Below are 57,671 nucleotides of genomic sequence, written 5' to 3'. Positions count from 1 at the left end.
TGATGTGATGAAAATCTACAATAAATATGCTCCAGTTGTGGAAATAGTAGAAACTTTAAAGAAAATACAAGATGCGGACATTCCTGATACTACTACAATTAAAGATTCAGATTCAGATTTAATTAAATCCCCTTATACTGGATATTATAAAGGTAATAATAAGTATTCTAAGAAAGACGTAGGTTCTGAAATTCTAAATGCTATTCAGCTTTATAACAAGCTTGGTTCAGATCAAAAGGATATTGTACAAAATAAAGTTCAACCTGCTAATCCTGGAGATTCCAATGGTTTAACTGATAAACAAAAAGGCTTATTAAACGAAACTAACAACATCAAAGCTGCACAAGCATTAGATAAAAAAATCGCGGCTATTAAACCAAAATCAACTGGTTATGTTAAAAGTGTTATTGATGCAACCAAAACGTTAAATGTAATGCCGATAGAGCAAAGAATATATCTTCAAAATGTAGATACACTTAAAGGATATTTAGTGGATAGTAAAACTCAAAAATCAACTCAAACTCAAAAAGCTATTGATGACTTAACGAATTTTGAAACTGGTGTTCAACAAGTTGATGATTGGACTTCTGAAATGAAAAATGAAAATGGCAACATTGCTGCTTGTACTGACCATACTGAGCCTTGTAACACTACGATTACTAAAAAAATGGGTGAATTAGTGACTTTATTTAAACAACTAAACACACCAAGACTTGTCGATGGCTCAGAAATCACACTAGCTTCCTTAATCGATAGAACAAAATTAGCTCGCTATCAATATTTCCGTGCAATCTATGATGTCATTGATGGTTTGGAAAAATAAATATTACACGCAAGGAAGCTTTCCTCTCTTATTTATAGAGAGGAAAGCTTTTTTAATATCTTAAGGTTCTCCCATTATATCCGCTGGTATTCAATGGTTATCCGCTCTTTCAACTGATTTATTCGCTAGTTTGAGAGTTTTATTCGCTCTCTCCACAGACTTATTCGCTCCATTTTAAATTGTATTCGCTCTCTCAGTAATTTACGTCATATAAAACACTTCAAAAGGTTAGTTTGCCCTTACGAATGCTTATGCATTTTTAAATTAAATGTGTAAAACTCCCTACTTCGCATATTAAATAAAAAACAAAACATCAGACCAATCAAAATATGCCATCTCTTCATCAAAATTTCTAAATATTTACTTTTAATATTCGATATTAAAAATAGAAGTATTAGACAGGACAGTATGTTCATACATATAAGGTAGGACGGTGGATTGGTTGGAATATCGACGCAAGGAATATTTTCGGCATGTTTTAATTCATGAAGTACCGGTTACTTATAGTTTTAAAAGGGATGGAATGATGATCTTTCGAAAAGGACAGATCATCGATATTAGCCCAAGTGGTTTGAAGATGTTTACAGAAGTTGACTTATCTTCTAATAGTGAAATGTATGATTTAGATTTGTCATTTATATTATTTTCGAAGCCTATCAATGTCAAAGGGAATATTCGCTGGAAAAAGGCATTTGGTGATGGATATTATTATGGCATTGATATGAATAATGTCGAACAACATCAAGAATTGATTATTTCGGAGTTAAAATTGCGACGAAAGAAAGAGGTTTTTGAGGAAAAAAGACAAAATCTATGATATTTCTGTTCAAAAATATGTAAAAAATAAAATGTTTTTTTATGTTTCAAGAAGGGTTTTTTAGGGTAATGTAGAATATGTAAGTATGGTTGAATAAAGGAGGAGTTTACATGCTAACATTTAACATTCGTGGTGAAAACATTGAGGTAACTCCAGCAATTCGAGAGTATGTTGAGTCAAAAATTCAAAAATTAGAACGTTATTTCAATAATGATCTAACAGCTACAGCTAATGTGAATTTGAAAGTCTACAATGACAAAAGTACAAAAGTAGAAGTAACAATTCCGATGAAAAATTTAACTTTACGAGCTGAAGAACGTAATGCTGATATGTATGCAGCCGTTGATTTAATCACTGGTAAACTGGAACGCCAAATTCGTAAACATAAAACAAAAGTAAACCGCAGATTCCGTGATCGTGAAGGTGTGGGCGTATACTTTGCAAATGTTCAAGCTGAAAAGGCACCTACAGCAGTTGCTACGGATACAGAAGAAGATTTCTCAGTAGTTCGTACAAAGCAATTCTCTTTAAAACCAATGGATCAGGAGGAAGCTATTCTTCAAATGAATCTTCTTGGTCATGATTTCTACATTTACACTGATGCCGACTCTGATGCAACCAATATTGTATATAAACGAAAAGACGGAAAATACGGTCTTATCGAAACAAATTAGTTCATGTGTAACCCCTTATCGGTTACTAATATACAACCCAGCTGTTTAAAATAGACAGCTGGGTTTCCTTTTATGATTTGGAATCTATCTGTAAATGTTTTTTTAACGTATTAGAAACTTCTGTTAACTCATTTGAGTCCATCATATAATACCAAACACCATGAATTGTTTTGCCTTTTCCTTTTTCAAAATGAATTTGTTGAATATTGCTTAACGATTCTCTGTAACTTTGCTGCAATTCTTTAATTTGATCAAATGTAAGATTTGTTGAAATGTTATTGCCAAGAATGTCAAATATATTTTGATATTTTAATAATGTTTTCAAAGATGTACCTTCTTCAATAACGGCTTGAATGACTTGTTTCTGCCGATTTTGCCTTCCAAAATCACCTTGAGGATCTTCTTTTCTCATTCGTACATAGGCTAAAGCAGCCTCTCCATCTAAAGTGATGTCACCTTTTTTAAAAGTGTAATTACCTTCTTGAAAAGCGAGTGCATTTTCAATCTGTATGCCACCAACTGTATTAATCACTTGTTCAAAGCCTTCCATATTTACTTTTGCTACGTAGTCAATTGGAATATTTAATAATTTTTCAACAGAGTTCATCGACATCTCGATTCCGCCGAATGCATAGGCATGGTTAATCTTATCTTTTATATTTTTTCCTACTATTTGTGTATACGTGTCACGAGGAATGCTCACCATTAACGTACTATTAGTTTGAGGATTGACAGATAAGACAATCATTGTATCAGAGCGTCCTCTATCTCTTTGTCGCTCGTCTACCCCAAGTAGTAGGATGGAAAACGGTTGTCGTTCTTCTAATTCAACGGGTTCTGTTCTTGATATACTGGAATTTCGTTCGACAGGTGTATGAATTTCATCAAAAGTTGACATAGCCTGATCATAAACGGAATAAGCAATGATGCCAGTTATGATTAGAATAATTATAAAAATACCCAAACACCATCTCAATAATCTTCGCATTGTATCTCTTCCTTTCTTTTTTATTTTCCTATGAAAGTATGTAGAACCTAACCTTCTTCTAGTAATCTCCTTTTTAGTTTATGCGACTAAAATCTTATTTAATCTATTTAACGTTTATTAAAATTTGTGGGGATTATAAAATATAGAATTGCTAGTTTCTACGGGAAAACAGTGAACAATTTACAGAGAAAATAGGCTTTTTTTCTGTGTTTTAAGTGGAAAGTCCTTTCATACAGCAAATAAGAAAGATTAATAGTTATCGTTCGTTTGCACTAAAATATCAAACAGTGTTAAAATAAGGGTTGAGACTATATAGGATGTGAAAATCGATGCCTGGCATATTGAATAAAATTTTTGATCCAAATAAAAAAGAACTTAAACACTTAGAAAAAGTTGCACATGCAGTAGAAGCATTTGCTAAAGATATGGAAAAACTTTCTGATGAACAATTAAAAGCAAAAACAGAAGAATTTTATCAACGTTATTCAAACGGTGAAGATTTAGACAGTATTCGACCAGAAGCTTTTGCCGTTGTTCGTGAAGCCTCAAGACGTGTACTTGGCATGTATCCTTACCCTGTACAAATTATGGGGGGCGCGACTTTACATGAAGGTAACATTGCAGAGATGAAAACTGGTGAAGGTAAAACATTAACATCAACTTTACCTGTATATTTAAATGCACTTACTCATAAAGGTGTACATGTTGTTACTGTCAATGAATACTTAGCTACTCGTGATGCTGAAACAATGCGTCCATTATATGAATTTTTAGGTTTAACAGTTGGTGTTAACTTAAATAACATGTCAAAAGATGAAAAACGTGAAGCTTACGCTTGCGATATTACTTATAGTACAAACAATGAACTTGGTTTTGACTACTTACGTGATAATATGGTTCTTTACAAAGAAGAACGTGTTCAACGTCCTCTTTACTATGCTGTAATCGATGAAGTTGACTCAATTTTAATCGATGAAGCACGTACGCCATTAATCATTTCTGGTCAAGCTAATAAGTCAGCTGCTCTTTATAAACAATCCAATGCTTTTGTCCGTACATTGAAAAAAGATGAAGATTTCAATTATGATGTTGAAACAAAAGGTGTTACATTAACCGAACAAGGTATTGAAAAGGCTGAAAGAGCTTTTAATATTGATAACTTGTTTGATTTGACTCATGTTGGTTTAAACCATGCCATCAACCAATCTTTGAAAGCACACGCAAGTATGCATTTGGATGTCGATTACGTAGTACAAGATGGTGAAATTTTAATCGTCGATTCATTTACTGGACGTATTATGCAAGGTCGTCGTTATTCAGAAGGACTTCACCAAGCGATTGAAGCAAAAGAAGGCGTAGAAATTCAAAACGAATCTATGACAATGGCGACAATCACATTCCAAAACTACTTCCGTATGTATGAAAAATTATCAGGTATGACAGGTACAGCTAAAACGGAAGAAGAAGAATTCCGTAATATTTACAATATGTACGTTGTTGTTATTCCTACGAACAGACCGATTGCTCGTGATGACCGCCCAGATTTAATCTATGCTACAATGCAAGGGAAATTCGAAGCTGTAGCTAATGATATTGCTGAGCGTCATAAAAAAGGTCAACCAGTTCTTGTAGGTACCGTTGCTATTGAAACTTCTGAGTTAATCTCACACTTATTGTCTAAACGTGGTATTCCTCATAACGTTTTGAACGCTAAAAACCATGAACGTGAAGCTGAAATCGTAGCAGAAGCAGGTCAAAAAGGTGCGGTTACTATCGCAACAAACATGGCCGGTCGTGGTACGGATATCAAACTTGGTGAAGGTGTTCTTGAACTTGGCGGCTTAGCTGTCATCGGTACAGAACGTCATGAATCACGTCGTATCGATAACCAATTACGTGGTCGTGCCGGACGTCAAGGGGATCCTGGTGTAACACAATTCTATCTTTCACTTGAAGATGAATTGATGAAACGTTTCGGTTCTGAAAGCATGAAAAATATGATGACAAAATTAGGTATGGATGATTCTCAACCAATCCAATCTAAAATGGTCTCTAGAGCTGTAGAATCTGCACAAAAACGTGTTGAAGGTAATAACTTTGATGCTCGTAAACGTTTATTGCAATACGATGATGTTTTACGTCAACAACGTGAAATCATCTACAAAGAACGTTATGAAGTGCTAGAAACTGAAAATATGCGTGCCTTAGTTGAATCCATGATCGATGAAGTTTTAGTAAATGCTGTTCATTCTTATACTGCAGAAGAAAATGCACATGACTGGAACTTAACTGGCCTAGCAAACTTTGTAGCAGCTAACTTACTTCCTGAAGGTGTCGTAACTGCTGATAGTCTTGCGGGTAAATCTCCAGAAGATATCATCGAATATCTTCGTGCTGAAGTGAAAAAAGAATATGACCGCAAAGAAGAAGAACTTTCTCCAGAACGTATGCGTGAGTTCGAAAAAGTTATCTTACTTCGAGGAATTGACTCTAAATGGATTGACCACATCGATGCTATGGACCAATTGCGTCAAGGTATCCACTTACGTGCGTATGCACAAACAGATCCACTTCGCGAATATCAATCTGAAGGTTTTGCAATGTTCGAAGCAATGGTTGATGCCATCCGTGAAGATGTTGCAAAATATGCGATGAAAGCTGAAATCCGTAGCAACTTAGAACGTGAAGAAGTGGCAAAAGGTGAAGCTGTTAATCCAAAAACTGAAGAAAATGGTCCTGCTAAACGTAAACCAATCCGTAAAAAACAAGAAGTTGGCCGTAATGACCTATGTCCATGTGGTAGCGGTAAAAAATACAAAAACTGTCATGGTGCTATTCAATAGCATCTTAAAAGATTCATATCGCACACTCCCTAAGTTCTCGTAACTTCAGAGTGTCACTTACAAAGGGGCTGTCCGAAAACTCATTTTCGGACAACTCCTTTATGCCTTTCTATAAATGCATAGCTGCTTCATGGAGATGGATGGAATTGAGTTGTGCAAAATGAAGCGTGAGTTGTGCAAAAAGGAGTGAGTTGTGCAAAAGGGAGCCTGAGTTGTGCAAAAAGAAGCGTGAGTTGTGCAAAAGGGAGCCCGAGTTGTGCAAAAGGGAGCCTGAGTTGTGCAAAAAGAAGCGTGAGTTGTGCAAAAGGGAGCCTGAGTTGTGCAAAAAGGAGTGAGTTGTGCAAAAGGGAGCCTGAGTTGTGCAAAAGGGAGCCCGAGTTGTGCAAAAGGGAGCCCGAGTTGTGCAAAAGGGAGCCTGAGTTGTGCAAAATGAAGAGTGAGTTGTGCAAAAGGGAGCCCGAGTTGTGCAAAAGGGAGCCTGAGTTGTGCAAAAGGGAGCCTGAGTTGTGCAAAAAGAAGCATGAGTTGTGCAAAAGGGAGCCTGAGTTGTGCAAAAAGGAGTGAGTTGTGCAAAATGAAGCGTGAGTTGTGCAAAAGGGAGCCTGAGTTGTGCAAAAGGGAGCCCGAGTTGTGCAAAAAGAAGCGTGAGTTGTGCAAAAGGGAGTCCGAGTTGTGCAAAAGGGAGTCCGAGTTGTGCAAAAAGGAGTCCGAATTGTGACAAACAGTCTCCGAGTTGCGCAAAAAACAATTCTCAAGTTATAAAACGCACACTAACTTAATCCAGCTTATCACTACAAAATAAGCTATAAACTTAGATAAATAATTACTAATAATGCTCTTAATCGTCCGCGACAAATAAATGGTTAAACATTTAACCTTTCCCGCGAACATGGAGTATACACATAAATATGAAATAATTTTGGAGGAATAAAAAATGATCGAATTATCAGATGTTCGAAATGAGTTAGATAATACCGCTAAAAAATTAACAGACTTTAGGGGGTCTCTTTGACTTAGAAAACAAAGAGGCTCGTATACAAGAACTTGATGAACTAATGCTTGAACCATCCTTCTGGGATGATCAAAATAATGCTCAAAAAATCATTAACGAATCAAAAGGTTTAAAAGATATCGTCAATGAATTTTACACATTAGTAGAAACACAGGAAAATCTCGAAATGACATTAGAGTTATTGAAAGAAGAACCTGATGAAGAATTGCTACAAGAACTTGGCGATGAAATGAAAGAATTCACTAATCGTACAGCTGAATTCGAATTACAATTACTTTTGAGTGATCCATATGATCAAAACAATGCCATTTTAGAATTACATCCAGGCGCTGGTGGTACAGAATCACAAGACTGGGGTACAATGCTTTTACGTATGTATACACGCTGGGCTGAAAAACATGATTTTAAAGTGGAAACATTGGACTATTTACCAGGTGATGAAGCAGGCCTTAAATCTGTAACGCTTGCAATTAGAGGCCATAATGCGTATGGCTATTTAAAAGCGGAAAAAGGTGTTCACCGGCTAGTTCGTATTTCTCCATTCGATGCAGCTGGTCGTCGTCACACATCCTTCGTTTCTTGTGACGTAATGCCAGAATTTACGGATGAAATTGCTGTTGAAATTCGTCCCGAAGATTTAAAGGTTGATACGTATCGTTCAACTGGTGCAGGCGGTCAACATATCAACAAAACGGAATCTGCTGTCCGTATTCACCATTTACCAACCGGAGTTGTCGTAGCATGCCAAGCGGAACGTTCTCAAATTAAAAACCGTGAAAAAGCAATGAGCATGCTGCAAGCAAAATTGTATCAACTAAAAGTAGAAGAACAACAAGCTCATTTAGATGATATTCGTGGCGAACAAAAAGAGATTGGTTGGAGTAGCCAAATTCGCTCTTACGTATTCCACCCATACTCAATGGTGAAAGATCACCGCACCAATACTGAAACAGGTAACGTCCAAGCCGTTATGGACGGTGACATCGACCAATTTATCAATGCCTACTTACGCTCACAACTATAATTAAAGGAAAAAAGCCAACAATTCGTTGGCTTTTTCATTCTCCACAAAAGAAGCAATCAACAACCTTGAAAAAGAAATAAATCCCATCAAAAAGGAAATAAACCTCAACACCTACAACTTATCTAAAACCAGAACATTCATTCGCTAAATTACTTGCTAAAAATCCACATTGGTTGTAAAATTAAAATAGAACATTTGTTCTTTATTTGGAGGTAGAATGATGTTAAATTTGTCAAAAGAAGCAATCCAAATGCTAGAACAGGTTATTTACTTACCTATGGTTTTACAAATTTTACAAAATGACTGTCGAGCGTTTGAACAAGGAGCATTTAAACTTAAACAACCTTATCTGAAGTTAATCGAGCAGACGATTAAATACGTTCAAAAAGAACTGACAGATGCAAAAAAATATTTACGACAAAATCAATTGCAGGTATTCCGTGGTGAACGGGATGATCTGTTTTCAGAATATATTTTTATACGTAAACGTACCCAAGATTCACGGCGTTATTCTAATATCCGTCTGCGCAATCATGTAGAAGATTTATTGTCTTATTATTTAGCTAAGGCACAAGAAATAAGTCACTGCGAGCATTAAAAAGCATTTGTAATGGGTTTTGATAATTCGTTAACATATCATCCATATGACGAAAATATAAAATAGAGGAATAGTATTGTTGCCTAGAGAGCGTTGTAAAACTAATCTGCTCATCTATAAAGACATCATTTTTAAAATGAAGCCTAATTTCATGCTGACCAATAATGGAATGGCCTCTGAAATTTTGCCAAAGAATCCATGCAGCGTGTTTTTTTCTTGGTGAAGCAGTAGGAAAGAGAATATATGATTGATTAATAACAGATAATACTATTGGTAATTTAATCATAATTTCATCTTTATTCGTTTTAATATGAGCATCTTTGAAAATACTATTCGAGTAATCTAAAGCGGCATCTAATGTTGTCCCTAAAGATGCACAAATACGATTTATTAAACGAGTTACTGTGCAAGGCACTACGTACATTCTTTTTGTTTCAAAAACGAGGGAATAATTACGTCCTTCTAAAACTATTGGTTTAAGCATGCAGATATTAGGATTCAAGCAAAAATCATAAAGTTTAACAATTTTGTAATTCATTATTTTTCCTCCTTTAAGATACGTTGATTTGACTAAGTGATATGTAATAAGGATAAGTTACGCGAGAAATCACCAACCTTTACAAAATGTTAAAGGAAAAAGGTTTGCAAAGTCTTGCTGTTTTCCCTATACTAACATACAGTATTTGGCAAATTGAAATGGTGAAAATGCTCATTTTGTTGGGAGCATGAACCAATTGCTTGGACAGAATGAGTCGTTTGCTTGGGGAAAACGTTCTAAATAAACCTTTTTTTATTTTACTTTTTCGCAAAATTGTTCAACTTAAAAATCTATTATTATGCTCCGCTTAACTTAACAGAGAAGAGATAATGATATAAAACGTACGTTCGCAAATTTATCGAAATTTCTTAACAGCTATGTTAAAATATAGCTACTAGATGGCACGTGTAAGGAGGAAGATAAATGGAGCAAGAATTTGAACTACATTCGAACTATGAACCAAGTGGGGATCAGCCAACAGCGATTAGAGAACTTGTAGAGGGTGTACGACAAGGTATAAAGGAACAAACATTGTTAGGAGCAACAGGAACTGGGAAAACCTTCACAATTTCAAATGTTATTAAAGAAGTAAAAAAGCCAACTCTCATCATTGCGCATAACAAAACACTGGCAGGTCAACTTTACAGCGAATTTAAAGAATTCTTTCCAAATAACGCAGTTGAATATTTTGTAAGTTATTACGACTACTATCAACCAGAGGCGTATGTACCACAAACGGATACATATATAGAAAAGGATGCTAGCATAAATGATGAGATTGATAAGCTTCGACACTCCGCTACATCGTCCTTGTTCGAAAGAGATGATGTCATTATTATTGCATCAGTTTCTTGTATATATGGCTTAGGTAACCCAGAAGAATATCGAGAAATGGTTGTTTCCATTCGAACTGGTATGGAAATTGAACGAAATCAATTATTAAGAAAACTTGTAGATATCCAATATGAACGAAATGATATTAATTTTACACGTGGCAAGTTCAGGGTACGAGGAGATGTCGTTGAAATTTTCCCGGCTTCTAAAGATGAACGCTGTATTCGAATTGAATTCTTTGGAGATGAAGTAGATCGAATTCGAGAAATTGATGCACTCACAGGAGAAGTGCTAGGTGAACGTGAACATATTGCTATCTTTCCGGCTTCCCACTTCGTTACACGTGAAGAAAAATTACTAAAAGCGATTGAAAATATAGAAGAAGAACTAAAAGAAAGATTGGCGAAACTACGTGCAGAAGACAAATTGTTAGAAGCACAGCGATTGGAACAAAGGACTAATTATGATTTAGAAATGATGCGCGAAATGGGCTTTTGTTCAGGAATTGAAAACTATTCACGACATTTAACATTACGTGAAGCAGGGGCTACTCCTTACACATTATTAGACTATTTCCCTGAAGATTTTCTATTAGTTATTGATGAAAGTCACGTCACCTTACCACAAATTCGTGGAATGTATAACGGTGACCAAGCACGAAAAGGTGTTTTAGTAGAACACGGCTTCCGTTTACCATCTGCACTTGATAATAGACCGTTAAAATTTGAGGAATTTGAGAAGCATATTCATAACGCTATTTATGTATCTGCAACACCAGGACCATATGAATTGGAAAATACACCTCAACCAATTGAACAAATTATTCGTCCGACAGGCTTATTAGATCCAGAAATTGAAGTTCGCCCAATTGAAGGACAAATTGATAATTTAATCGATGAAATTCAACAACGAATTGAACGGAACGAACGTGTACTTGTTACGACATTAACGAAAAAAATGTCCGAAGATTTAACAGATTACTTAAAAGAAATGGGAATCAAAGTTCAATATTTACATTCAGAAGTTAAAACTTTAGAACGTATTGAAATTATTCGAGAACTAAGATTAGGAACTTATGATGTTCTAATTGGGATTAACTTGTTACGTGAAGGGTTGGATATTCCAGAGGTTTCTTTAGTAACGATTTTAGATGCGGACAAAGAAGGTTTCTTACGTTCAGAACGATCACTTATTCAAACAATTGGTCGAGCTGCGCGTAATGCAAATGGTCATGTAATTATGTACGCGGATCATATAACAGATTCAATGCAAAAGGCAATTGATGAAACAAATCGTAGACGTACCATTCAAATAGAATATAACAAAAAACATGGCATTACACCGAAAACAATTCAGAAAGAAATTCGTGATGTCATTCGGGCAACACAAGCTGCAGAAGAGCCAGAATCGTACTTAACAAAAGTGACTGATGGTAAGAAGTTGACGAAAGCCGAAAAGACAACATTATTAGAATCACTCGAAACAGAAATGAAAGAGGCAGCAAGAGCGCTTGACTTTGAGCGAGCAGCTGAACTACGAGATACGATTTTAGAATTGAAAGCGGAAGGATGAGGATTTTGAAAAATCAAGAAATCGTTGTACAAGGAGCACGAGCAAATAATTTAAAAAATGTCGATATCACAATTCCGCGGGACCAATTAGTTGTCATAACAGGACTTTCAGGTTCAGGTAAATCATCACTTGCATTTGATACGATATATGCGGAAGGACAAAGACGATATGTTGAATCTCTTTCCGCCTATGCAAGACAATTTTTAGGCCAAATGGATAAACCTGATGTTGATGCAATTGAAGGTTTATCACCAGCGATTTCAATTGATCAAAAGACGACAAGCAAAAACCCACGCTCAACCGTGGGAACTGTAACGGAAATCTATGATTATTTACGTTTGCTCTTTGCACGTGTCGGAAAGCCAATTTGCCCGAATCATGGCATTGAGATAACATCACAAACAGTTGAACAAATGGTTGACCGAATCATGCAATATCCGGAACGTACAAAGCTGCAATTATTAGCACCGATGGTATCAGGTCGAAAAGGAACGCATGTAAAACTACTGGAAGACTTACAAAAGCAAGGCTATGTACGGGCACGCGTTGATGGAGAACTTCGTGATTTAGACGATAATATTGAATTAGAAAAAAATAAAAAACATAATATTGAAGTGGTTATTGACCGTATTGTTTTAAAAGAAGGAGTAGAGTCACGTTTAAGTGATTCGTTAGAAACTGCATTACGCCTAGCAGATGGCCGAGTTATGGTTGATGTAATGGGCATAGAAGAGTTGTTATTTAGTGAACATCACGCATGTCCCATTTGTGGATTCTCAATTGAAGAATTAGAACCTCGTATGTTTTCGTTTAACAGCCCATTCGGTGCATGTCCCAAATGTGATGGACTTGGTACGAAGCTCGAAGTTGATGAATCACTTGTTATTCCAGACTGGGATGTAACCTTAAACGAAGGTGCAATTGTACCATGGATTCCTACTAGTTCACAATACTATCCACAATTATTAAAATGTGTATGCGACCATTATGGAATCGATATGGATACACCTGTGAAAAATATTCCAAAAGATCAAATGGATAAAATTTTAAATGGGTCAGGAAAGGATTATATTCATTTCCATTATGAAAATGAATTTGGTAATATACGCGACCAAGATATTCAATTTGAAGGTGTTTTAAGAAATATAGAACGCCGATTCAAAGAAACATCATCTGATTATATACGTGAACAAATGGAAAAGTATATGGCTAAACAGCCTTGTCCATCTTGTCATGGTCATCGCTTAAAACCAGAGACATTAGCAGTCAAAATAGCAGATAAACATATTGGCGAGGTAACAGAATACTCGATTAAAGAGGCTTATGCCTTTATCCAAGATATAAAGCTATCCGAAAAGGATATGCAAATTGCACGTCTAATTTTAAGAGAAATTCAAGAGAGACTTAGCTTCTTGCTCAATGTTGGATTGGATTATTTAACTTTAAATCGTGAAGCAGGGACTTTATCTGGTGGAGAAGCCCAACGAATTCGTCTAGCAACACAAATCGGCTCTCGTTTAACAGGGGTCCTGTATATTTTAGATGAACCATCAATTGGTTTACATCAAAGAGATAATGATCGATTGATCGCAACATTACAGAGTATGCGTGATTTAGGCAATACTTTAATCGTTGTTGAACATGATGAAGATACAATGCTTGCAGCAGATTATTTAATCGATGTAGGTCCTGGAGCAGGTGCACACGGGGGAGAAATCGTCGCAGCGGGTACACCAGAGCAAGTGATGAAAAGTAAAAAATCCCTTACAGGACAATATTTAAGTGGTAGAAGATATATTCCTATACCATCTGAACGGAGAAAACCAGATGGCCGTTATCTTAAGATTAAAGGGGCAAGAGAAAACAACTTAAAGAATGTGAAAGTTGATATTCCTTTAGGAGTATTTATCGCTGTTACCGGTGTTTCAGGGTCCGGGAAAAGTACATTAGTTAACGAAATATTATATAAAACGTTAGCGCAAAAGCTAAATCGTTCAAAAATAAAGCCTGGTGATGTGAAAGAGATTGAAGGAATCGATCAATTAGAAAAAGTAATCGACATTGATCAGTCGCCAATCGGAAGAACACCGCGTTCTAACCCTGCCACATATACAGGTGTATTCGATGATATTCGAGATGTCTTTGCTGTGACAAATGAAGCGAAAGTACGTGGATATAAAAAGGGTCGTTTTAGTTTTAATGTTAAGGGCGGCCGATGCGAAGCGTGTCGTGGGGACGGCATTATTAAAATTGAAATGCATTTCTTGCCAGATGTTTATGTACCTTGTGAAGTGTGCCATGGAAAACGATATAACCGTGAAACATTAGAAGTAAAGTATAAAGATAAAAGCATTGCAGATGTTTTAGAAATGACCGCTGAAGATGCATTGGAATTCTTCAAAAATATCCCGAAAATAGCTCGTAAATTACAAACGATTGTAGATGTTGGTTTAGGATATATCCATTTAGGACAACCGGCTACTACATTATCGGGTGGGGAAGCACAACGAGTTAAATTAGCATCGGAATTGCATAAACGTTCAAATGGTAAGTCTATTTATATATTAGATGAACCTACAACAGGTCTTCATACAGAAGATATAGCCCGCCTATTAAAAGTTTTACAACGATTAGTTGAAAATGGAGACACTGTATTGGTTATTGAGCATAATTTAGATGTCATTAAAACCGTAGATTATATTATTGATATGGGTCCAGAAGGCGGAGATAAAGGCGGTACTGTCATTGCAAAAGGAACACCAGAACAAGTAGCTGAGACAGAAGGATCCTATACAGGTATCTATTTAAAAAAGATTTTAGAACGCGATCGCAATCGCATGGAAGAAGCCTTGTTGAGTGCTAAAAAGTAGGTAATTCCATGGATAATCTTACAACTAAGAATAATAACCACGTGTAGGTAGTGTAGAAGGAGATAGAAGCTTTATGGCAAGACTAATTATTGTTTCTGGTTACAACAGTGTTGGTAAAACAACAGTTGGTAAAGCTCTAGCAAAAGAATTAGGGGCTGTTTTTATTGATAGTCCTAAAACGACAGATATCCTCATGGAAGAAATCATTAATGCGCATGAAGTTTCAGGGACAGATTTTGCGACAGTTATGAAAGTACGTCAAATGACAGAATTACAAGTTCAAGTATTACGTCGATTGATTCAAGATCAACTTGAACTAGGATTAGATGTTGTTTTAGAAGTATCAACATATTATAGTGATGCCCATTTCGTAGAAAAAGATGACTTAAACGTATCGAGTATTCATCATGTAGAAATCATGATTCCAGAAGTTGAAGAAGAGAAACGAAGATTTCAACTTCATCACCCTGAAGCATTTCGAACATATGAAAAGGAATGGGACCAATATGTAGAGAATCGTCTACCCGTGTATACTGATGCAGATCTGTTTGAACAAAATGTAGTAATTACTTTTGATAACTCAAAACCATTAACGGAAGGCGCTCTAGCAGAGTTAGTAAAACAGGTTTCGCAGGATAATATGAAACTTTTTTCCAAGTGATTCGTAACTATAAGTAATACGAATAAGGAGGCCAGTAAAATGCAAGACGAACGTAAACGCATTTTAAATTTAGTTGAAAAAGGCACCATCACTGCTCAAGAAGCATTAGTATTATTAGAGAAACTGGAACAACCAGCAGCACAATCTGTGAATACTCAAAAGCAAAATACAACAACTGAACAATCTCAATTCGCAAATAGTCAATCTCAATCAGACTCATATACAAACGAAGAAGACTTTACAAAGCAACAAGACGAAAAATTTAAACAAAATCAATCTTCTAGAGTAGATGATACATTCTTTGAAGATTTGAAAAAGGATTTTACGCAATTCAGCACAAAATTTGTTGATCTGATGAATACAACTCTTTCAAAGGTAAAAGAATTTGATTTTGAGAAGACGTTTATGGATCCTACTACATTTGAAAAAGAAGAAATTATTGAAGTTTCGGATTTCAAAAATATTAGTATCGATATTCCAAATGGTAATATAGAGATTAAACCATCATTTGATGGAAAAGCAAAAGCTGTATATCAAGTAAAACCCTCCTTTGTAAAGTTAAATGACAATATTGAAAAAGAATTCGAAGGCCAATTTGTATGTAAAAATGATAATGGAACACTGCGTGTGATAAGTACGACAAAGAAAATTCGCGTTGACGTAACATTATATATTCCAGAAACTAAATATAGCCTGATATCAATTCACCAATTTAATGGTGGCTTTAGTATTCACAACATTAATCTTGATAAACTAAAAGTCAAAACGATGAATGGTGGCATTAGCTGTAAGTCTCTAAACTTTAGAAGACTCGATCTAGAAACTGCTAATGGAGCTATAGAGTTAAGAGAGGTTAAAGGCGACGAAGTAGAGGCAGAAACTGTAAACGGACGAATTTACATTGATGGAGAAATAACTGAAATTGAAGCAAACTCTGTGAATGGACACGTTGTTGTGACAACACGTTCTGACGATGCTAGAAGTATTAAAGCTCAAACTGTTGCAGGTACTGTAGAAATATATATTCCAAGTACAATTTCTTTACATGGTGAAGTTTCATCTAATTTGGGTAAAATGGATGTTCGCTTACCGGATGTTCAACGAATAAATGAACAAAGTCAATTTTTACAAAAAACCGTTCAATTCTCCAAAAATATTGATAGTCAATCATCATTAGCCATTGAAGGAGAAACGAAAACAGGTTCAGTGATTGTTCGATACAATCTATAAATCATAATACGTATAAAAGAGCGACTTAAAAGTGGTTTTTCACTTTTAAATCGCTCTTTTTTGCAGACTTTTTTCGCTCAATTACCGTAATATTATCTAAGTAATGACAAAATAATATATTTAATGATTTGAAATATTACTGTAATGGTAGACAAATTATTCAATGTTATAATAAGCTTACATAGAATTGGTTAAGTTTTACTATAAAATGGGTGGTCAAAAAATGATAGAAATGAAGAATGTCTATAAGAAGTACCCCAATGGCGTAGTTGCGGTCAATGGTATTAATATAAAAATTAAACAAGGTGAGTTTGTCTATATCGTTGGACCTAGTGGCGCAGGTAAATCGACATTTATTAAAATGATGTATCGTGAAGAAAAAGCCACTTCTGGGGAGATTATTGTCAATGGAATGAATCTTTCGAAATTAAAAAACAAAGAAGTCCCTCATTTAAGAAGGCAGATAGGTGTTGTCTTTCAAGATTTTAAACTATTACCGAGATTGAATGTATATGAAAACGTTGCATTTGCGTTAGAAGTAATTGAAGAAGACCCTTCAAAAATTCGTAAACGCGTAATGGATGTACTAGATTTAGTTGGTTTAAAGAAAAAAGTTAGAATGTTCCCTGATGAGTTGTCAGGTGGGGAGCAGCAACGTGTATCTATTGCTCGTTCAATTGTGAATGTACCAAAAGTAGTTATTGCGGATGAACCGACAGGTAACTTAGATCCAGAAACTTCTTGGGATATTATGAACCTGTTTGAAGAAATTAATGCACGCGGAACTACGATTATTATGGCAACGCATAATAGAGAAATTGTTAATAATATGCGTCGTCGAGTAATTGCTATTGAAGGCGGACTCATTGTTCGCGATGAACGTGGAGGTGACTACGGCTATGAAGGCTAGAACTTTAGGTCGTCACTTCAGAGAAAGTATAAAGTCGGTTGGAAGAAACGGATGGATGACGTTTGCTTCAGTAAGTGCAGTAACAGTCACATTATTATTGGTTGGCGTATTTATGGTGATTATGATGAATTTAAATAAGGTAGCCAATGATTTAGAAAATGATGTCGAAATTAAAGTCCTTATCGACCTTAAAGCAGATGAAAAAGCTGAAGCAACTTTACAACAGCAAATAAAAGACATGCCTGGTGTCGAATCGATGAAATATTCATCTAAAGAACATGAATTAAATGGATTGGTCAAAGATTTTGGTGAAGATTTAAGTCTCTTCAAACAAAGTAATCCATTGCGAAATGTACTGTATGTAAAAGCCAAAAATCCTCAACAAACGGCAAAAGTTGCAAAACAAATTGATACATTAGATAACACGTATGAAGTGCTTTATGGGAAAGGCAAAATTGAAAAACTATTTAACTTCTTAAATATTAGTAGAAACGTAGGAATCGTATTAATAATTGCTTTACTTTTAACTGCAATGTTCTTAATCTCTAACACGATTAAGATTACTATTACAGCGAGAAGAAAAGAAATTGAGATTATGAAATTAGTAGGTGCAACAAACTGGTTTGTACGTATTCCATTTATTTTAGAAGGTATGTGGTTAGGTCTATTAGGATCAATTATTCCTATTTTAATTGTATCCATTTTATACACTCAAATTTACAATGCACTTGCACCAAAATTACAAGGTGAAATTTTCCAATTACTTAATTCGAAACCATTCATCTTTGAAGTAGATTTATTGATCTTATTAATGGGCGTTTTGATTGGTATATGGGGTAGTTTCATGTCCGTACGAAAATTCTTAAAAATTTAAAGTGAGATTTACAGAAACAGTTAATGAAAGCTTTTCACATTTAGTAATCAATCGTAGATGTGAGATAAAAATTTGATAGTGATAGGGGGTTCACCAGTTGAACAAAAAGTCGAGAAGTTTAACGAGCGCAATTGCCACAGCATTAGCAATAACATTGATAATTCCATCGGTTACAGCAAATGCAGAATCTATCGAGGATTTAAAAAGCCAACAACAGGAATTAAATAAAAAAGAATCGAAATTACAATCTACTATTCAAGAGAAATCAAAAAAGATTACTAAGAATGAATCAAAAATGGATCATATTATGGAGCAAATCTCAAAACTCGATAAAAAAATCCTCAAAACAGATCATAAGATTAAAAAAGCATTAGAGAAAATTGATAAGACCAATTCTGAGATTGATATTTTAAAAGATTCTATTAATGACTTAGAGCAAAAAATAGAGGAACGTGATCAGCTTCTTCTACAACGTGCAAGGGCAATTCAGGAACATGGTGGGGAAGTAAGTTATCTCGATGTAGTGTTGAAGGCTAAAAGTATTGGCGATTTTATCGATCGTGTATCTGCGGTTAACACTTTGTTAGAAGCAGACCGAATGATTTTACAAGAGCAACATGATGATAAAAACAAACTTGAAGAGCAAAAAGCAACTCTAGAAGAAAAATTACAAAAACAAGAAATGTATCGAGATGAACTGAATTCATTACGTCAAAGTTTAGATGAGAAGAAAAAGGATAAAGACCATCTAATTGATCAACTAGAGGCTGAGCAAGATCATTTAAAATCTGAGAAAAAGTTATTAGAAAAAGAATATTCGGAAGCGCTAAATATAAGTAAAAAAGTTCAAAAAGAGATAGAAAAAGAACAAGCGAGATTAGCAGAAGTTGCTCGTAAACAAGCGGAAGCTGCGAGCAAAAGTTCAAGTACTACAGCTGTTTCGAATTCAGGTGAAACGGGCAATATTCCTGAAGTAGCAAGTGGCACATGGACGAAGCCGACAAATGGTACACTAACATCTGGTTTTGGATGGCGTAATATCGGTGCGGGTCCCGAGTTTCACTATGGCGTGGATTTAGCCAATAAAATAGGAACACCGGTTGTTGCTGCTGCAGATGGTGTCGTCTTTAAAGCTAGTCCTTTGTCTACATATGGAAATGTTATTATGATCACACATTCGATTAACGGTCATACATTTACAACTGTGTATGCACATTTAAGTGGTTACAATTCAACAGTAGGACAATCCGTTAAAAAAGGACAAGTCATCGGCTATATGGGCAATACAGGACGATCATTTGGAAGCCATTTACACTTTGAAATTCACACTACAGCATGGCAAGGGCAAAGTGTTGGTGCTGTAAATCCGTTACGTTATATCTCTTTATAAAACGCTGAGCGATAAAACAAATTAAAAGGGGCTGTTCCATAAGTAGAAAACTTACGGGGCAGCCCTTCTTTCTAGAACAAAAATTAGCTTATATATGAAGTATTGCTACTTAGTTAGTCGAATGACAATAAATCAACATACTACGTGTGTCTCAAATGACTTTATAGACACACACTTTTTACTGGGAGGGATTAAAAGTGGAAATTACCGAGTGGTATACCATCAAAGCACTTTCACTACCATCTTCATGGATTGCATTTTTGAGTAGTATGCTGATTGTAGGGCTTCTATTATGGAAAGTATATAGAAAAGAAGTTGCATCCATTTATGCAGATGCTGTTCTTACGCTAATCCTCGTTTGGAAATTCAGTGTCATTGTCACAGATTTTTCGATAGTTATTAAGCATCCACTCACAATACTTTACTTTAATGGTGGTATGATTGGGTTTGTAATAGGTATGTTGTTTATGTTAGCCACACTTTGGAAAAAATTAAGAAGTAGGGGCATATTGGAGGAAGATTTACAAGCTTTGTTTTTGAGTAGTATACTTTGCCAAAGCTTTTATCAAATAATGATGGCTATTTTAAATGATGCATTTTTGTGGCAGAAAGGGTTAACAATCATTAGCTTTTCATGTTGGATTGTGATAGCATTTTGGAAAAGAAATGAAGGCATTATTTGGCATAGACAATTGCTGATTTTATTCTTCTTTTCACATATGTTGATCGCGTTATTACAGCCATTAGGTATTTGGCAATTATCAGTATTGGTGACATTACTATTCATCATATTTAGGATATTAGTGCAGCCTAGGAGGAACAAAAGTTGAAAAAGAAAATCTTTGCGTTGTTAGTAGTCGTTGTATTAATCGCGATTGCGTTAACGAATTTTATGAAATCTAAAATAGCTGATGATGAAAAAATAGATACTTCATCTACACAAGTTTCATCTACTGTAGAAAATGAAAGTGGGTTAAAAGTTGGTCAAACTGCACCCGACTTTACGCTAAAGACACTTGATGGGAAAGAAGCGAAGCTTTCTGATTATCGGGGGAAAAAAGTGATTTTAAATTTCTGGGCAACTTGGTGTCCACCATGTAAAGCGGAAATACCCCATATGGAAAAGTATTATAAAAAATCAGCAAAAGATGATAATGTAGAAATCCTTGCAGTGAATTTAAAAAAGTCAGATAAAGATGAGCATTATATTAAAGATTTTGTTAAATCATATGATATGACATATCCAGTATTATTGGATACAGATGGTGAACAACAAGAACAGTATCAAATTGTAACAATTCCAACAACTTACTTCATCGATACAAAAGGAAAAATACAAACAACGATTACCGGACCGATGGATCAAAAAAAGATGTCGGACATAATAGCTAACATAAAATAATAAAAAGCAGGCCACCATTTTCAAGTTTTAAATTTTGTCTCCTCCTCATACATTGAATAGATATGGGAGGGACGAGATTAATGAGAAAACGGTGGCTATTTTTATGCATGATTATTTTAGTCGGTATTGGTGTTTTAGGGTATTGGAAGTATCAGAAAACGGACAAGGCTGTACAAGCGGACCAAGATGTTTTTCAATCTGTAGAGGAAGCGTATGATTTAATCCGTAAACAGTCTGTTCATGAAACATCAGAAAAGCAACTGATTGAAGGTGCTATTAATGGAATGGCGGGATCGCTGAAAGATCCGTATAGTACTTACTATACGAAAGAAGAGGCGAAACTACATAGGGAGCAGTTGTCAGATGAACGAGTAGGAATTGGCGCAGAAATTACAGAAAGCCAAGGACGCTTTATCATCATATCTCCTATGAAGGATTCTCCAGCTGAAAAGGCTGGATTAAAATCGTACGATGAAATAGTTCAAGTTGATAAAGAACGTACAGACGGAAAGTCATTAACCGAATTACTAGCACTCATACGAGGTAAAGAAGGTACCGTTGTGAAAATAACGGTATACAGACCATCTGAGGAGCGCCATGTAGAACTAAATATTACAAGGGCAGCAATAACTCAAAAATCTGTTTCAAGTAAAGTCTTAGTTTCTGAAGGTAAGAATATTGGTTATATTTCTATTGCAATGTTTGGAGAAAAAACAGCAGAAGAATGGTATAAGAATACAGATGAACTTGTCAAACAAAATATTACCGCATTAATCATTGACGTTAGAAGTAATCCTGGAGGATATTTGAAGAGTGTAGCACAAATTATTGGTAGTTTAACAAAACCAAAAACGACATTTGCTTATATGGAAGATGCTGTTGGAAATCAGGAACCACTACAATTGGGAAAAAGGGATTTAGCATTTGAGTATGATGAGCAGTTGCAGAAATTACCGACTGTGTTACTTCAGGATGAAGGAAGTGCATCTGCAAGTGAAGTCTTAAGTGGAGCGTTAAAAGAGTTAAGCCGTGCAACGATAATTGGTGATAAAAGCTTTGGTAAAGGTACAGTTCAAGGAACGTGGCCTTTATCAAATGGTGGAGAACTAAAGCTTTCTACACATAAATGGTTAACGCCGAAGCGTGAATGGATTCACGGTAAAGGGATTAAGCCGACAATAGAAGTAGAACAAGATGCCCTATATCATATAAATCTACCACCAATTACAGGTAACTTTAAAGAAGGAGATTTCGCTGAAAGTATCCAATACGTACAACAAGTACTAAAAGCACAAGGATATTCAATCAATAGAGTAGATGGTTATTTTGATAGAACCACTGCTGAGGCAGTTAAAGAATATAGTAAGAAACATAATTTAAATAATAATAAAATAATGGATGAGGAATTCCTATTTGCTTTACGTCAAGAAGTGGTAAAATATAGGGAGAAATTAGAAAATGATTTACAATTACAGATGGCTATTAGCTATTTGAGCCACAAAATTAGTAATTAATGAAACTATTTGAAAGTTAGTTCCGAAAATGTTTCGTTTTCAAACGGTCGTTTGGTACAATGAAAAGACAATCATATGTAGCAAAAGTTAGAAAGGTGATGCAAAGTTATGTTTTTAGATATTGTCATAGAATTAGTAAAAGGCATCGGCCGTTTCTTTTTAAACCCATTATTGTATGTTGCTATTATATTTTCGATATTAATAGGATATCGTCGTGTAAAAGAGGAAAGAAAATCATTTAATATACGGATCTTTTGGGGCTGGTCTGAAACAATTTTAATGTTCAAAGAAGGCTGGCTACTAGGGCTGATTATCTCGGTCATTAGTGTTGCTATTGGATTAGTAGTACCGATTCAATTTATCGTTTTAAGTGCTGCTGTAGGTGTGTTGTGTTTAATTACGTTTTATTACCACTTAGCATCTGCAGCATATCCTTTAGGGATTGCATTTATCATAATGTGGTATACATATATTTCGGATCACTCATGGCATTTTTTCAATTGGGATATTATGAGTACATCAATGCATGTTGGTATGCTAGTGTCGATTCCAAGTATCATTGGTCTTTTACTTATTGCAGAAGGATATTTAATCGCAAAAAATGCGTCCAAAATTGCATCTCCGAAAATATTAAAAACGGAGAGAGGATTACCCTCAGCTATTTATTTGGCTAAGCGTTTATGGATTCTTCCGGTATTTTTTGTGTTACCAGGTGGGACAATTCAAGAATATATTCCATATTGGCCTCAAGTTACATTAGGCAGTGAATCATTTTCATTCATTCTTGTACCATTAGTAGTTGGGTTCCAACAACGTTCTCGTAAATTACTTCCGGTACATTTTTATCCGCAATTAGGAAAAACAGTTCAAATTTTAGGCGTGATTGTTTTAATCGAAGCTATTATTGCTAATTTCTTCCCTATTATGGGGATTGCAGCTGTAAGTGTTGCTGTAGTCGGAAGAGCATTAGTATCTATTATCTATTCACTAAGTGAACGTCATGGTGGTTATGCTGTGATGCCACAAGATTCTGGTGTCATGGTAGCTGGTGTGTTACCGGATTCTCCTGCAGAGGCGATGGGCATTCAAGTCGGTGAATGTATTCGCAAAGTAAATGGTATTCCTGTAAAAACGGAAGAAGAACTTTATGAAGCGTTGCAAGTGAATGCCGCGCATTGTCGATTAGAAGTACTTGATCAAGATGGAGAGGTTCGCTTAAGACAGCACGTCATTTATCGTCATGATCATTTTAGAATTGGCTTGCTCGTTGTACGATAGGGAGTGAAGAAATGTCGGTAACAAAGTTTTTAATGGCATTGATATTACCAGGACTATTAGTTGTATTATTCACGCGAATAACGTTCAAACAATATGTTGGTCTAGCTCTTTCAGTTGCGCTAATTGCCGCTTCAATCTATGCAGGATATACGCATCCACCTGTTTTATATGTAATCGATGCGATTTCTTTAACGATTGGTTTTTGGTATTCAAACAGAATGATGAATCAGCATAAAAACTAAATAAGAAAGAAGGGGTTGTCCCATAAGTAGAAAACTTATGGGGCGACCCTTTCTTTCTTTTTCTCATGTCCAAATTAAAATTAAATCCATGTCGTAATATTACTGTTCAAACACTAATGCTGGTTTCGCTAATTATTTACTCACCAAAGGTTAGAATGAAAAATTGACGGAAATTAAAAGTTTAAAACATCTAGAAATTATGCATCTATTGTATAATGAATTAAAAGAACTATCCTTAATATTTTTCCATGTAAGTTCTTCAAAAAAGGTCTGCTAATCGCAACTTATAAGAGTGCAAAGCGCTCCTAATAGAAGAATAAAATAGGTAGAAAATCTTAAATGTAAGATTTGAAGGAGGCAATGGGAGTGCCAGATTGGTTATCCATTGAAAATTTTCAGGCATTAGCACAACAATATCGCATAATGGGTACTCTATTAGCTATTGCTTTACCCTTTTTAGAAGCGTTTTTACCATTTTTGCCATTGGCAGCCTTTGTAGTTGCAAATGCTAGCGCATATGGCTTGTGGTGGGGTTTCTTGTTTTCGTGGAGTGGTGCAGTTTTAGGTGCATATTGTGTGTTTTTAGTCATCCGTAAATTTGGTAAAATGAAAGCTTTTCGTTTTTTTACAGAAAGACAAGGAGTACAAAAGTTAATACACTGGGTAGAATATCAAGGTTTTACGCCGTTATTTATATTACTTTGTTTTCCGTTTACCCCATCTGCTCTAGTAAATATTGTGGCAGGTTTATCGAATTTAAAGAAGAAGACTTATTTAGTTACGGTTATGCTTGCAAAATTAGTAATGATTTTCATCATTAGCTGGATTGGTTCAGACTTGAGCGCATTAATAACAAATCCAATTCGGACATGCCTAATTGTTGTTATTATCCTCTTATTATGGTGGGGAGGAAAACAGGTAGAAGCAAAGATGAATGAAAAAGTAGAAAAAAATATGCGCGAATATTCGAAAAAACACAACACGAAATAGAACGAATGTTCTTATTTTGTGGTATATTAGAGGTAAGTTAAAGGGGGTTTTTAAATGTCGCTGCGTGTTGTAACAGGGCGTTCAGGCACTGGTAAAACGACATATATTCAACAAGAGATTGTGAATGAGGTGAAAAAAAATCCACTTGGTTCACCAATTTTTTTGATAGTCCCAGACCAAATGTCATTTTCAGCCGAGTATGATATGACACATGATTATGATGTGAAGGGGTTAATAAGAGCACAGGTTACCACTTTTAAACGTTTAGCCTGGCGTGTTTTGCAAGAAACCGGTGGTATAAGCCGAAAAGAAGTCAATGGTTTTGGATACCGAATGCTTATTCGAAAATTATTAGAAAACCATAAAGAAGAATTCGCTTTGTTTCGCAAGGCTGCAGATAAGCGTGGATTTACCGCTGAAATGGAATCCTTATTAAAAGAATTTAGTCGATATAGTTTAGATAGTGCCGCGCTAGATCAATTAGAGAAAAGTTTCGAACAAGTAGATGCACCAAAAACATTAAGAGATAAAATCCATGATTTACATTTACTCGTTCAGGCGATTGAAGATGCTTTAGGGACTACATATATTGATAGTGAAGGGTATTACCCACTTTTAACGTCTCAATTAGTCGATTCAAAAATGATTCGCGAAGCGGATATATATATCGATGGTTTTACAGCTTTTACAACAAGAGAATTTGAATTGGTTCAAGAATTATTGAAAATAGCTCATCGCGTAACAGTCGTTTTACCAATGGAATCAGAAGCTGATGCTGATGACGAACAAGCTTTGTTTTACCAATCGGCTCGTACATGTTCAAGACTAAAAGATTTAGCTTTTGAAAATGGGATAGAAGTTGAACCTATCTACCATTGTAAAGAACAACGAAGATTTCATACAGCTGATTTACGACATATTGAGAGACAATTTGAAGTGTTCCCGCCAGTTTCAAAAGAAAGTGACGGTAGTGTAGAAATCATTGAGGCTGCTAATCGACGAGCAGAGATCCATGCTGTTGCTCGAAAGATTAAAGAACTAACACAAAATGAGCATATGCGGTATCGCGATATTGCAATTATCTATCGTCAAGCTGATGTCTACGATCCTTTAATCGCTACAACTTTCCCACAATACGATATTCCTGTCTTTGTCAGTCAGAAAAAACCGATGCTTCATCATCCACTAATAGAGTTAAGTCGCTCTGCATTAGAAGTAATTCAGTCTGATTGGAAGTATGAACCTATTTTCCGGGCAATTAAAACAGATTTGTTTTTCCCTCGCACATCCGATATTCAAGTGTGGAGAGAAAGAGCAGATATATTGGAAAACTTTGTACTTGCACAAGGAATTTATGGTAATCGTTGGTTTGAAGAGAAACGATGGTTATATAAAAAATACCGCGGTTTAGAATTATTCACGAAAAACCAAACAGATGAAGAACGTGCTTATCAACAAGAAATTGAAGCCGTTCGTGGGAAAATCCGTGAACCTTTAAAAGCTTTTGAAGAACAACTAAAAGAAGCAACAACAGGTCGAGAAATTATTGCAGCTTTATATAACTTTATCGAAGGCCTTGAGGTCTATGATAAGCTACAAGCACTAAAAGACCATGAAATAGAGAAAGGTCTTTTATTAGAAGCGAGTGAACATGAACAAGCTTGGAATCATTGGGTCGAGATTTTAGATCAGTTTGTGATGTTATTCGGAGATCAACCAATGACGCTGGAAGAAGTATATGAAATATTAGATGAAGGATTTGATACGTTAGAGTTTTCTCGTATTCCACCATCTCTAGATCAAGTCACTGTCGCTAATGCGGATATTGCTCGTTTATCAAAGATGAAGGCGGTATTTGTTATAGGCGTCAATGAAGGCGTTTATCCGAAACGAATAGACTACGAAGGTCTGCTAGCAGATAACGAACGTGAATGGTTCTTACAAACGGGTTACGAAATTGCACCGACTTCAAAAGCAAGATTGTTAGAAGAAGAATTTATTGCTTATCATGTTTTTACAATGCAATCAGATCGACTTATTGTCTCCTATGCAATAGCAGATGAGGAAAGTAAAGCACTATTACCGTCTCTTTATATTAATCGTTTAGAAGAACAGTTAGTCGATATTAAGAAGACAATCGCATTAGTCGATCCAAGTGAATCTACAGAAGAGCAAAGTGCACTTACTTATATAATGCATCCAAGTACTTCTTTAGCTTATTTGATGAAGCAACTTCGTTTACATCAAGAAGACGGGGAAATAGCCCCTGAATGGCTTGCGTTGAAACGCTATTATGAAGAAGATCCATATTGGAAGACTGTTTTAGAACGATTAATGCGACCTTTAACAACACCAAATACGGCAGAAAAGTTAACACCAGAAAATACAGAAGCATTGTATGGATCCACACTAAATTCCAGTGTATCACGAATAGAAAAATTCTATCGATGTCCGTTCGCCCATTTTTCTACATATGGTTTACATTTAGAAGAAAGAGCGGTATATCGCTTAGAAACGCCAACGATTGGGGATTTATTTCATGCTGCATTGAAATGGATTGCAGAAGAAACAGATCGTATGAAATTAACATGGGCACAACTATCGACCGAACAATGTGCAATATTGGCTAAAAAAGCAGTTGAGGAAATATCGCCACTGCTTTACCATCAAATTTTACTAAGTACCGCCCGTTATCGTTATATTGCTCGTAAATTAACATTTATTGTACAAAGAACATTACAATCACTTAGCCAACACGCAAGAGTTTCAGGGTTTAAGCCGATTGCACTTGAAGCTGCATTCGGACCAAATGAGCCGCTTCCACCACTTATTATTGAATTGAATAATCATAAGAAAATGCAAATGCGTGGGCGAATAGATAGAGTGGATGCGACAACAGTCAATGGTAAGCCTTATATCCGTGTAGTTGACTATAAATCTTCTCCGCATAAGTTAGATTTAAATGATGTCTATTATGGTTTATCACTACAAATGTTGACGTATTTAGATGTTGCGATTACGAATTCGGACGAATGGCTCCCGATTCATGCAGAAGCTGGAGGGGTTTTGTATATTCATGTTCATAACCCTATGTTAAGCCCAGATATAAGCTTGACAGCAGACGAGGCAGAAAGTGAACGACTAAAAGATTTTAAAATGCGAGGATTATTATTGGATGACTATGATTCTATTATAGCGATGGATGATCAATTAACAACGAAGAGTGGTCATTCTCAAGTAGTGCCTGTTTACATGAAAAAGGATGGTAGCACTTCACCAAGTCAATCATCTATTATTGCTCCCAATGATATGAAAACATTGCAACACTTTGTTCGAAACAAACACCGAAAAGCTGGAGAAGAAATTTTAGAGGGACATACAGATATTAGCCCATTTAGAATGAAACAGCGCACAGCATGTGAGTTTTGTTCATATAAGAGTGTCTGTCAATTTGATACAACGGACCCAGAACAACATTATCGTCAACTTTCCGTAGAGAAACCAGATGAAATTATTCAAAAAATACGTAAGGAAGGTGGACAAGATGAATCAAATTCCTAAGAAACCAGATGATGCAACTTGGACAGATGCCCAATGGAAAGCTATTTGGGCATCTGGACAAGATATACTCGTTTCAGCAGCAGCGGGATCAGGTAAAACAGCTGTTTTGATCAATCGTATGATTGAAAAAGTAATATCAACTACAAATCCAATAGATGTAGACCAATTATTAGTCGTAACATTTACAAATGCATCAGCTGCTGAAATGCGTCATAGAATGGCAAATGCTTTGGAAAAGGAAATAAGTAAAAACCCACAATCCAAGCACTTACGTAGACAATTGAGTCTGATTAATAAAGCACAGATTTCAACCTTGCACTCATTTTGCTTAAATATTGTTCGTCAGTATGCCTATATGTTAGATATTGACCCTGGCTTTAGAATTGCTGATGATACAGAAGCAGCTTTGTTAAGAGATGATACTCTAGCAGAGGTGTTGGAGGCTGCGTATGACGGAGAAAATGCAGAAGCTATTTATCGTCTAGTAGATAGTTTTACATCTGATCGGGATGACCAAGCCATTGAAGTATTGCTTCAAAAGCTTTATGAGATGTCTAGAGTTAATCCAGAACCGATTAAATGGTTGCAATCACTACCTCAAAAATACGCAATTGCTGATGATGCGACGATTGATGATTTAGATATTACACCTCATATAAAAAAAGCAATTCTCCACAATATTGAAGGTGCAATTGGCTTAATAGAAGAAGTCCATCAACTTTCTCTACAACCAGATGGCCCATTTGCTTATGGAGAAACTGCACAAAAGGATTTAATCCTGTTTCAAGAAGCAAGAGGGTTTATAGTAGAGCGTAGTTGGAACGAAGCTTATCAATTTTTCCAATCTGTTAAACTAGATCGTGCAAAAGCTCAAAAAAAGGGAAGTTGCGATGAGGAATTATTAGAACTTGCTAAGTCAAAACGAAAACAAGCTAAAGAAATGTTTGAAGAACCCATCAATACCTTTTTCAAACGTTCACCAGAAAAACTATTAGAAGAAATTCGATTGATGAAACCAATAATCGAAACATTGGTAGAACTTGCGATTCAATTTAGTGAGCAATATGGTAAGGCAAAAAATGAAAAAGGATTAGTTGATTTTTCTGACTTAGAACATTATGCGCTATCAATTTTAGCTGATGAAGTAGATGGAAAACTAGTACCATCCTCCGTAGCGATAGACTATCGTGAGCGTTTTAAAGAAGTTTTAGTTGATGAATATCAAGATACAAACCGTATACAAGAAACCATTTTGCAATTAGTCAAAAGTGGCGATGCATCGAATGGAAATATGTTTATGGTTGGAGATGTAAAGCAATCTATTTATCGTTTCCGTTTAGCTGAACCAACGCTATTTTTGCAAAAATATTTAACTTATAATGAGAATCCTACGAATACAGGATTACGTATTGATCTAAACGCGAACTTCCGCAGTCGACCAGAGGTACTTCATGGAACAAACTATGTATTCTCACAAGTGATGGGAAAAGAAGTTGGCGAAGTAGAATATGATGATGCAGCTTCTTTAAAACCAAAAGCTCCTTATGATGAAAAGAAAATGCCTCTTGAATTGGTGATTTTACACACATCAAAAGAAGACGATGAAAAAGATTTAGAGCAAGTGGAAGAAGAATTAAAAAAATCTCAGCAAGAAGCACGTTTTATCATAAAAGAAATAAAACGTATTATGGATTCTAATATGGTTGTCTATGATCCGTGGGAGAAAAAAGAAAGACCCGTTGAATATAGAGATTTTGTCATCTTAATGCGGTCTATGACATGGTCTGTTGATATGGTAGAAGAGTTTAAAATTGCGGGAATTCCACTCTATGCGGAAATTTCAACAGGGTATTTTGAAGCGCTTGAAGTAATGATCATGTTAAACACATTAAAAATTATCGATAATCCATATCAAGATATTCCTTTTGCATCTGTTTTACGAGCACCATTTGTTGGGTTAACTGAAAATGAGTTAGCTAGCATTCGATTAGCAGAGCCAAAAGCAGCTTTCTATGATGCGTTAAAGCAATTTGTTCGTAACGAGGGAGCAGGGCTAAAATCAGCCACTGCGGAGAAGCTACAACGATTCTTACTACAATTGGAGGATTGGCGTGATTTAGCTAGACGTGGTTCGTTAGCGGATTTAATATGGCGTGTTTACATGGATACGAATTATTATGAAATGGTCGGTGCAATGCCTAATGGGAAACAACGTCAAGCTAACCTACGAGCATTATATGACCGAGCAATTGCCTATGAAAAGACATCCTTCCGTGGATTGTTCCGTTTCTTACGATTTGTAGAGAGAATGCGATTACGTGGTGATGATTTAGGAGCAGCACGTGCGATTAGTGAAAAGGAAAATGTCGTTCGACTTATGACAATTCACTCATCAAAAGGTTTGGAATTCCCATATGTTTTTGTTGCAGGGCTTGGTAGAGAATTTAACAAAATGGATTTCCATTTACCATATTTATTTGACCAAGAATTTGGTTTAGCAGTAAAAATGATTGATCCTGAAAAACGTCTTCAATATAAATCTTTACCGTTTTTAGCAATGGTTGAAAAGAAAACATTAGAGATGAAGTCAGAAGAAATGCGTATCTTGTATGTTGCAATGACAAGAGCGAAAGAAAAATTATTTTTAGTAGGTTCGGTAAAAGATTGGGAAAAGACGAAAAAGAATTGGATGGAATCACAACGAATCTCTGGTGAGAAACTACCTGACTATCTTCGAGCAAAAGCAAAGAATTATTTAGACTGGATTGGACCAGCTTTTGCAAGACATCCTGATTTTGAAGGGCATGATGAAAATCATTCAGAATTATCTCATTGGAAATTAACCGTCATGGATACCGATGAACTTCAATCTGGAAGTGTTGAAGAAGTAACGGAAGAAGAGGAATTACAGGAGGAACAACCTGTAGATGATGCAATTCTAGCTGAAATTCATGAACGATTTGATACTCCGTATGCTTTTGAAAATGCAATTACTAAGCGTTCAAAAACATCTGTCAGTGAATTAAAACGGATTCAACATTTAGAAGCACAAGAAGAACCTGAACTGTTTCCTAAAGCTGCATCGACTCAGCAAAGAGTTGCGACAAGACCTGCTTTTTTACAACATCGATCATTAACAGCAGCAGAAATTGGAACAGCGATGCATACTGTGATGCAACATATACCACAGGTTGGTTTGCATAACATAGAAGCAGTTCAACAATTTGTATCTACATTAGTAGAACGCCAACTATTGACGAAAGAAGAAGCAACTGCTGTACAAGCGACGAAAATCATTGCCTTTTTTGAAACGGATATTGGTCGTCGTTTTATGGATGCTCAAAAAATATATCGAGAAATGCCATTTACGATTAGCTTAGATGACCGTGATGGTGATACGCAAATTGTGCAAGGTGTTGTTGACTGTTTACTTCAAGAACATAATGGAAATTGGATATTGCTTGATTATAAAACAGATAGAATTCAGCCAAATATGAAAACAATTGACGGCTTACGGAAAGAAATGATGAAACGATATGACGTTCAACTTTCATTATATAAAGAAGCGTTAGAAGAAATATTACAAATCGATATACATGAAAAAGTAATTTATGCTTTCGATGCAAAAAGGTCGGTTGTTTTGTAGGGGGAAATAGGATTGAATAGTACACCAACAACTAGTAAGCAAAGAATTGATACGTTAGATATTTTAAGAGGTGTTAGCTTACTAGGGATTTTACTAGTGAATATGTTTGCATTTAGTACACCAGCTCCTTATATCGATTTGAAAACATTTTTTTCAGTTCCAATCGATAAGGAATTTCAAAAGGGTCTGGATATTTTTGTACAAGGAAGCTTTTATCCTTTGTTTTCCATGCTTTTTGGCTATGGGCTTGCGATGCAATACGCAAAAGCTACTCGATTAGGGGATTCGTTTTATAAATTTGGTATAAAGAGACTCGTTGTTTTATTTGTTATAGGGATATTGCATGCCTTTTTAATCTGGTGGGGAGATATTCTGATGACTTATGCTTTTTGTGGATTAGTACTACTTACGCTCATTCGCTTAAAGCCGGGATTCTTATTGGCTATTGGTTTAATCTTTTATATGGGGATTAACGGTGTTTTAGCATTATTAACAGGATTAGCGTCAATCGCGGATCCTTCAAGTACGGAATCGTCTCAATTTATCGATATTCAATCGATGGAAAGTGCTTTAAAAGCATATGGTGCAGGTTCTTGGACAGATGCATTTATCCAACGTTTATCGGATTTATCTGTTCAATTTTCTCCATTTATGTGGTTGATGGCACTCTTTACTATTTTGCCTTATATGCTTATTGGAGCAGCCGCTTCCAAATGGCAATTGATTGAAAAAGCAAAAGACAAATATATTTTATGGGGCATATTAGCAGTCATAATGATACCACTTGGCATCTATTTGAAGTCTCTACCATTTACACTGAATCGTAATTATTTTTTAGATTATGTACAAACTTATTTTGGCGGCCCAATATTAGCTATTGGTTATGCAAGTGTGATTGTCTTAATCTGTTGCATTCCTTTTGCAACAAAGATATTAACTCCTATAGCAAAAGCCGGGCGAATGTCGATGACGGTGTATCTAACGCAATCTATTATTTGCACATTAATTTTTTATCATTTTGGTTTTGGCCTTTACGGTAAAGTAGGAGTAGATACAGCAACATTTTTGGCTGTTGGTATATATGCGATACAACTTGTCTTTGCATCACTTTGGTTTCTATTTTTTAAGCAAGGACCGATTGAAGCAGTATGGAAAAGAATAACTTATGGAAAATATATGCCGAAAAAAGAGGAAAAAAGTGTGTAAATGTTGTATTATGGTAAAAAAAGAAGGAGTGCAGAATATTCATGAAAATTTTATCATTTCGTTATAACGACATTTTAAGTTTTGGTCCAAAGGTCAAAAAAGAAGAAGCTGTTTGGGATGTATTAGCAATTCAAGAATCGCTTCAAGTGCTCCCTTCTTATGCAAAAACCATTGTAGAAGGTATGACAAATGGCTATGAGTTTGTTGAGCAAACTCGAAAACTAGTAAGAGCAGCACAAGAGTTAGAGGATACATCACAATTCAAACGCGACTTCAAAGAAATTGAATGGTTAGCACCAATACCACGTACAACTAAAAATATTATTTGTATCGGTAAAAACTATGATGAGCATGCAAAAGAAATGGGTTCAGAGCACGCACCTGAAGATATTATGGTCTTCACTAAAGCTCCAACAGCCATCGCTGCGGATGAACAAACATTATCTGTTCATGCTGATGTGACTTCACAATTAGATTATGAAGGGGAACTTGCTGTTGTCATTGCGAAAAAAGGCAAGAACATTCCTAAAAATTTAGCATTTGACTATGTATTTGGTTACACAATTGCTAATGATATTACTGCACGTGATTTACAATCAAAACATAAACAATTCTTCTTAGGTAAAAGTTTAGATGGTTCATGCCCAATGGGACCATACTTAGTAACAAAAGATGAAATTCCAAATCCTCAAAATTTAACAGTTGTGACAAAAGTAAATGATGAAGTTCGTCAAAATGGAACAACGAGAGATATGATGCATTCCGTAGAGGATTTAATCGTTGACATTTCTAGACTAGTTACGTTAGAACCAGGCGATGTGATTCTTACTGGAACTCCAGCTGGTGTAGGTCTAGGTATGAATCCACCTCAATACCTTAAATCTGGCGACGTTGTCAAAGTATCTATCGAAGGAATTGGTACTTTAGTAAATCGCTTTGAGTAAGTAATTTGCTAGAATATAGCCATCACTTTGACACAGACCGATGGAAAGTATCTTTTCATCGGTCTCTTATATTTGTATAGTTACTACTGATTTGATAGGATAAATGTGACAATTAAAAAGTATATGGAGGATTTAGAAAAATGATACACTTGCATTTAACTTCGATTGTAATCGCAATCATCCTTTTCCTTGTATCTGCCATGATGCATGCAGGATCTAAAGGTCAAAAAGTTACTCATATGATTTTACGCGTATTCTACATTTTGATCCTTATTTCAGGTGGATATGTATTTAGTTTACAAATGGCTGGTAATCTAGCTATGGAATATGGCTTAAAACTAGTGGGTGGACTTCTAGTAATTAGTATGATGGAAATTGTTTTAATGCGTAAAGAAAAAGAAAAATCTACTGGTGTTCTTTGGATTATATTTATTCTTGTTCTTGCATTCACTGTTTACATGGGCTATCGCCTACCACTAGGATTTCTACACGCAGGTTTTTAAGAATTAAATAGCAGAAAGACTTCGCATCCTAACTATGTTGGGATGTTTTTTTATAGTCAAAGAAAGATTTGCGGGGAATGGCTAGCTTTATTTCTATTTTGGGAGGTTTTATTACTTTTTTAAGATTCTTTATTTCTAATTTTGATGAGTTTATTTCTATTTTAGGATGTTTTATTTCCTTTAGAGCTTTCTATTTTGAAGAAATTTCCATTTGCAAAATATGATTGAAACAAAGTGGTGGCTGGTTATACTTTTGGTAAAAGGTGATGATTTTCACAGTTTTGTCGAATTTGTTTTTGTTTTATGTGTTTTTTGAGTGAAAGCATGGAGAGTTTCGAATTGGTTTGTTAAAATTACTTTGGACAGTTCTGCAGAGGAGGACTTCAGAGTGAACGTAGCAAAATGGATAAGTACGGCTGTGGCATCAGCGTTGTTAGCGTCTACAATTGGAACAACGACAATTGCACATGCCGAAGAAAACACACATCAAATTGAGAACGAAAGTATCTATGATGTACTAGTCGATCGTTTTTTCAATAAAAGCGTGGAAAACGATTATAATATTAATGCAAAAGATCCAAAAGCCTTTCATGGCGGTGATTTTGCTGGTATTGATACAAAAATAGAACATATTAAAAGTATGGGCTTTACCATGATTTCTTTAGGATCTGTTTTTTCATCCACTACATATGATGGAAGTGCAGTAGTAGATTATAGCAAAGTAGAAAGACATTTTGGTACAAGCAAAGAATTAAAATCACTAATTAAAAATTTACACAAAAATGATATTAAATCAATGGTCGATTTCCCGATTAATAATGTAAGTAAAGACCATGCCTGGGCATTAGAAGAAAATCATAATGATTGGTATACGGTGGCTAATAATCATCGCATTAATTGGAATACAAATAACCCAGATGTGCAACAAGCATTAATAGATGCTGCGACTAACTTTATAGCAAAATATAAAGTAGATGGGATTAGATTAACACAGTTAGAAAATGTAGATACAGCATTTATCAATAAAATGATTAAAGCTTTGAAACAACAAGATAAAGAACTTTATGTAATATCAAACGAACCAAGTGATGCAGATTTTGATATAGATTACAATCCACAAACGATTGGCACGTATCAATCAATTTTTAAAAATGTCGATGAAGACTCATCTAAAGTAGAAGAACCGTACAAGCCATTTGTAAACGGTGAAACAAACAAACCGACAGCATTAATGATAGATGATTTAAATAGTGCACGTTTTACACATGCAGCTGCTGAAGAAAATATGTTTCCACCAACACGCATCAAAGTAGCATTAGGGGCTTTAATGACAATGCCTGGTGTACCAATCGTCACTTACGGTACGGAAATTGCTCAAAATGGTGTTAAACCTACAGAAACTCATGCAGCAATGGATTTCAGAACGAAAGAAGACATCATGGATTACCTTGAGGATCTCCAATCAGTTCGAAATAAATCACAAACGCTTCGTACTGGTAAATTTAAATTATTAGAAAATAAAAATGGTCTCATGGTTTATGAACGTTATTCTAATGATGAAAAATGGATAGTGATGGTCAACAATACAGATAAAACGAAAAGATATCAATTAGATTCATCTGTTATTGGGCAAAACAAAGAGCTTCGTGGACTTTTCGAAAGTGATATTGTTCATCAAAGCGACAATGGTAAATATAATTTAGTATTAGAACGTGAACTCGTAGAACTTTATCAAGTAACAGATAAAAAAGGTATCAATATTCCATATATGATTGCGTTAGGATTAGTTTACGTCCTATTCATCGCTTTTATAGTAGCTATATTAAGAAGAGGCCGTAACCGTAAAAATGCATAACGAAAAATCCCTTGATTTCATCGGTGAGATCAAGGGATTTTTATATCCTTTTTTAAATAGCAATACTTGAGATGTGTATATTTTGGAATCAGAATTTGCTGTGCGGTATAAAATTTTGGACGGTTTATTCGCTCTCTGTGAGGAATAATTCGCTCTTTACCCGAGAATATTCGCTCCCACATGGATTTTATTCGCTCCATAAGGAATTGTATTCGCCCTCTCAGCAATTTAAGTCATATTTAGAAGGTAGATTTATCCTAGTTTGTCCACAAATTACAGAATATAATCTAAAAACCCCGATTAAAATTGAAATCGGGGGTTTTAAATTGAGACAACTATTATTCTTTTGGTAGTTTATTTAAGAAATAGATACCAAACGTTCCAGTTCCAGTATGTGCAGCAATAACTGAACCTATTAGATGAATTTCAACTGCTTTTGGATGGAAGTTTTCAATGATTAGTGATTTGACCTCTTCGGCATCTTCTAAATCATCACTATGTGAAATAGCAATAACTTGTTCTGAAAGGGAATCACCGCGTTCAGCCATTAACTCGATAAGTCTGTTTATAACTTTCTTACGTCCACGATATTTCTCAATAGGAACTAATTTACCGTCTTCAACATCCAGAACGGGTTTAATGCTTAATATGCTACCGATAAAGGCACTAGCTTTTGATAAACGGCCGCCTTTTGCTAGGTGGTTTAGATCTCCTACTGTAAATAAGTGTTCCATATGTTCAGCATTTAAACGGATTTTTTCAACGATTTGTTCGAAGGATACTCCTTCTTCGCGGAGGCGTACTGCTTCTTTAACAAGTAAGCCACATCCCATTGAAGCGCATTTAGAATCTATGATGACTAATTTAAGGTCAGGATATTTTTCTTTTACTTGTTCCGCCATCATAACTGCTGTATTATATGTTCCTGAAAGTTGAGATGAGAAAGCAATATAAAGTCCTTCTTCACCGGATTGTGCAAGTGCAGTGAACTCTTTTAAGAATAGTTCTGGTGAGACTTGTGATGTTTTTAACATTTCCCCTGCACGGATCGTATCGTACACATCTTGCATGTCAACACCAATTACGTCATCATATTCTTGTCCTTTCATTTGAACTCGTAGTGGTAATATGATGACATTGTTTTGTTCGTAAAACGATTTCGGTAAATCAGAAGCGCTATCTGCATAGATCTTCATTTTTCAACCCCCTATATTTCTTATAAATGAAGACGATCGATTAATATTTCGGCAATTCCATCTTCATTATTTGTTTTGGTAATTTCATTTGCGATATTTTTCAGTTGGCCGATTCCGTTACCCATGGCAACACCTACACCTGCGTAATCGATCATTTCTAAATCATTATCCTCATCGCCAAATGCTATTATTCGATTACGAGGAATGCCTAAATCTTTTGCAACATGAGATAAACCAACAGCCTTGTTCATACCATGTCTTACAATTTCAATCACTGGGAAAGGATCTCCCCAACGTCTATGATCAATGAGTTCCGCTTTTGTATCCGCTAAGTATTTGCGAATAGTAGGAACACTTTTTTCGTTAGATTGGATTAGAAGACTTGTTGGATTGTCTTTTAAATAATCTCTTAAGGCACCTGTTGTAACTCTAGGATCGCCCATACTAAAAATATTGAGTAATTTTTCATCATGGTATTGGACATATACGTCATCCATTACTTCAGCAACCAGGTTTTCAAACTGATCACGATTTAAGGATTCTACTACCTCTTGAACCACTTTAAGTTCGATTGGGCTGTGTACAGTTTGCCAATTTTGATCTAATGGATGATGGACGAAAGCACCATTGAAATTGACAATTGGTGTATGTAAACCTAGTTCATGATAATATATTTTACTCGCACGATAAGGTCGTCCAGTTGCAATCATCACTTCATGACCTGCATCTTTTGCCTTTAATAACGTGCGCTTCGTTTTCTCAGAAATCACTTTTTCATCGGTTAATAGAGTACCATCTAAATCTAAAACAATCAAATGGGGTTGTACCATTTGTAACACTCCCTTCGTTTTTCTTATTCATCGGGGATATAATTTGTCCTTAAGTATGTGGAAAAATACCACCAACTTAAGGAAATATATATAAAGTTTATCCTTTCTATGCGTGTTTCGTCAAAGTTTAGTGATGTTAGCATAATAATAATGTTAGTGTTTTTGTTATAGACTCTTTTTCAAAAGTATTTTAATGAAGAATTCGTCTTAGGATTTCCAATATTAATGATCGTATTCTCAAATTAGTCGTTTATTATGTTACTACAATTAAGATTTAATAGATTGATTCAAGTGTGTATTTACCTGCAAATACTAAATTTTGATTTCCTAAATACATAAAGCATGTTATATCAACCAAAGCTTTGTAACGGTTCCTATTTTTTGATAACATTACAATATAGAGATAAGGGAGTGAATAGGATGAAAGTGGATCATGAAGTTTGGGGTAATATCCCTTTGTTGCATATATATAATGAAGAAACTGTCACTGCAAAATCACCAGTAGTCATTTTTTTACATGGATTTGAAAGTGCAAAAGAGCATAATCTACATTATGCATATCAGTTAGTAAATAGAGGTGTACGTGTTTTATTGCCTGATGCCTTGCTACATGGTGAGCGTGATGAGAACTTAGATGAAATTCAAATAAGTTTACGTTTCTGGGAGATTGTCCTTACTTCAATCGAAGAAGTGGCTTATTTATATAAACAATTGAAAGAAAGAGGCTTACTTGAAACCGATAAAATCGGTCTTTCAGGAACTTCTATGGGTGCAATTGTAACAATGGGTTGCTTAAAAGTGTATCCATGGATTCAAACAGCTTCTGTTATGATGGGAGCGCCGGCTTATCTTGAATTGGCGAAAGGTCAAATCGCAGAAATAAAAGAAAAAGGATTTGACATTCCTTTAAGTGAAGAAGAATTAGACAAGATGTATAAAACAATTAGCTACTTTGATATGAGCAAACATCCTGAAACTATGGCTGGACGTCCTGTATTGTTCTGGCATGGTAAAAAAGACCATACAGTTCCATTTGCACCTGCTTATGCATTTTATGAAAGTATACAGCAAGATTATGCAGAACACCCTGAGGATTTAACATTTATTGTGGATAAGAAGGCTGGTCATAAAGTTTCCCGTGCAGGAATGCTTGCAGGAACAAAATGGCTTGCAGACCATTTGGCATAACGATTGCTGAATGATATGATGTAGTAAACAACATGGAGAAAGGGGAAACATCATGGATGCAGATTTAAAAGAGAATATTCTAGGTGCCTTGGAAAATGTAATTGACCCTGAAATTGGTATCGATATCGTAAACCTTGGATTAGTATATGATGTAGATTTAAATGATGAAGGGATTTGCATGATTACAATGACACTTACTTCTATGGGTTGTCCATTAGGTCCGGTAATCGTCGATCAAATTCGCACAGCGTTATTTGAGATTCCTGAAGTAAAAGATGTGGATGTTAATGTAGTATGGAATCCACCTTGGTCAAAAGATATGATGTCTCGCTATGCTAAAATGGCGCTTGGCATTCGATAAAATTACAAAATCAATCAGTGAGGAGAAAATTCCTTGCTGATTTTTTTAGAACAATATACATATGATAAATCTTAATACTTTAACGATTAACTCGATTTCTAATAAGAAATCGAGTGTTTTTTTCTTTGACACATTCCTGATACATTCGTTTTCTATACTAGTTTTGTAAACGAGATACAGTACTAATGACATCAATCAAAAACGAGCTCGGATTGAGAATGAAAAATGTACTGAGTTTAAAAAATGCGAAATTTACAATTTACTATGATAGGAGGCTTTTAAATGAATTTTATTAAACGTGCTTTTTATAGTACAAAAGCGAAAAAAGGGAGAACTCTTTTACTCACTTTTGTATTTTCAGCGATATTAATATTCATTTTAGCAGGATTAACAATACAAAGCGCTTCGCTTAAAGCAACAGAAAATGCCAAGAAAAGTATGGGGGCAACGGTTACGCTATCTACCAACATGGAGAATGCGATGAAGAAGTCAAGTTCATCTAGTAGTGATGATTCCTCTGATAAGAGTGAGCGACCTGACCCTGGGAGCTTTTCCATCACACCGGTTGATCTAGATACTGTGAATACATTAGCGAAGTTGACTAACGTCTCATCTTATAACATTTCATCATCGACTTCCGTCAATGCGAAATCTTTTGACGCTATTTCTTCAGATGATGGGGAAGAAGATGCTTCTTCTAACGCTTCAAACAAGGAAGGAAGTAGTCAACGAGGTCCTGGTGGTGGGGGTATGCAGATGATGAAGATGTCATCGGGAGATATCACCATTGAAGGCACAAATGCTACAGATACTGTAAGTAACTTCACAAATGGAACGGCAGAAATTACTGAAGGTGTAGGTATTACTGAAGATGACGCCAATACTAATAAAGCAGTAATCGAAACAAACTTAGCAGAAGCAAACGATATTTCAGTAGGTGACACGATTAAAGTTGCCGATTCCGAAGATGAAGATACAGCTTATAAATTGAAAGTTGTAGGTATTTACAAAACGTCCGAAACGGCAGACGCAAGAAGTATGAGAAATGCCGCTTTAAATCCTTATAATGCCATTTATACTTCTTATACATTTGCTAATAAGGTTAAAGGCGCTGACTATAAAGATAGTGCAGATTCAGCTGTTTATACATTATCTGATCCAGAAAAAATGGATACATTTGTGAAAGATGCTAAAAAAGCTGGTCTTGATACGGACACATACAGCTTACGTACAAATGACCAAGTATATCAACAAATGATTCAACCACTTGAAAATGTCGAGAGCTTTGCACAAAAAATTGTCATCCTTGTATCAGTAGCAGGTACTGTGATTCTCGCATTAATCGTTATATTAACGATTCGCGAACGCAAGTATGAGATTGGAGTACTACTATCTCTTGGTGAAAAGCGTACCAAAATTATTGGTCAATTTTTCGCAGAATTGCTTGCAGTCCTAGACATTGCGCTTGTCATTTCTGGAGTAAGTGGTAAATTTGTTGGCAATATAGTGGGTGAACAGCTATTAGAACAACAAACAACAACTACGGCTTCTTCACCAAATAATCAAGGAGGCCCTGGTCAAGGAGGCCCTGGTCAAAACGGAGGACCAAGCGGAAATAGAGGACAGGCACCTAGTGGTCAAGGCGGTCCCGGAAACGGTGGAGGGGCGCCATCCTTCTCAAACTTTGGAGCATCTAGTGCAGAAAACGCAAAGCAAATTGAAGATTTGAATATTACTTTATCATTGAAAGAATTAGTTGAGCTAGGTGGATTTGGATTAGCTATTAGCTTCCTAGCAGTAATCATTGCATCAATCGGTGTTATGCGTATGCAACCTAAAAAAATCTTAATCTCATAAGAGGGTGAAATGATGTTAGAAGTAAAAGACGTAAACTATTGGTATAAAAATATAGATGATGCTTTATATGAAAATGTAAATTTGACATTTGAAAAGGGAAAACTATACAGTATTTTAGGTTCAAGCGGGTCAGGAAAGACAACTTTTCTATCCTTGATCGCTGGACTAGATGTTCCAAAAACAGGTGAAATACTGTATGAAGGCAAATCATTAAAAAAGATAGGCCTTACAAATTACCGGAACCAATGTGTGTCGATTGTATTCCAATCGTATAATTTACTACCTTATATGTCTGCAGTAGATAATATTGTATCCGCAATGGAAATCACTCATAGTCAATCTACTAATAGGAAAGATTATGCGCTCTCTATGCTAGAAAAAGTGGGGATTACTAAGGAAATGGCACAAAAAAACGTGCAACATCTATCAGGTGGTCAGCAACAACGCGTAGCAATCGTACGAGCTATGTGCTGTGAAGCAAAACTTGTAGTAGCTGATGAACCAACAGGAAACTTAGACGAAAAAAATTCTTTAGAAATCATTCGGCTTTTTAAAGAACTTGCCCACGAGCAAGGTAAATGCGTCATTGTCATCACGCATGAAAGAGAAATCGCAAAAGAATGCGATATCGTACTCGAATTAAAACATAAAAAATTTAACGAACTACAACATCATTGAACATAGGGGAACAACGAGTTGTAATAAACAAACTAAGAATTCCTCATTTAGCAACAAACAAATCGCAAGCTGAAAGGTACTAACGAAATCTACTTCTATAAAATCAAAAAGCTTGGTTGCTACACATTGTAGAACCAAGCTTTTTGTATAGTTATATTGTAGATGGGTATAGATAAAAGATGTAAATTAGTCTATTCGACAAACACTTAATGGGCAATTTTCACATTCGCATTCATTCTTCAAAAATTCTAAATTATGGACTGTAATAATACTTTTATCAAATGAGATGACCTTTTGCTTTTTCAAATCATGTAGCATTCTATTGATCACTTCCCGACTAGTTGCACATAGGTTGGCAAGGTCAGAATTAGTTAATGGATAATCAATGACAATGTCTCCAGAATCTTGAAAAATGCCATAAGTATTAGTTAAACGTATAATAGTGGAGTAAAGCGCTCCCTTTTTCCCGTATAAAAGTAAATCGCGCATTTTTGTTTGTGTTTTTAAATTTTGCAATTGCAACCACTTAATGCATTCTATTAATATAGTAGGCTCTTGACTTAAACACATTTCAAACAAATTCCGATCGAGGGTAATGACAGTTGATGGTTCCAATGCTTTAGCACTTAGTGGATAATATCCTGTTTTGCTAAAAATAATTCCCTCGCCAATACAATCATTACTTCCACAAATTCGTAGAGTCAATTCTTTACCACTTACAGTTTCTTTGGATAAAATCACTTTCCCGGATACAACGTAGAAAATATCTTTTACACGTTCACCTTCTAGACAAATATGACTACCTTTTGAAATTTTAATAAGTGAACCATTTTCTTTAAAAATCTTTGAAATATTATCAGGAAGTGGAGCTATCGTGTAAGAGTTTACCATATCATCTACAACCTTCCCTAATTTTCCTTCATTATAACATAGGAATATTGAATTATTTCGATACATTTAAATTGTCACATTTCTTTTGAAAATTTTTCGAAACAGTATGAGTATTAGTAGTAGTATAGGTAACAAAAGTAGAGTAAGTGAAAAGGAAATTGAACCTTAAGTTTTATAAAATCAGATGAAGAATAGAAATTTAACTAACGCACAAATGATTGATCAAAGGAACTAAAGAGAAGAAAGAACTATGTAAATAATGCCTTTGACAAAAGGTCAAAAAAGGTCAAACATTTCTCTTTACATTTAAGAATAACGAAACTATAATGTAATTAACCAAAAGGTCAATAAAGGTCAAACAAAGGAGTTGGATCTTATGCAAATGCAAATGAACAATGAAGAACAAAAAAGCCCATTGGAACAATTTGGACGAAACTTAGTAGAAGAAGTTAAAAAAGGAAAGATGGATCCTGTAATTGGTCGTGACCAAGAAATCAGAAATGTCATTCGTATCCTTTCTCGTAAAACAAAGAATAACCCTGTATTAATCGGTGAACCAGGTGTTGGTAAAACAGCAATAGTAGAAGGATTAGCACAACGTATTGTTAAAAAAGATGTACCAGAAGGATTAAAAGACCGCCTCATTTATGAATTAGATATGAGTGCATTGATTGCTGGTGCAAGTTATCGTGGGCAATTTGAAGAACGGTTAAAAGGCGTATTAAAAGAAGTAAAAGAAAGTGAAGGTCGTATTATATTATTTATCGATGAAATTCACACAATCGTTGGAGCTGGTAAAACAGATGGTGCGATGGATGCCGGCAACATGTTGAAACCAATGTTAGCGCGTGGTGAGCTACATTGTATCGGTGCTACAACTTTAGATGAATACCGTATGTATATCGAAAAAGATCCTGCACTTGAACGTCGTTTCCAACAAGTATTAGTACGTGAACCATCTGTAGAAGATACCATTTCAATTCTACGTGGATTAAAAGAAAGATTCGAACTACACCATGCAGTAAAGATTCATGACCGAGCAATTGTAGCAGCTGCTGAACTTTCCAATCGTTATTTAACTGAAAGATTCTTACCAGATAAAGCAATCGATTTAATCGACGAAGCATGTGCAATGATTCGTACAGAAATTGATTCTATGCCACAAGAGTTAGATGAAGTAACACGTCGACAAATGCAATTAGAAATTGAAGAACAAGCATTGATGAAAGAAAAGGATGATGCAAGTCAAAAACGTTTGGTTGCTTTACGTGAAGAACTTGCAAAACTGAAAGAATCATCAAAAGCGATGAAAGAACAATGGGAATCAGAAAAATCTTCATTGCATACAATTCAAGAAAAACGTGAAGTTCTGAACCGATATCGTAGAGAATTAGAAGACGCAGAAAATGATTATGACTTAAACAAAGCAGCAGTACTACGTCACGGCAAAATTCCAGAACTTGAAAAGGAATTGCAACAATTAGAAAAAACAATGCAAGGTGAAAACGAAACAAGACTTTTAAGAGAAGATGTTACTTCTGAAGAAATTGCATCGATCGTTTCTAGATGGACAGGCATTCCAGTAACAAAATTAGTCGAAGGCGAACGTGAAAAATTATTGCATTTGAAAGATACGCTCCATGAACGAGTAGTTGGTCAAGATGATGCAGTACGTTTAGTAACAGAAGCTGTTTGGCGTGCTAGAGCTGGAATTCAAGATCCTAACAAACCAATTGGATCCTTCTTATTCCTAGGACCTACTGGTGTTGGTAAGACTGAATTGGCAAAAGCATTAGCAGCACAACTTTTCGACTCAGAAGATCACTTTATCCGAATTGATATGTCCGAATATATGGAGAAACATAGTGTATCTCGATTAGTCGGAGCACCTCCAGGTTATATCGGTTACGAAGAAGGTGGCCAACTAACAGAAGCTGTCAGACGTAATCCATATTCAGTCGTCCTATTAGATGAAATCGAAAAAGCACATCCAGATGTAGCGAATATCTTACTTCAAATTTTAGATGATGGTCGTATTACAGATAGTCAAGGACGTACAGTAAACTTTACAAATACAGTCATTATCCTAACATCTAATATCGGATCTAATTATTTAATGGATTTGAAAGAGCAAGAAAGTGAGCATGCGGTTGAGGATTTGGTCATGGCAGCATTAAAACAACACTTTAAACCAGAACTATTAAACCGTTTAGATGATATAATCATGTTCCATTCATTGACGAATGAACAATATTTTGAAATTGCTAAGAAATATATTAAGTTGTTACAAAAACGTGTTGCTGAACAAGAAATAGACTTACAAGTAACAGAAGATGTAATGCAATGGATTGCGAAAGAAGGAGTAGATCCCGCATTCGGTGCTAGACCTCTACGTCGCTTTGTACAACGCAATATTGAAACATTAGTTGCACAAGAATTATTAAAGGGCGAAGCTATGGCAGGAGATACATTAGTAGTATCTATGGAAGATGATCAAGTTATCATTCATAAAGAAGGATAAATATCTCAAGCGCTAACACTATAAAGAAAAAATCTCGATGAAGTTTAAATCATCGGGATTTTTTACTTCATCCAGAGGATAAAGATATACATTATCTATATACTAAAAAAATCCTGCCACACGATGGGCAGGATTTTCATTATTCTTGATGACCTACTTCTTTAGGTGATTTTGATGGAATAACTGCATCCAATACAAGGATTAATGCAGAAATGATAAGTGAAATCCATAAACCTTTTGTAAATGCAGGGCCATCTAGTGGTACATTATTGATTGAGCTGACTACATAGTTCAATGTAGAAACTAATAATGCAGACCAAATAACTAACATAATATATTTCATTTGTTTCACCTCTAACTGACTTTTCTACCTGTTCTATCATATCATATATGACTGTTTAATTAAAAGATTCTTTTCAAAATAGCTTGTACATAAAACGGCAAAATTATAAGAAAAGTTGAAAACTAAAAAAATATTCGCTATAATTAAGACCAGATACTAATAATTGATAACAAAGAAGAGAGGCGTTACCTCATGAATGCTGGAATTATTGGAGTTGGACGATACGTTCCTGAAAAGGTTGTAACAAATTTTGATCTTGAAAAAATAATGGATACGTCTGATGAGTGGATTCGAACTCGTACGGGGATAGAAGAAAGACATATAGCTGCGGATGACGAAAATACATCAGACTTAGCATTTAAAGCAGCTAAAAACGCAATTGAAAATGCAGGTATAACTGCTGAACAAGTTGGATTAATATTAGTTGCAACTGTAACACCGGATCGTCCATTTCCTAGTGTTGCATGTATGATTCAAGAAAAATTAGGTGCAGTAAATGCAGCAGCTATGGATCTCTCTGCAGCATGTGCTGGCTATATATATGGTTTGGTAACAGCAAAACAATTTATTGAAAATAATGCATATGATTATGTATTAGTAGTTGGTGTAGAAAAACTCTCAAAAATAACAGATTGGAAAGACCGTAATACAGCTGTATTGTTTGGAGACGGTGCATCAGCAGCAATAGTCGGGAAAGTTTCTGAAGGACGAGGAATACTTTCATTCGAGTTAGGCGCTGATGGAACTGGTGGTAAATATCTTTTCCAAAACGATAACGACTATATTTCTATGAATGGTCGTGAAGTATTTAAATTCGCAGTCCGTCAAATGGGGCAATCAGCTTTAAATGTAATTGAAAAAGCTGGTTATACAAAGAATGACGTTGATTATTTAATTCCACACCAAGCGAATATTCGTATTATGGAATCAGCAAGACAAAGATTAGATTTACCAGCTGAAAAAATGTCAACAGCTATTAAAAAATACGGAAATACGTCTTCAGCATCTATAGGCAATGCTTTAGTAGAAGAGTTAGAAAATGGTAAGATCAAAGATGATGATTTGATCGTCCTAGTAGGCTTTGGTGGTGGCCTAACTTGGGGTGCTGTAGCTATTAAATGGGGTAAATAACATAACGAAAAGAGGGAGTTATAATCATGACTAAACGTCGAGTAGTAGTGACTGGAATTGGGGCAGTAACGCCACTAGGAAACGACATTTCAACAACTTGGGAAAATATCAAAGCTGGGAAATCTGGAATCGGACCTTTAACAAGACTAGACCAAGAAAAATTCCCTGTTCACGTTGCTGCTGAAGTAAAAGACTTTGATATAGAGAAGTATATTCCTAGAAAAGATGCGCGCAAAATGGATCGGTTTACACAATTTGCTTTAGCGGCTTCAATCATGGCTGTCGAAGATGCGAATCTTGAAATCACACCAGAATTAGGTCTTCGCACTGGCGTTTGGATAGGGTCAGGAATTGGTGGAATGGAAACATATGAACAACAATTTATGAATTTCATCGAGAAAGGGCAACGTCGTGTAAGTCCTTTCTTTGTACCAATGATGATTCCAGACATGGCAGCAGGTCAAGTGTCTATCCACTTTGGAGCGAAAGCTATCAATTCATGTTCTGTGACTGCCTGTGCTTCAGGTACAAATTCAATTGGGGATGCATTTAAGGTAATTGAGCGCGGTGATGCTGATGTAATGATTACAGGTGGAGCTGAAGCACCAATTACAAATATGGCAGTAGCAGGATTTTGTTCAAATACGGCACTATCATTAAATCCTGATCCACAAACTGCTTCTCGTCCATTTGATAAAAATCGTGATGGCTTTGTCATTGGTGAAGGTGCAGGAATTGTCATTTTAGAAGAATATGAACATGCTAGAGCACGTAATGCAAAAATCTATGCAGAAGTAGTAGGTTATGGTGCAACAGGGGATGCGTTCCACATAACAGCGCCAGCTCCAGAAGGTGAAGGAGCCGCACGTTCTATGCAACAAGCAATTGATGATGCAGGAGTAGCACCTGAAGTTGTAGATTATATCAATGCGCACGGTACTAGTACTTATTATAATGATTTATATGAAACAAAAGCTGTGAAATCTGTTTTCGGTGAACATGCTTATAAATTAGCAATGAGTTCTACAAAATCAATGACTGGGCATTTATTAGGAGCAGCTGGTGGAGTAGAAGCAATCTTTTCAGTTTTAGCTATAAAAGAAGGAATTGTACCACCGACTATGAATATTGAAACACCAGATGAAGAATGCGATTTAGATTATGTACCAAACGAAGCGCGTCAACAAGATGTGAATTATGTATTAAGCAACTCTCTTGGTTTTGGTGGTCACAACGCAACACTATTATTCAAAAAAATCTAAACTGTTCTAGTAACTTAACTAGATAATTTGAAACAACACAGGGATTATCAACCTGTGTTGTTTTTGTATATTTTTAAATAGTAACTTATATTTATGAAATATCAATAGCCAAACTTTAACGCTTGAATTTACTAAAGTATTAAAAACTATATAATAGGAAGAAACTCAAAATAACAATCATATTAAAAAGCCTTTCTCATGAATAGAGAAAGGCTTTCATTCATAGACTATAAAAAATAGTAAAGGATTTAATGCATATGAGATTATTTGGCTTTTTAATTTGCTACGGGTTAATCGTATTAACTACTACACATATGATTTTATATTTAAACTATCATGCACTAGGTTATACGTGGACAACCGTATTCAAGTTTATCTTGAATACAATCGATTTTAAAATTTTTTTAGGTTCTTGGATAGGACTGCTTATCGTCTTTTTCTACCCAAGCCCATCGCAATCTCCATCTTCGAAACTGTTTCGCTAGCAATTGCATTTGCTTTTTCTGCACCAATATCTAAGATATGGTCAAGTTCAGGTGATTCGATCAATTCAGCAAATCGTTCTTGAATTGGCGTTAAGTGATTGATAATACTTTCAGCTACACCTGCTTTAAATGCACCGTAACCAAGACCTTCATATTTTGCGACTAAGTCATCAATTGATACATCTGTTAAAGAAGCTTCAATTGTAAGTAAGTTTGATACACCTGGTTTGTTTTCAATATCAAATTTCACAATACCTTCAGAATCTGTAACAGCAGATTTCACTTTTTTCTCAATATCTTTTGCTGAATCCAAAATACGAATAGTTGCTTTCTTGTTTTCATCTGATTTACTCATTTTTTTCAATGGATCTTGTAATGATTTAATACGAGCACCGTTTTTAGGTAATTGAATTTCTGGAATTTTAAATGTTTTACCATAGCGTTTGTTGAATCGTTCAGCTAAGTCACGAGTAATTTCAAGATGTTGCTTTTGGTCTTCACCGACAGGAACGATATCTGTGTTATAAAGTAAAATATCGCCGGCCATTAAAGGTGGATAAGTAAGTAAACCTGCAGAAACAGCGTCTTTTCCGTTTGCTTTATCTTTGAATTGTGTCATACGTTCTAGTTCGCCGATGTAAGATGTACAAGTTAGCATCCATCCAGCTTGTGCATGTGCGGGCACTTCAGATTGGATAAATAATGTTGACTTATTAGGATCAATACCTGCTGCAAGATATGTTGCTGCTAAAGTACGAATGTTTTTGCTTAGTTCATCGCTATCTTGTTGAACTGTAATTGCATGTTGGTCAACAATACTGAAGATACAATCATAGTCATCTTGCATTGTGACAAATTGACGGAAGGCACCAATATAGTTACCCAATGTAATAACGCCTGTAGGTTGAACACCTGAGAAAATTCTTTTCATGTAATAATTCCTCCTTAGAATAAAAAAACATCATGCATCCCTAATAGGGACGAATGATGTTTTGAATCCGCGGTACCACCCAAGCTTGTCGAAAAATCGACCACTCTTTCTCATAACGTGAGAAACACGAGCTTCACTACTACAACATGGTTCGAAAAGCTAACTCAGAAGTCCATTCCTTAAAGTGTATGATCTGTTTTCACCAACCACAGACTCTCTAAACACACGAGCTTTAAGTACTACTCTTCGTCATCGTCTAAATATTATGATGAAAATTATAATATAGATACTAACAAAACTCAAGTCTCTACTACATCATTGGTAATATACAATCAGCGCTATTACCATACAGATAATAATCTCTAATCCTAATAGTAAGATAAATGTAAAATTGTAACTAATAATTTCTGATGGATTTCTCATTTGCTCCATATCAGATCCTCTTTTTTTGAAAGACATCAATTTTCGAGAAGAGGAGTAAAACAAATCGAAAAATCCTGATGAAAGTACGTAACTTGCCAAACCGATAAATAAAAGAAACGCACCATATATAAAGGATACATTGATATAGCCAAGCAAAGTTATCTCTTTGTAGTAGAACCATATCGTTATAAGTATTACTAATTGTAGTATTAAAAAAGGCAATGCCTGTTTTTTCAATAAAATTCCCTCCATTTTATTAATATATTAATTCGAATCTATGAAAAAATCAAAAAAATCTTTGTAAACGAAAAATTTTTATTTCTGAAATAATTTCTAAAAAGTGTTGATATTTAAAGGCTTTTAAGGGTTTTATATTATTTTGATAAAACGAAATCAAATGAATTTTCTAAAAAAGGTATGTACAACTTCGAAAGTCTAGGTATAATTAGGAATGTAACAAATTTTCAAAATTTTAAAGGGGGTTATTACTTTATGAAGAAAAGTAAACTAGTCTGGCTATTAAGCCTTGTATTAGTACTTAGCGTCTTCTTGGCTGCTTGTGGCGGTAAAGATAAAGACGAAACTAAAGGTACTGATAACAACACAGAGAAAACAAATAAACCAGATGCAAAACAGGAATTGAACCTTATGGAAACTGCAGAAATTCCAACTGCAGACTCAGCATTAGTAACAGATGCTGTAGGTTTTACAGTTCTTAACAATGTGAACGAAGGTTTATACCGTTTAAACAAAGACAACGTTGCTGAACCAGCAATCGCTGAAGGTGAACCAAAAGTTAACGAAGATGGTACTGTTTATACATTCACATTACGTGATGCTAAATGGTCTGATGGCTCTGCTGTAACAGCAAATGATTTCGAATTCGCTTGGAAACGTGCAATCGATCCTAAAACAGGTTCTGAGTACGGTCCATATATGATGAATGGCGTAATCAAAAACGCTGAAAAAATTTCTACAGGTAAGGCTAAACCTGATACTTTAGGTGTTAAAGCTGTAGATGAAAAAACATTAGAAGTTACGTTAGAAAAACCAGTTCCTTACTTCTTATCATTAATGGCATTCGGTACTTTCTTACCTCAAAAAGAAGAATTTGTTAAAGAAAAAGGTAAACAATACGCTAAAAACTCTGACAACTTATTATACAATGGTCCATTCGTCCTTTCTGATTGGGATGGTACAGGCCTAACTTGGAAATACAAAAAGAACGAAAACTACTGGGATAAAGACAATGTAAAACTTGATACAATCAATGTCGACGTTGTTAAAGAAACATCTACAGCAGTTAACCTTTACAACTCAGGTGAAAAAGACCGTGCAGGCCTTAGCGGTGAATTTGCTGCACAATATGCAAACGATAAAAACTTAGTTAAAACAGAAGAAGCTTCAGTCTTCTATTTAAAACTAAACCAAAAACGTGGTGGTAAAACAGATACACCACTTGCTAACGTAAATATCCGTAAAGCAATTGCTCAAGCATTTAACAAAGAAGAGTTAACTAAAAATGTACTAGCTAATGGTTCTGAACCAGCAAATTACTTAGTACCTAAAAACTTCACTTTCGATGAAAACAAAAAAGATTTCCGTGATGTTAATGGCGACATGAACAAATTTGATGCAACAGCGGCAAAAGATTCATGGGAAAAAGGCTTAAAAGAACTTGGCGTGAAAAAAGTTGAGTTAGAATTCTTAGGTGATGATTCAGATTTAGCTAAGAAAATGGATGAATACATGAAAAACCAATTAGAAAAAAATCTACCTGGTTTATCAATCAAACTTAAAGAAGTTCCATTCCAAAATCGTATCGACTTAGATACAAAACAAGATTACGATATTCAATTTGCTGGATGGGGTCCTGACTACCAAGATCCATTGACATTCATCAGCTTATGGACATCTGATAGTGCTCAAAACAAAATGAGCTACAATTCTAAGGAATACGATAAATTAGTCAAAGATGCAAATGTAACTTATGCAAATGATCCAGCTAAACGTTGGCAAGCACTTGCTGATGCTGAAAAACTTGTTGTTGGAACTGATGCAGCAATCGCACCAGTATACCAACGTACAAGAATTGCATTACAACAACCTTATGTAAAAGACCTAGTAATTCATAACTTTGGAGCAGATTATTCTTATAAATGGGCTTATATCGCAGGTAAAGAATAATACTATGAACAAAGTTTAGAATCATAGAATAGGGGGTATATGGAAGTATAGCTTCCATATACTCTCTTTTTAAAATTAGCAAAATTGACGGAAAATTCTTATTTTTGAATCAAATGCTTATGAAGAAGCATTATAATCGGAGGTGCAAGTATGGCTAAATATGTAACAAAACGAATAATTTATATGATCATCACATTATTCCTGATCGCATCATTTACTTTTTTCCTAATGAAGATGCTTCCAGGTTCTCCTATCTCTTCCGCACCTAAACTAACTCCTGAACAATTAGCTGTGGTTGAAGCAAAATATGGATTGGATAAGCCATTGCCAGAGCAATACCTGCAATATCTAGGCAATATGGTTAAACTAGATTTTGGTGTATCGTTCCAATTCAAAGGTGCTGACGTAACTCAGTTGATTATTAACCGCGCTGGTCCATCCTTCCAATTAGGTATTCAAGCATTAGTACTTGGTACACTTATAGGTATTATTTTGGGGATGATAGCCGCGTTAAAGCAAAATACAGTGTGGGATTATGGTAGTACACTTATCGCTATCTTCGGACTTTCAATTCCATCATTTGTATTTGCTACTCTTTTACAATATTGGGTAGGGGTTAAATGGGAACTGCTCCCTGTGGCACTTTGGAAAAATGGTTTTTCTTCAAGTATCATGCCAACAATTGCACTTGCCATTGGACCACTCGCAACAGCTGCCCGTTTCGTTCGAACTGAAATGGTAGAAGTATTAAGTTCAGATTATATTCTGTTAGCGAAAGCAAAAGGTGCTAGTCGTTTTGAAATCGCATTCAAGCATGCGTTTAGAAATGCATTGATTCCATTAATTACAGTTATGGGTCCTTTAGCGGCTGGTCTTGTTACAGGATCATTAGTTGTAGAACAAATTTTTGCGATACCTGGTATCGGGGAACAATTCGTAAAATCTATCAATATGAATGACTTTCCAATTATTATGGGTACTACGATGTTCTATTCATTCTTATTGATTGTAATTATTTTCATCGTGGATATTCTATATGGAATCATTGATCCAAGAATTCGTTTGGCAGGGGGTACAAAATAATGACACAACAATATGATAAATTACCACCTGAAGCTTTTAAACTGGTAAAAGTAAACAGTACTCATGCAGAACAAATTGCCAGACCATCTTTGAATTTCTGGCAAGATGCCTGGTTACGTTTAAGAAAAAATAAGGCCGCTGTAATTAGTATGATTGTTTTAATTTTCATTGTCATAATTGCATTAGTGGGGCCACATTTAAATTCATATGGTTACAATGATCAAAACGTTTCAAAAGCAAATTTACCACCCAAAATTTCTTGGCTGGCACCACTTGGTATTGCGGACGGCTATGCAGAGGTTGCAGGTAAAAAAGTTGATGTATATGCGCAAAAAAATGTCAAAGAAAATTATTGGTTCGGTACCGATAGTCTTGGACGAGACTTATTTACACGTGTTTGGAAAGGTTCACAAATTTCACTCTTGATCGCTTTTGTAGCTGCTTTAGTTGATGTGATTATCGGTGTTGCATACGGTGGTATTTCAGGTTATTATGGCGGTAAAGTCGACGATATTATGCAACGAATTATTGAAATTTTAGCGGGTATTCCAAATTTAATCATTGTTATCTTGATGCTAATGGTTATGGAACCAGGTATTACGGCGATTATTATTGCAATTGCTTTAACAGGTTGGATCGGTATGTCTCGAATTGTTCGTGGGCAAGTACTGAAATTTAAAAACCAAGAGTTCGTACTAGCATCTAGAACATTGGGGGCTAGTAATAGCCGTATTATTTTCAAACATTTACTGCCAAATATTATGGCGATTATTGTTATTAATACGATGTTTACAGTACCAACTGCTATTTTCTTCGAAGCGTTCTTAAGCTTCATCGGATTAGGTTTACAAGCACCAAATGCTTCACTTGGTACACTCATTAATGATGGTTATAAAATGCTTCAATTCCAACCGTATATGCTAGGTATCCCAGCAGCGGTATTAAGTATTTTAATGATTGCATTCAATTTACTTGGTGATGGGTTACGTGATGCGCTTGACCCGAAAATGAAAGATTAATAGGAGGAAAGCAAGATGGAAAAAATTCTTGAAGTAAAAGATTTAGAGCTTTCCTTCCACACATTTGCTGGTGAAGTGAAAGCCATCCGTGGTGTCAATTTTGATTTAGAAAAAGGTGAAACGCTAGCAATCGTTGGTGAATCGGGTTCGGGAAAATCCGTAACGACAAAAGCGATTATGCGATTATTATCTGAAAACAATACAGAATATAAGAATGGACAAATTCTTTTCAACGGGAAAGATATCTTGAAATTGTCCGAAAAAGAAATGCAAAAAATTCGCGGTAAAGATATTTCAATGATCTTCCAAGATCCGATGACATCTTTAAACCCAACGATGACAATTGGTAAACAAATTATGGAGCCGATACTGAAACACCAAAACGTCTCAAAAGATGAAGCAAAGAAAAAGGCTATAGAGTTGTTACAGTTAGTTGGGATGCCTAAACCTGAACTTCGTATAAAACAATACCCACACCAATTTTCTGGTGGTCAACGTCAACGTATTGTAATTGCGATTGCACTGGCTTGTAATCCACATATACTAATTGCGGATGAACCAACAACAGCATTGGATGTAACCATTCAAGCACAAATTCTTGAACTGATGAAATCCTTACAAAAGAAAATCAATACATCTATCATTTTCATCACACATGATCTTGGTGTTGTCGCAAATGTAGCTGATCGTGTAGCTGTAATGTATGGTGGTAAAATTGTAGAAATCGGGACGGTTGATGAAATATTCTACAATCCACAACATCCATACACATGGGGACTTTTAAGTTCTATGCCTTCATTAGATATTAAAGATGAAAAATTGTATGCAATTCCTGGTACGCCACCAGACCTATTGTCTCCTCCAAAGGGAGATGCATTTGCGTTACGTAGTGAATATGCGATGCAAATTGATCTAGAAGAAAACCCACCATTCTTCAAAGTAAGTGATACACATTACGCAGCTACTTGGTTACTGCATCCAGATGCTCCACAAGTAGAGCCACCAGCGACCATTGTTGAACGTATGAAACAATTCCCAGGTAGCCGTTACTATACAGGTACGATTGGGGGTACAAACAAATGAAATCTGACAAAAAACTATTAGAGATTAAACATTTAAAACAATACTTCAATCCAGGTAAAGCAAATGAAGTGAAGGCAATAGATGACGTTTCATTTGATATATATAAAGGAGAGACACTAGGTTTAGTTGGTGAGTCAGGTTGTGGTAAATCAACTACAGGTCGGACAATTATCCGTTTATATGACGCAACAGATGGCGAAGTACTATACGATGGTGTAAATGTTCACGGTAAAAAGTCAAAAAAAGAATTAAAAGAATTTAATCGTAAAATGCAAATGATTTTCCAAGATCCATACGCTTCATTAAATCCACGTATGAAAGTAATGGATATTATTGCAGAAGGCTTAGATATTCATGGCTTGGTCAAAAATGATAGTGAACGTAAAAAACGTGTATATGAGCTACTTGAAACTGTAGGTTTGAACAAAGAACATGCTAATCGCTATCCACACGAATTTTCAGGTGGTCAACGCCAACGTTTAGGGATTGCAAGAGCACTAGCTGTTGAACCAGAGTTTATCATTGCAGATGAACCAATTTCAGCTTTAGATGTATCCATTCAAGCGCAAGTTGTCAATTTATTAAAAGAACTACAAGAAGAAAAAGGATTGACTTACTTATTTATCGCACATGATTTGTCGATGGTTAAATACATTTCTGACCGTATTGGTGTAATGTATTTTGGTAAGTTAGTAGAGTTAGCTCCTGCGGATGATTTGTATGCACATGCTATGCATCCATATACACAATCTTTACTTTCTGCTATACCGCTTCCAGACCCTAATTATGAAAGAACTCGCGTGCGTAAATCATATGACCCGAATATACATCATTATCAACCAGGTGAAGAAGTAAAAATGCACGAGGTACGACCAAATCATTTTGTTTACTGTTCTGAAAAAGAACTAGAAAAGCTAAAAGCAGAACATCTGTAAATTAAGCTACTATTAATTTTGTTTCATCAATGTAAAAGAGGGGAATTGCGTTATGCAATTTCCCTTTAGTATTTTAAGACATTATTGCTAAGAGATCATAACGGTTTCGAAGAAGAAAAAGAGGATGGGACAGAACAAAGTTGATCCTTTCTAGGTCCGAACAATTGAATTTAATAAAACTAATTTCATTAATAGTATTTCTTTCTTTGAAAAAATACGATTCTGCATTTATGATTATCATTAAGAATGGTGTGTGAAGTGGAGGATGGCGATCCTCGAAAATGTATTCACATTTTCTTCGTGCGGTGTAATTTCGAGGAAGCCAATTCAATGTCCTGCGGGAATAGCTTGAGCTGAAAGCCCCGACAGGAAAAATCCCTTTTGTCTTTGCGAGGGCACTGAAAAAGTCCTTTCTGATTTTTATTGCGAGTATGAGAACAATCAATTCGTTCTCATACTCGCTTTTTT

The 57,671-nt window shown here is 35.5% G+C and carries 45 protein-coding genes and 1 other annotated feature (1 of these 46 running past the window's edge); of the genes, 37 read left to right on the top strand and 8 right to left on the bottom strand.

Features of this window, described 5'->3' with window-relative positions:
- The 3 genes from Q0977_RS11175 to raiA all read left to right on the top strand — a co-directional run.
- A protein-coding gene (locus Q0977_RS11175) for a hypothetical protein (protein ID WP_299513797.1) crosses the window boundary here: on the top strand, nt 1-823 show its 3' portion. Its footprint begins 4,397 nt before the window's first position; only the last 823 of its 5,220 coding nucleotides appear in the window; its start codon lies beyond the left edge, outside the window; it ends in the stop codon at nt 821-823.
- A 442-nt stretch (nt 824-1,265) separates the two neighbouring features.
- On the top strand, nt 1,266-1,640 hold the full coding sequence (locus Q0977_RS11170) for a PilZ domain-containing protein (RefSeq protein ID WP_299513794.1): 375 nt from the start codon (nt 1,266-1,268) through the stop codon (nt 1,638-1,640).
- 110 nt (nt 1,641-1,750) lie between these two features.
- Complete coding sequence (raiA, locus tag Q0977_RS11165; RefSeq protein WP_119415631.1) at nt 1,751-2,314, top strand: ribosome hibernation-promoting factor, HPF/YfiA family; 564 nt, start codon at nt 1,751-1,753, stop codon at nt 2,312-2,314.
- A gap of 70 nt (nt 2,315-2,384) precedes the next feature.
- On the opposite strand, the gene Q0977_RS11160 is transcribed toward raiA, so the two are convergent.
- The gene (locus tag Q0977_RS11160; RefSeq protein ID WP_299513787.1) at nt 2,385-3,302 is read right to left on the bottom strand and encodes an LCP family protein; all 918 of its coding nucleotides are present in this window, start codon (nt 3,300-3,302) and stop codon (nt 2,385-2,387) included.
- 329 nt (nt 3,303-3,631) lie between these two features.
- Between Q0977_RS11160 and secA the strand changes: the two genes are divergently transcribed.
- The 3 genes from secA to Q0977_RS11145 all read left to right on the top strand — a co-directional run bounded on the left by secA (nt 3,632) and on the right by Q0977_RS11145 (nt 8,779).
- The gene (gene secA, locus Q0977_RS11155; RefSeq protein WP_299513784.1) at nt 3,632-6,145 is read left to right on the top strand and encodes a preprotein translocase subunit SecA; all 2,514 of its coding nucleotides are present in this window, start codon (nt 3,632-3,634) and stop codon (nt 6,143-6,145) included.
- A gap of 937 nt (nt 6,146-7,082) precedes the next feature.
- Nucleotides 7,083-8,181, top strand: a protein-coding gene (gene prfB, locus Q0977_RS11150; RefSeq protein ID WP_299513849.1) for a peptide chain release factor 2 whose coding sequence is annotated in 2 segments (ribosomal slippage) — nt 7,083-7,145 and nt 7,147-8,181 — 1,098 coding nt in all. Because the reading frame shifts where the segments join, the coding sequence is not laid out codon by codon here.
- Between the two features lie 220 nt (nt 8,182-8,401).
- Entirely contained in the window at nt 8,402-8,779 is a 378-nt protein-coding gene (locus tag Q0977_RS11145) for a hypothetical protein (RefSeq protein ID WP_119415634.1), read from the top strand.
- Here Q0977_RS11145 and Q0977_RS11140 read toward each other — a convergent pair.
- Nucleotides 8,745-9,317 (bottom strand): competence protein ComK, encoded by a 573-nt coding sequence (locus Q0977_RS11140; RefSeq protein ID WP_124217343.1) that lies wholly within the window; start codon nt 9,315-9,317, stop codon nt 8,745-8,747. The two genes, Q0977_RS11145 and Q0977_RS11140, sit on opposite strands and share 35 nt — an antisense overlap.
- Before the next feature lie 423 nt (nt 9,318-9,740).
- Between Q0977_RS11140 and uvrB the strand changes: the two genes are divergently transcribed.
- The 19 genes from uvrB (at nt 9,741) to Q0977_RS11045 (ending at nt 36,799) form a co-directional block, all read left to right on the top strand.
- Entirely contained in the window at nt 9,741-11,723 is a 1,983-nt protein-coding gene (gene uvrB, locus Q0977_RS11135) for an excinuclease ABC subunit UvrB (protein WP_119415636.1), read from the top strand.
- A gap of 5 nt (nt 11,724-11,728) precedes the next feature.
- Nucleotides 11,729-14,593: an excinuclease ABC subunit UvrA gene (uvrA, locus tag Q0977_RS11130; RefSeq protein WP_119415637.1), complete on the top strand. Its 2,865-nt coding sequence runs from the start codon at nt 11,729-11,731 to the stop codon at nt 14,591-14,593.
- A 73-nt stretch (nt 14,594-14,666) separates the two neighbouring features.
- Nucleotides 14,667-15,254 (top strand): AAA family ATPase, encoded by a 588-nt coding sequence (locus tag Q0977_RS11125; RefSeq protein ID WP_299513772.1) that lies wholly within the window; start codon nt 14,667-14,669, stop codon nt 15,252-15,254.
- A 39-nt stretch (nt 15,255-15,293) separates the two neighbouring features.
- On the top strand, nt 15,294-16,484 hold the full coding sequence (locus tag Q0977_RS11120) for a DUF4097 family beta strand repeat-containing protein (protein ID WP_119416486.1): 1,191 nt from the start codon (nt 15,294-15,296) through the stop codon (nt 16,482-16,484).
- Between the two features lie 223 nt (nt 16,485-16,707).
- Nucleotides 16,708-17,394, top strand: coding sequence for a cell division ATP-binding protein FtsE (ftsE, locus tag Q0977_RS11115; RefSeq protein WP_119416487.1), 687 nt, complete (start codon nt 16,708-16,710; stop codon nt 17,392-17,394).
- On the top strand, nt 17,384-18,268 hold the full coding sequence (gene ftsX / locus Q0977_RS11110; protein ID WP_119416488.1) for a permease-like cell division protein FtsX: 885 nt from the start codon (nt 17,384-17,386) through the stop codon (nt 18,266-18,268). The genes ftsE and ftsX overlap by 11 nt, the downstream gene beginning before the upstream one ends.
- A 97-nt stretch (nt 18,269-18,365) precedes the next feature.
- Nucleotides 18,366-19,658: a murein hydrolase activator EnvC gene (locus tag Q0977_RS11105; RefSeq protein ID WP_119416489.1), complete on the top strand. Its 1,293-nt coding sequence runs from the start codon at nt 18,366-18,368 to the stop codon at nt 19,656-19,658.
- Between the two features lie 197 nt (nt 19,659-19,855).
- Complete coding sequence (locus Q0977_RS11100) at nt 19,856-20,488, top strand: hypothetical protein (RefSeq protein WP_299513768.1); 633 nt, start codon at nt 19,856-19,858, stop codon at nt 20,486-20,488.
- Nucleotides 20,485-21,060 carry a TlpA disulfide reductase family protein gene (locus Q0977_RS11095; RefSeq protein WP_241155037.1) on the top strand — a complete coding sequence of 192 codons (576 nt, stop codon included), beginning with the start codon at nt 20,485-20,487 and terminating at the stop codon, nt 21,058-21,060. The genes Q0977_RS11100 and Q0977_RS11095 overlap by 4 nt, the downstream gene beginning before the upstream one ends.
- Nucleotides 21,061-21,140: 80 nt before the next feature.
- Nucleotides 21,141-22,574 carry a S41 family peptidase gene (locus Q0977_RS11090; protein ID WP_299513763.1) on the top strand — a complete coding sequence of 478 codons (1,434 nt, stop codon included), beginning with the start codon at nt 21,141-21,143 and terminating at the stop codon, nt 22,572-22,574.
- A 108-nt stretch (nt 22,575-22,682) separates the two neighbouring features.
- On the top strand, nt 22,683-23,852 hold the full coding sequence (locus tag Q0977_RS11085; RefSeq protein WP_119416492.1) for a PDZ domain-containing protein: 1,170 nt from the start codon (nt 22,683-22,685) through the stop codon (nt 23,850-23,852).
- Nucleotides 23,853-23,863: 11 nt separating this feature from the next.
- Complete coding sequence (locus Q0977_RS11080; protein ID WP_119416493.1) at nt 23,864-24,094, top strand: CsbA family protein; 231 nt, start codon at nt 23,864-23,866, stop codon at nt 24,092-24,094.
- A gap of 366 nt (nt 24,095-24,460) precedes the next feature.
- A complete protein-coding gene (locus Q0977_RS11075; protein ID WP_124217348.1) occupies nt 24,461-25,084 on the top strand; it encodes a TVP38/TMEM64 family protein in 624 nt (207 codons plus the stop codon).
- 54 nt (nt 25,085-25,138) lie between these two features.
- Nucleotides 25,139-28,645, top strand: coding sequence for a helicase-exonuclease AddAB subunit AddB (gene addB, locus Q0977_RS11070; RefSeq protein ID WP_124217349.1), 3,507 nt, complete (start codon nt 25,139-25,141; stop codon nt 28,643-28,645).
- On the top strand, nt 28,629-32,291 hold the full coding sequence (gene addA / locus Q0977_RS11065; RefSeq protein ID WP_299513754.1) for a helicase-exonuclease AddAB subunit AddA: 3,663 nt from the start codon (nt 28,629-28,631) through the stop codon (nt 32,289-32,291). The genes addB and addA overlap by 17 nt, the downstream gene beginning before the upstream one ends.
- A 12-nt stretch (nt 32,292-32,303) precedes the next feature.
- Nucleotides 32,304-33,497, top strand: a complete 1,194-nt coding sequence (locus tag Q0977_RS11060; protein ID WP_241155038.1) for a DUF418 domain-containing protein — start codon at nt 32,304-32,306, stop codon at nt 33,495-33,497.
- A gap of 41 nt (nt 33,498-33,538) precedes the next feature.
- A complete protein-coding gene (locus Q0977_RS11055; RefSeq protein WP_119416497.1) occupies nt 33,539-34,441 on the top strand; it encodes a fumarylacetoacetate hydrolase family protein in 903 nt (300 codons plus the stop codon).
- A 140-nt stretch (nt 34,442-34,581) separates the two neighbouring features.
- Complete coding sequence (locus Q0977_RS11050) at nt 34,582-34,944, top strand: YisL family protein (protein WP_124217352.1); 363 nt, start codon at nt 34,582-34,584, stop codon at nt 34,942-34,944.
- A gap of 388 nt (nt 34,945-35,332) precedes the next feature.
- Nucleotides 35,333-36,799 (top strand): alpha-amylase family glycosyl hydrolase, encoded by a 1,467-nt coding sequence (locus tag Q0977_RS11045; protein WP_299513745.1) that lies wholly within the window; start codon nt 35,333-35,335, stop codon nt 36,797-36,799.
- 338 nt (nt 36,800-37,137) lie between these two features.
- Here the strand turns inward: Q0977_RS11045 and Q0977_RS11040 are convergent, their stop codons facing one another.
- The gene (locus Q0977_RS11040) at nt 37,138-37,995 is read right to left on the bottom strand and encodes a DegV family protein (protein ID WP_299513742.1); all 858 of its coding nucleotides are present in this window, start codon (nt 37,993-37,995) and stop codon (nt 37,138-37,140) included.
- 20 nt (nt 37,996-38,015) lie between these two features.
- The gene (locus Q0977_RS11035; RefSeq protein WP_119416501.1) at nt 38,016-38,825 is read right to left on the bottom strand and encodes a Cof-type HAD-IIB family hydrolase; all 810 of its coding nucleotides are present in this window, start codon (nt 38,823-38,825) and stop codon (nt 38,016-38,018) included.
- A 420-nt stretch (nt 38,826-39,245) separates the two neighbouring features.
- Here Q0977_RS11035 and Q0977_RS11030 point away from each other — a divergent pair, with 420 nt between their 5' ends.
- From Q0977_RS11030 to Q0977_RS11015, 4 genes are all read left to right on the top strand, one after another.
- Entirely contained in the window at nt 39,246-40,013 is a 768-nt protein-coding gene (locus Q0977_RS11030; protein ID WP_119416817.1) for a prolyl oligopeptidase family serine peptidase, read from the top strand.
- A 52-nt stretch (nt 40,014-40,065) separates the two neighbouring features.
- On the top strand, nt 40,066-40,374 hold the full coding sequence (locus Q0977_RS11025) for a metal-sulfur cluster assembly factor (protein ID WP_119416818.1): 309 nt from the start codon (nt 40,066-40,068) through the stop codon (nt 40,372-40,374).
- Nucleotides 40,375-40,656: 282 nt separating this feature from the next.
- Nucleotides 40,657-42,231: an ABC transporter permease gene (locus Q0977_RS11020; protein ID WP_299513735.1), complete on the top strand. Its 1,575-nt coding sequence runs from the start codon at nt 40,657-40,659 to the stop codon at nt 42,229-42,231.
- Nucleotides 42,232-42,243: 12 nt separating this feature from the next.
- Nucleotides 42,244-42,909, top strand: coding sequence for an ABC transporter ATP-binding protein (locus tag Q0977_RS11015; protein ID WP_206426808.1), 666 nt, complete (start codon nt 42,244-42,246; stop codon nt 42,907-42,909).
- 186 nt (nt 42,910-43,095) lie between these two features.
- Here Q0977_RS11015 and Q0977_RS11010 read toward each other — a convergent pair whose 3' ends face one another.
- Nucleotides 43,096-43,800, bottom strand: a complete 705-nt coding sequence (locus tag Q0977_RS11010) for a Crp/Fnr family transcriptional regulator (protein ID WP_119416833.1) — start codon at nt 43,798-43,800, stop codon at nt 43,096-43,098.
- Between the two features lie 376 nt (nt 43,801-44,176).
- Between Q0977_RS11010 and Q0977_RS11005 the strand changes: the two genes are divergently transcribed.
- Nucleotides 44,177-46,321 carry an ATP-dependent Clp protease ATP-binding subunit gene (locus Q0977_RS11005; RefSeq protein WP_119416821.1) on the top strand — a complete coding sequence of 715 codons (2,145 nt, stop codon included), beginning with the start codon at nt 44,177-44,179 and terminating at the stop codon, nt 46,319-46,321.
- A 139-nt stretch (nt 46,322-46,460) separates the two neighbouring features.
- On the opposite strand, the gene Q0977_RS11000 is transcribed toward Q0977_RS11005, so the two are convergent.
- Complete coding sequence (locus Q0977_RS11000) at nt 46,461-46,664, bottom strand: YjzD family protein (protein ID WP_119416822.1); 204 nt, start codon at nt 46,662-46,664, stop codon at nt 46,461-46,463.
- A gap of 192 nt (nt 46,665-46,856) precedes the next feature.
- Here Q0977_RS11000 and Q0977_RS10995 point away from each other — a divergent pair, with 192 nt between their 5' ends.
- Both Q0977_RS10995 and fabF read left to right on the top strand, forming a co-directional pair.
- Complete coding sequence (locus Q0977_RS10995; protein ID WP_119416823.1) at nt 46,857-47,795, top strand: beta-ketoacyl-ACP synthase III; 939 nt, start codon at nt 46,857-46,859, stop codon at nt 47,793-47,795.
- 26 nt (nt 47,796-47,821) lie between these two features.
- Complete coding sequence (gene fabF, locus Q0977_RS10990) at nt 47,822-49,057, top strand: beta-ketoacyl-ACP synthase II (protein WP_119416824.1); 1,236 nt, start codon at nt 47,822-47,824, stop codon at nt 49,055-49,057.
- Nucleotides 49,058-49,483: 426 nt separating this feature from the next.
- On the opposite strand, the gene trpS is transcribed toward fabF, so the two are convergent.
- Both trpS and Q0977_RS10980 read right to left on the bottom strand, forming a co-directional pair.
- Nucleotides 49,484-50,473 (bottom strand): tryptophan--tRNA ligase, encoded by a 990-nt coding sequence (gene trpS / locus Q0977_RS10985; RefSeq protein ID WP_119416826.1) that lies wholly within the window; start codon nt 50,471-50,473, stop codon nt 49,484-49,486.
- A 42-nt stretch (nt 50,474-50,515) separates the two neighbouring features.
- Nucleotides 50,516-50,735, bottom strand: a binding site (T-box leader).
- 53 nt (nt 50,736-50,788) lie between these two features.
- Nucleotides 50,789-51,133, bottom strand: a complete 345-nt coding sequence (locus tag Q0977_RS10980; RefSeq protein WP_158582396.1) for a DUF3899 domain-containing protein — start codon at nt 51,131-51,133, stop codon at nt 50,789-50,791.
- A gap of 255 nt (nt 51,134-51,388) precedes the next feature.
- On the opposite strand from Q0977_RS10980, the gene Q0977_RS10975 reads away from it, so the two are divergent.
- The 5 genes from Q0977_RS10975 to Q0977_RS10955 all read left to right on the top strand — a co-directional run bounded on the left by Q0977_RS10975 (nt 51,389) and on the right by Q0977_RS10955 (nt 57,203).
- Nucleotides 51,389-53,083: a peptide ABC transporter substrate-binding protein gene (locus tag Q0977_RS10975; protein ID WP_299513719.1), complete on the top strand. Its 1,695-nt coding sequence runs from the start codon at nt 51,389-51,391 to the stop codon at nt 53,081-53,083.
- Nucleotides 53,084-53,233: 150 nt separating this feature from the next.
- Entirely contained in the window at nt 53,234-54,166 is a 933-nt protein-coding gene (opp3b, locus tag Q0977_RS10970; protein WP_119416829.1) for an oligopeptide ABC transporter permease, read from the top strand.
- Nucleotides 54,166-55,185, top strand: coding sequence for an oligopeptide ABC transporter permease (gene opp3C, locus Q0977_RS10965; RefSeq protein WP_119416830.1), 1,020 nt, complete (start codon nt 54,166-54,168; stop codon nt 55,183-55,185). The genes opp3b and opp3C overlap by 1 nt, the downstream gene beginning before the upstream one ends.
- Before the next feature lie 15 nt (nt 55,186-55,200).
- Nucleotides 55,201-56,268 carry an ABC transporter ATP-binding protein gene (locus Q0977_RS10960; protein ID WP_119416831.1) on the top strand — a complete coding sequence of 356 codons (1,068 nt, stop codon included), beginning with the start codon at nt 55,201-55,203 and terminating at the stop codon, nt 56,266-56,268.
- On the top strand, nt 56,265-57,203 hold the full coding sequence (locus Q0977_RS10955; protein WP_119416832.1) for an ABC transporter ATP-binding protein: 939 nt from the start codon (nt 56,265-56,267) through the stop codon (nt 57,201-57,203). Before Q0977_RS10960 ends, Q0977_RS10955 begins: the two co-directional genes overlap by 4 nt.
- Nucleotides 57,204-57,671 lie beyond the last annotated feature (468 nt).

Origin of the sequence: uncultured Rummeliibacillus sp., from assembly GCF_934216135.1 — a bacterium.
GTDB lineage: Bacteria > Bacillota > Bacilli > Bacillales_A > Planococcaceae > Rummeliibacillus.
The sequence above is the reverse complement of the archived record's forward strand: the minus strand, read 5'-3'. Positions and strand labels throughout refer to the sequence as shown.

Bases quoted from the DNA above. Each gene is read 5' to 3' on its own strand.
- raiA (WP_119415631.1), top strand. From the start codon at position 1,751: ATGCTAACATTTAACATTCGTGGTGAAAACATTGAGGTAACTCCAGCA.
- Q0977_RS11160 (WP_299513787.1), bottom strand. From the start codon at position 3,302: ATGCGAAGATTATTGAGATGGTGTTTGGGTATTTTTATAATTATTCTA.
- secA (WP_299513784.1), top strand. From the start codon at position 3,632: ATGCCTGGCATATTGAATAAAATTTTTGATCCAAATAAAAAAGAACTT.
- Q0977_RS11145 (WP_119415634.1), top strand. From the start codon at position 8,402: ATGTTAAATTTGTCAAAAGAAGCAATCCAAATGCTAGAACAGGTTATT.
- Q0977_RS11140 (WP_124217343.1), bottom strand. From the start codon at position 9,317: ATGAATTACAAAATTGTTAAACTTTATGATTTTTGCTTGAATCCTAAT.
- uvrB (WP_119415636.1), top strand. From the start codon at position 9,741: ATGGAGCAAGAATTTGAACTACATTCGAACTATGAACCAAGTGGGGAT.
- Q0977_RS11125 (WP_299513772.1), top strand. From the start codon at position 14,667: ATGGCAAGACTAATTATTGTTTCTGGTTACAACAGTGTTGGTAAAACA.
- Q0977_RS11120 (WP_119416486.1), top strand. From the start codon at position 15,294: ATGCAAGACGAACGTAAACGCATTTTAAATTTAGTTGAAAAAGGCACC.
- ftsE (WP_119416487.1), top strand. From the start codon at position 16,708: ATGATAGAAATGAAGAATGTCTATAAGAAGTACCCCAATGGCGTAGTT.
- ftsX (WP_119416488.1), top strand. From the start codon at position 17,384: ATGAAGGCTAGAACTTTAGGTCGTCACTTCAGAGAAAGTATAAAGTCG.
- Q0977_RS11090 (WP_299513763.1), top strand. From the start codon at position 21,141: ATGAGAAAACGGTGGCTATTTTTATGCATGATTATTTTAGTCGGTATT.
- Q0977_RS11085 (WP_119416492.1), top strand. From the start codon at position 22,683: ATGTTTTTAGATATTGTCATAGAATTAGTAAAAGGCATCGGCCGTTTC.
- Q0977_RS11080 (WP_119416493.1), top strand. From the start codon at position 23,864: ATGTCGGTAACAAAGTTTTTAATGGCATTGATATTACCAGGACTATTA.
- addB (WP_124217349.1), top strand. From the start codon at position 25,139: ATGTCGCTGCGTGTTGTAACAGGGCGTTCAGGCACTGGTAAAACGACA.
- addA (WP_299513754.1), top strand. From the start codon at position 28,629: ATGAATCAAATTCCTAAGAAACCAGATGATGCAACTTGGACAGATGCC.
- Q0977_RS11055 (WP_119416497.1), top strand. From the start codon at position 33,539: ATGAAAATTTTATCATTTCGTTATAACGACATTTTAAGTTTTGGTCCA.
- Q0977_RS11050 (WP_124217352.1), top strand. From the start codon at position 34,582: ATGATACACTTGCATTTAACTTCGATTGTAATCGCAATCATCCTTTTC.
- Q0977_RS11040 (WP_299513742.1), bottom strand. From the start codon at position 37,995: ATGAAGATCTATGCAGATAGCGCTTCTGATTTACCGAAATCGTTTTAC.
- Q0977_RS11035 (WP_119416501.1), bottom strand. From the start codon at position 38,825: ATGGTACAACCCCATTTGATTGTTTTAGATTTAGATGGTACTCTATTA.
- Q0977_RS11030 (WP_119416817.1), top strand. From the start codon at position 39,246: ATGAAAGTGGATCATGAAGTTTGGGGTAATATCCCTTTGTTGCATATA.
- Q0977_RS11025 (WP_119416818.1), top strand. From the start codon at position 40,066: ATGGATGCAGATTTAAAAGAGAATATTCTAGGTGCCTTGGAAAATGTA.
- Q0977_RS11020 (WP_299513735.1), top strand. From the start codon at position 40,657: ATGAATTTTATTAAACGTGCTTTTTATAGTACAAAAGCGAAAAAAGGG.
- Q0977_RS11015 (WP_206426808.1), top strand. From the start codon at position 42,244: ATGTTAGAAGTAAAAGACGTAAACTATTGGTATAAAAATATAGATGAT.
- Q0977_RS11010 (WP_119416833.1), bottom strand. From the start codon at position 43,800: ATGGTAAACTCTTACACGATAGCTCCACTTCCTGATAATATTTCAAAG.
- Q0977_RS11005 (WP_119416821.1), top strand. From the start codon at position 44,177: ATGCAAATGCAAATGAACAATGAAGAACAAAAAAGCCCATTGGAACAA.
- Q0977_RS11000 (WP_119416822.1), bottom strand. From the start codon at position 46,664: ATGAAATATATTATGTTAGTTATTTGGTCTGCATTATTAGTTTCTACA.
- Q0977_RS10995 (WP_119416823.1), top strand. From the start codon at position 46,857: ATGAATGCTGGAATTATTGGAGTTGGACGATACGTTCCTGAAAAGGTT.
- fabF (WP_119416824.1), top strand. From the start codon at position 47,822: ATGACTAAACGTCGAGTAGTAGTGACTGGAATTGGGGCAGTAACGCCA.
- trpS (WP_119416826.1), bottom strand. From the start codon at position 50,473: ATGAAAAGAATTTTCTCAGGTGTTCAACCTACAGGCGTTATTACATTG.
- Q0977_RS10975 (WP_299513719.1), top strand. From the start codon at position 51,389: ATGAAGAAAAGTAAACTAGTCTGGCTATTAAGCCTTGTATTAGTACTT.
- opp3b (WP_119416829.1), top strand. From the start codon at position 53,234: ATGGCTAAATATGTAACAAAACGAATAATTTATATGATCATCACATTA.
- opp3C (WP_119416830.1), top strand. From the start codon at position 54,166: ATGACACAACAATATGATAAATTACCACCTGAAGCTTTTAAACTGGTA.
- Q0977_RS10960 (WP_119416831.1), top strand. From the start codon at position 55,201: ATGGAAAAAATTCTTGAAGTAAAAGATTTAGAGCTTTCCTTCCACACA.
- Q0977_RS10955 (WP_119416832.1), top strand. From the start codon at position 56,265: ATGAAATCTGACAAAAAACTATTAGAGATTAAACATTTAAAACAATAC.